Origin of the sequence: Thioclava sp. F36-7 (assembly GCF_002020075.1) — a bacterium.
Taxonomy (GTDB): domain Bacteria; phylum Pseudomonadota; class Alphaproteobacteria; order Rhodobacterales; family Rhodobacteraceae; genus Thioclava; species Thioclava sediminum.
The window spans coordinates 1-52723 of the sequence record NZ_MPZR01000014.1; the positions used below are offsets into that span (position 1 = coordinate 1).

Genomic DNA, 52723 nt, shown 5'->3' on the forward strand with positions numbered 1-52723 from the left:
CAACGGAGTACCAAGCCGAGGAGAGTCAGGTTTGATTTCTCTGGCTAAGCCGCCATTCGACCATGCCGCAGCATTCGTCACTATGGGCTCCAAGCCCCCCCCATTCTTCTCACCCCCCTTCCCTTTCCGGCCCACCGCGATAGCTTAACGCCCGACCCGGAAAAGGAAGTGACATGCCCGACCAATATTTTGCCGAAGGACCCGACGATTTCCTCCCGCTCGAGGAGGTCCTCTCGATGTCGGGGCTCGACTACGTCCGCAAGATGGTCACCGGCGACGTCCCCTCCCCCACCGTGCAGAAGCTAATGGCCTACCGGATCACCGAGGCCGAGGAAGGCCGCGTCACCTGTCGCGGCACGCCGGGCCATCCGCAGACCAACGGCTATGGCGGCATTCACGGCGGCTGGTATGCGATGATGCTCGACACGGTGATGACCTGCTCGGTGATCACCGGGCTGAAGAAGGGCCAGACGCAGACGACGCTCGAATTCAAGGTGAACCTGATCCGCGCGATCAAGCCCGGCACCGAGGTGATCGGCACGGGCCAGCTCGATCATATTGGGCGGTCAACTGGCGTCGCGCGGGGTGAGATCCGGGGCGCCGAGGATGGACGCCTCTACGCGACCGGCACCGCCACCTGTTTCGTCATGACGCCCGAGCTCTGAGGCCGGCGCGGACCCGCGCGCGAGGCGGCGGATTTCGGGGCGCAGGATGCGCGGTCGGAAAATCGCGCGCGAGCCTTCGGGCAAGACGACGCTCTCATGCAGCCCCTCAGAAGGGTCGCGGCCCACGACACGCGGCGCACGCAGCCAGAACAGCTTGCTCCATCCGGTCCATGTGCCGACCGAGGGAGCATTCGGATCGCGCGGAAACTCCGCCTGCCAGCCGGGCGGCAGGCTCAGCCCCAGCGACTCGGCGCGTTCGAGCATCCACACGAGCGGAATATTGGCGAGCGGCCGGGCATCGCCGAAATGGCCCAGCATCCCGCCGATATCGCCATGCGCACCGCGAAACCAGCGCTGCTCGATCCGGGTCGCGGGAGGATCTGCCTCCGAAGCCCCCTCATCGCTTTCCCAGACCAACGGCTCCAGCACCGAGCGCCGCTCGTCAATCGCGAGCGCCTGAAACCCGTGGCGCACATGATCGCTCAGGTGGTGGTCGTGAAACCGCACGCGCTCTTCGCTGACGATCCAGAAGAACGGCACACGGATGCCCAGCGCCTGCACCGTGTCGAACGCGCCGACCATCTCGATCTCGACGTCCTCGTGGCATAGGCTGTTGCGAAAGCTTTGCAGGATGTCGGTGGGCGTCTCTTCCTCGTAATGGCGCCATGCGAGGCGGGTATTCCGCTCGATCGCATGTTCCGGACGCAAGAGACCGATCCGCCCGATCATTCCGGCCAGCGAGCGCGCCGCGAAGGCGCCCCGAGAATAGCCGATCAGGAAAATCCGATCCCCCGGACGGTAGCGCATCGCGAGCCAACCATAGGCGCGCGAAATCTGCTGGTTCACGCCCCAGCCGAACCACACATCCGACATGTCGTGCCAGTCCCGCCAGCGCAGCCCACGCCCGTAATAGACCGACACTTTCGGCGCGGCCCGGCGCAGGAAGCGATAGATCAGCCCGATCGAGGTGAGGCGGTCAGCGCGCAGCGAGCCGAGCGTCCCGTCGAGCAGCACGACATGATCCACCGGCCCACGGCCTGCACCAGTTGCCGCGCGCGCCTCGGCCCGTTCCCGGCTGCGGCGACGCAGGGCAGAGATCACACGCTCGAAGAGACCGCGCATATCAGCGCTCCTCAGATAAGTTGGGCTTATACTATCCAATGTAGGATAAGTTTCTCTTATCTTCAGGGGCAATCGCGGCAGTTTGTTGACCCGATCGTGCCCGCCGGGCTTTTTGGACCGGCGCACACGGGGTTTTCCTTGTCGCCTGCGCGGGCTAAACAACCCTCAAGCCGAGCCAAGGATGCCTGACATGACGATGGACAAGACTTTCGATGCCGCGAGCGCCGAGCCGCGGATCTACGCGAAATGGGAAGAGGCCGGAGCCTTCAAGGCCGGGGCCAACGCATCGCGCGACGAGACCTTCTGCGTAATGATCCCGCCGCCCAACGTGACGGGCGCGCTGCATGTGGGCCACGCCTTCAACAACACCGTGCAGGATATCCTCGTGCGCTGGCACCGGATGCGCGGGTTCGACACGCTCTGGCAGCCGGGTCAGGACCATGCGGGCATCGCGACCCAGCTGATGGTCGAGAAGGAACTGGCCAAGACCCAGCAGCCCAAGCGGGTGGAACTGGGCCGCGAGAAATTCCTCGAGAAGGTCTGGGAGTGGAAGGGCGAATACGGCTCGACCATCATCAACCAGCTCAAGCGTCTGGGGTCATCCTGCGACTGGTCGCGCAACGCCTTCACCATGTCGGGTGCGCCCGGTGCGCCGGAAGGCAACGAGGGCAATTTCCATGACGCCGTGATCAAGGTCTTCGTCGACATGTACGAGAAGGGCCTGATCTATCGCGGCAAGCGGCTGGTGAACTGGGACCCCCATTTCGAGACCGCGATCTCGGATCTGGAAGTGGAGAATATCGAAGTCGCCGGTCACATGTGGCACTTCAAATACCCGCTCGCAGGCGGCGAGACCTATACTTACGTCGAGAAGGACGAAGACGGGAATGTCCTCTTCACCGAAGAGCGCGATTACATCTCGATCGCGACCACCCGTCCCGAGACGATGCTGGGCGACGGTGCGGTTGCGGTTCATCCCTCGGATGAGCGTTACGCGCCGATCGTCGGCAAGCTTTGCGAGATTCCGGTGGGCCCGAAAGAGCATCGCCGCCTGATCCCGATCATCACCGACCAATATCCCGATCCCGATTTCGGCTCGGGCGCGGTGAAGATCACCGGCGCGCATGACTTCAACGACTACATGGTCGCCAAGCGCGGCGGCATTCCGATGTATCGCTTGATGGACACCAAGGGCGCGATGCGCGCCGACGGGCTGTCCTACGAGGAATGCGCGGCCCGTGCGATGGACATCTCGAAAGGGGCCGAGTTCACCGAGGCCGAGATCGACGCGCTCAACCTCGTGCCCGAGGAACTGCGCGGGCTCGACCGGTTCGAGGCGCGTGAAGCCGTGATCCGTCAGATCACCGACGAGGGCCTCGCGGTGACGATCACGAAGACCGTCACCGACGAAGACGGCAACGAGACCGAAACCACCGTCGCTTACGTCGAAGACAAGCCGATCATGCAGCCCTTCGGCGACCGCTCGAAAGTGGTGATCGAGCCGATGCTGACCGATCAGTGGTTCGTCGATGCCGAGAAGATCGTGGGCAAGGCGCTGGATGCGGTGCGCAACGGCGACACGGTGATCATGCCCGAGGCCGGCGAGAAGACCTATTTCCACTGGCTGGAGAACATCGAGCCGTGGTGCATTTCGCGCCAGCTCTGGTGGGGCCACCAGATCCCGGTCTGGTACGGTCTGGATATGGAAGCGCCCGACTTCCGCGATGACGAGGGCGACGGCACGATCGACCTCGTGGAGATGGGCCGCCTGCTCGTCGAGACCAAGATGGTGCATCGCGACGACCGCTATCACTGCGCGTCCGATTTCGAGAGCGTCATCGGCTGGTTCAAGGCACAGAACGCCGAGCTGCCGACACCGCTCAACGCCGCGCGCATCGTCGAGGTCGAAGACCGCCACAAGGCGATCGAAGTGCTCGCCGCGAGCCTCGCGCAATACGAGATGACCGAGGATCCGACGCAGCTCGTCTACCCGGTCTGGCGCGATGCCGATGTGCTCGACACCTGGTTCTCGTCGGGGCTCTGGCCGATCGGCACGCTCGGCTGGCCCGAGGATACCGAGGAGATGCGCAAGTATTTCCCGACCGATGTCCTCGTGACCGGCTTCGACATCCTGTTCTTCTGGGTGGCGCGGATGATGATGATGCAGCTGGCCGTCATGGATCAGGTGCCCTTCCACACCGTCTACCTGCACCAGCTCGTCCGCGACGAGAAGGGCAAGAAGATGTCGAAAACGACGGGCAACGTGATCGACCCGCTCGAAATCATCGATGCTTACGGCGCGGATGCGCTGCGCTTCACCAATACCGCGATGGCGGCGATGGGCGGCGTGCTGAAGCTCTCGGAAGAGCGCATCAAGGGCTATCGGAACTTCGGCACGAAGATCTGGAACGCGACGCGCTTCGCCGAGATGAACGGCGTGTTCGAAGGCCCAGTGATTTCGGAAACTCCGAAGCCCACGCATACCGTAAACCGCTGGATCATGGCGGAAACGACCAAAACCCTTCGGCTCGTTGATGAAAGCTTTGAGGCGTATCGCTTTAATGATGCTGCGCTTGGGCTCTACAGCTTCGTTTGGGGTAAAGTCTGCGATTGGTATGTCGAGTTCGCCAAGCCTCTCTTTGATGGTGAGTATGCAGATGAGACGAAGGCAACGATGCGCTGGGTGCTGGATCAGTGCTTCATCATGTTGCACCCGATCATGCCTTTCATCACCGAGGAGCTCTGGGATCTGACCGCGCCGGAAGGTGACCGAAAGAAGATGCTCGTTCACGCAGATTGGCCCACCTACAATCCTGACCTCCATGACGTGCTCGCAGAAGGCGAGATGAACTGGGTGATCGACCTGATCGAGGCGATCCGCTCCTCGCGCACGCAGATGGGCGTGCCGGTGGGGCTGAAACTGCCGATGGTTCTGGCCGAGGCCGATGACGCCGCGCGCGCAGCGCTCGCCAATAACGAGGCGCTGATCTTCAAGCTGGCGCGCATCGAGAGCATCACCGAGGCACCGATCCCGAAAGGCGCGATCTCGATCCCGGCGCAGGGCGCGCTGTTCGGGCTGCCGCTGGAAGGCGTGATCGACATCGCCAAGGAGAAGGCGCGTCTGGAGAAGGCTCTGGGCAAGATGGAGAAGGAAATCGGCGGCATGAAGGGCCGTCTGAACAATCCGAAATTCATCGCCAATGCCGATCCCGAGGTCGTCGTGGAAACCCGCGAGAACCTCGCCCGCGCCGAGGAAGAGGCAGAGAAGGTCCGTCAGGCCGTGGCGCGTCTGGCCGAGATGGGCTGAGCGAGGCCTTTAGCGATCAGGGCCGCGCCTGACCCTCGGGTGGGCGCGGCTCAACATGTGAGGTCCGCACTTTATCTCACAAGCCCGAACGACGGATGAGCGCGCGCGATATCGCAATGCGCCCTCCCGGGGGGAGGGTCGGGCGCGGCCCGGGGCTGGTCGCCCCGCGCCATGAGCTGAGCGGAGACCTCACTCCGACACCTCCTTCATCGTGAAGGCGACGCCCGAGGCGACCACGCAGATTCCCGCATAGACGATCAGCACCATATCCGGCCCCGCCATCGCCAGCGCCGAGCTTGCCGCCCCGAAGGCCAGCAGCATCACCCCCACGGTCGTGTTCGACACCGCCGTATAGGCCGCGCGGTCATCCCTGGGCGACATATCCACGAGATAGGTCGAGCGGCCCAGCCGCACCCCCTGATAGCCGATCATCAGCCCGAACAGCGCCACCGGAGAGGCCCAGATCGTGCCCATCAGCCCCGACCAACCCAGCACCACCGCCAGCGCCAGAAACGCGGCTGCGACCAACCCGGTGAAGATCAGCACCTTGCGCGAGGAGCGATCCGCCAGCCGCCCCCAGATATAGGAGCTCACCAGCGAGGCCAGCGCCGAGGCCAGCACCATCGCCCCCAGCGCGCCGAACCGGTTATCGCCCGCCTGGGCCGCGAGCAGCACGATATAGGGCGGCGCGAGCGCGGTCGGCAGCAGCAGCACCCGCGCGATCACGAACTTGCCCAGATCGGCGTCCTTCCACAGCAGGCTCAGCTCGGACAGGCCGATGCTGGCCTTATCCTCGCCCGGCTGGTCTTCTTCCGTCAGCGTGGAGAACAGCGCCGCCGCCGCGACCCACAGCACGGCCGCCAGCGAGATCGCCCCGATCACGAGGCTCATCCGCTCCACCACGCCGGTCATCAGGATGATCGCGAACAGGATCACCCCGGCGGCCGAGACGCTCGTCGCGATCCCGGTCGTCGTGCCGCGCCGCGTCCGGTCGACCGTCTTGCCCAGCACATCCTTGTAGCTCACCGAGGACAGCGAGCGCGCAATCGCCAGCACACCCAGCGCAACCAGCATCGCAAGTCCCGCGGCCATCCCCTGCATCGTCAGCGCGATCACCACGATCGCCGCCGCAGCCAGCCCCTGGATCAAGCTCCCCGCCGCCCAGGCCCATTTGCGCTGCGGCATCTGGCGCACATGCGGCGCGGTGAACAGCTGCGGCAGCAGAGAGCCCGCCTCGCGCACCGGCACCAGCCAGCTGACAAGCGCGGCGGGCGCACCGACGGCCTGCATCAGCCAGCTCAGCACCAGTTTCGGATCGATCAGCCCGTCGGCCAGCTTGGTCATCGACAGCGAGCCGACATGACGCAGGAAACTGCCAGGTTCGTGCTTCGCCGCGCTGTCGCTGAGCTCTTTTACGTTCCCCGGCGCATCTCCGGTCAGGGTCTCGAACAGGGAGGTGGAGAAAGAGGTGTCGCTGGCGCTCATCGGCTGGCTTCCCAAACATATGTGATTTTTAAAGATTACGCCGGGACAAGCCTTTAGCCTAGTCCCCGGTTCCGGTGTTCCGGCTCCCCTCGCTACCTCTTGAAGCGCCCTCTTGCCGCATGACCGCTTTGCGCTTACGCCTGTAGCCATGACCGGACCCCGATATACCCGCCTGATCGACAGCCTTCCCGCCACCGTGCCCTTCGTCGGGCCCGAGGAACACGAGCGCATTGCCGGTCGCCGCTTCACCGCGCGACTGGGTGCGAATGAAAACGGCTTCGGCCCCTCGCCGCGCGCGATTGCCGCGATGGCGGCGGCGGCAGGCGATGTCTGGAAATACGGCGACTCGACCAGTTTCGAGCTGCGCACGGCGATTGCCGAGCATCACGGTGTCGCGGTCGAGAATGTGCTGGTCGGCGAAGGGATCGACGGGCTTCTGGGTTATCTATGCCGTCTGGTGATCGAACCCGGCGACCCGGTCGTCACCTCGGAAGGCGCCTACCCGACCTTCAACTACCACGTCGCGGGCTTTGGCGGGGTGCTGCACAAGGTGCCCTATGCCGATGACCACGAAGACCCGCAGGCGCTGATCGCGAAGGCGGCGGAGGTGGGCGCGAAGCTCGTCTATATCGCCAATCCCGACAATCCGATGGGCACCCATCACCCGCGCGAGATGATCGAGGCGATGATCGAGGCGGTGCCCGAGGGCACGCTGATGGTGCTGGACGAGGCCTATGTGGAATTCGCCGAAGACGGGACCGAAGCGCGCATCAAAGCCGACGATCCCCGCGTGATCCGGATGCGCACCTTCTCGAAGGCGCATGGGATGGCGGGCGCGCGTGTGGGCTATGCCTTGGCCGCGCCCGAGCTGATCGCGGCCTTCGACAAGATCCGCAATCATTTCGGCATGTGCCGGATTTCTCAGGCTGGTGCGCTGGCCGCGTTGCAGGACAAAACGTGGCAGGCCTATATGCGCCTTCTGGTGGCAGGCGCGCGCGACAGGATCGACACCATCGCGCGGGCGAACGGGCTGAGCACTCTGCCCTCGGCCACGAATTTCGTCGCCGTCGACTGCGGGCAGGACGGTGAGTTCGCGCGGGCTGTACTGCAGGAACTGGATGCGCGCGCGGTGTTCGTGCGGATGCCTTTCGTCGCCCCGCAAAATCGCTGCATCCGGGTTTCAGTCGGGCCGGAGGCCGAGCTCGACGCCTTCGCCGCGGCTCTGCCCGACGCGCTGAAAGCCGCCCGCGCGCGCTGAGCCGCGCGCCCTCTCAGACACAATTCCGCCGATCAAATCGGCAAAAAAGCACCGGCGTCGGCGCGTCTCGCCGCAAGGTGAGTTGCGCCGACTCGGGGGCGCGCCCATGTTTTGCTCAACAACAGGAGCAGACCCATGAGCCGCAAGACTCGCAACGCCCGTATCGCAATGCTTAGCCCGCTGGCCTTTGCCTTGGCCTTCGGCGCTTATGCAGGCATGACCCAATCCAGCCGCGAGATGAAACTCTCGACGTCACGCACCGAAGCCCCGCAAATCTCGCGTGAAGCTTCGGAAGAGGTCGAACAGCTCACCGACTGGCTGGAGCGTCACGGTCAGGCCTGACCGGCGCCTTTCGCAATCGCGCCAGCCGCCGCGGCGATGCCGCCGGGGTTGTGCGGGATTTTCAGCGCCTGCATCCCGGCCTCCATCGTCGCCAGCGCGCCCAGCGTCATATGGGCGTTCACATGGCCCATATGGGCGACGCGCAGGAAATCGTTGGCTTCGGGCGTGCCGGGTTCGGCCATCCCGAGCCCGATGCCCAGCGTGACCCCCGCCTCGCGTTCGAGCCAACTGCGCAGCCGCTGGGCATTGCCGCCGCCGATCCGCGCCGCAGTCACCGAATGAGCGCGATGGGCCGGGTTCGCGATATTGAGCGCGATATCGCCCTCCTGTCCCCACGTCTCGAAAGCCGCCCAGACAGCGGAGGCGAGCGTCGCGTGACGCGCCCAGATATGGGTGAGCCCCTCTTCCTCCAGAATCATCTTGAGCGATTCATCCAGGCCGAAGAGGTGATGCGTCGGCGAGGTGCCCCCGAAATACTGATAGACCATCTCGGGAAAGGCGCGCGGCTGCCAGTCCCAATAGGGCGTGACCAGATCGGCCTCGCGGCTCGCGGCCAGCGCCTTGTCGGAGAACCACACGAAGCCCAGACCCGGCGGCACCATCAGGCCCTTCTGGCTGGCGGCGACCATCACGTCGACGCCCCAGTCATCCATCCGGAACTCATCGCATCCCAGAGAGGCGATGCAATCGACCATCAGAAGTGCCGGATGCCCCGCCGCGTCGATGGCTGCACGGATCGCCGCCACGTCATTGACCACCGAGGTCGCGGTATCGACATGGGTGAGCAGCACGGCCTTGATCTCGTGGGTCTTGTCGGCCCGCAGCGCCTCTTCGACCTTTGCAGGGTCGGCCGGTGCCTTGATGCCGAATTCCAGCCGCTGAACGTCCACGCCCATCGTGGCCGCGTTGCGCGCCCAGATATTGCCGAAGCGCCCGGTCACGAGGCTCAACGCCTTGTCGCCGCGCGAGAACACGTTGGAGATCGACGCCTCCCAAGCGCCGTGCCCGTTGGCGATATAGATCGCGACATGGGACGAGGACATCGCCACCCGACGCAGGTTCGCCGCGACCCGCGCCGCGATCTCCTCGATCTCGCCTTCGTAGATATTGGGCGCGGGACGATGCATCGCGGCCAGAACACGGTCAGGCATCGTCGAGGGGCCGGGAATGGCGAGGTAGGGGCGACCTTGGGCAAGGCTCATCGGGTATCTCCGTCTGGCAGAACGGACAATCGGTAATGCCGCCCGCGCGCGGCGTCAATCTCGCGCCCGGCTTGCACGCGCCCCCTGTCTCGCGGTAATTCACGGGCTTAACCGCGTGCCGAATGGCACGCCTATCGCATGGTGCCTCGTGGCCAAGACTGCAAATCCTTACACGTCGAAACACCTCGCGGGCCGTATGTGGCGCGATTATCTGCTCAAGCACTGGCCGATGATCGGTGTGTCGATGGTCCTTCTGATGATCGAAGGCTCGACGCTGGGCGCGCTGAGCTGGATGCTCAAGCCGCTCTTCGACAAGGTCTTCGTGCAAGGCGAAAGCGATCTGATCTGGTGGGTCGGCGCCGCGATCTTCGGGCTGTTCCTGATCCGCGCCGTGACCTCGGTGGCCTCGCGCACGGTGATGACGAGCGTCTCGCTGCGCACCTCTAGCGATATGCAGATCGACCTGTTCCGGCACATGCTGCGGCTCGACCAGCATTTCTATCAGGCCAACCCGCCCGGCGCGCTGATCGAACGCGTGCAGGGCGACACCTCCGCCGTGCAGAACGTGTGGAAAATCTTCATCTCCAGCACCGGACGCGACGCGGTCTCTCTGATTTCGCTGTTCGGCGTGGCGGTCGCCATCGACCCTGGCTGGACGCTGGGGGCCGTGATCGGCGCACCGCTCCTGATCCTGCCGGTCGCGATGGCGCAACGCTATATCCGCCGCAAGACACGCCAGATGCGCGAAAGCTCTTCCGAACGCGCGACCCGGCTCGACGAGGTTTTCCACGGCATCGCCGCCGTGAAGCTCAACGGGATCGAGGAGTATCAGGCGGGGCGTTTCTCCCGTCTGGTGAACGAGGTCCGGATCGCCCAGATCAAGACCACCTTCATCTCGGGCCTCGTGCCCGCGATGATCGACATCATCACCGGTCTCGGCTTCTTCGTGGTGCTGATCCTCGGCGGCCAGCAGATTCTGGAGGGCGAGCGGTCGGTCGGCGATTTCATGTCTTTCTTCACCGCGATGGCGTTGGCCTTCCAGCCGCTGCGCCGTCTCGCGAATTCGGCAGGTGCGTGGCAAACGGCGGCCGCGAGCCTCGAGCGAATCTATCGCCTGTTCGACACGCAACCCGCGATCACCTCGCCCGCGCAGCCTTCGGCCCTGCCCGAGACCACGCGGATCGAGTTCGACGACGTGCATCTGCATTACGGCGACAAGCACGTTCTGCGCGGCCTCAGCTTCGTTGCCGAACCGGGCCAGACCACCGCGCTTGTCGGCCCCTCGGGCGCGGGCAAGACCACCGTGTTCAACCTGCTGACCCGACTCGTCGATCCCGATAGCGGGCGCATCACGTTGGGCGGCACGCCGCTGAACGCTCTCGGCCTTGCCGAACTACGCCAGCATTTCTCGACCGTGTCGCAGGATTCCGCGCTGTTCGACGAGACAATCCGCGAGAATGTCCTGCTCGGGCAGCAGGAGGTCGATCCCGACCATATCCAGACCGCGCTCGAAGCCGCCCATGTGACCGAATTCACCGACCTCCTGCAGAACGGCATCAATACCGGCGCAGGCCCGCGTGGTTCGGCCCTGTCCGGCGGGCAACGCCAGCGGGTCGCCATCGCGCGCGCCGTGCTGCGCGACGCGCCGATCCTGCTGCTCGACGAGGCGACCTCCGCCCTCGACACCGTCTCCGAGGCCAAGGTCGCGCAGGCGCTGGCGGACCTGAGCCAGGGCCGCACGACGCTGGTCATCGCCCACCGCCTGTCGACCGTGCGCAATGCCGACAAGATCGTCGTGGTGGTCGAAGGTCAGGTCGTCGAACAGGGCACGCATGACGAGCTGCTGGCCAAGAACGGGCCCTATGCGGGGCTCTGCCGGATGCAGCTTCTCGATTGAGTTGGCATTCCCGCCCCGGCTGCCTACATGGGCGGGGAAAGGAGACCTCTATGGCCGAGCGCATTCTCTACGAGATCACCGGTACGGATCGCGAGCACTTCCTGCAAGGGCTGGTGACGAACGACGTGAGCCACGTAAAAGACGGGCTGGTCTATACCGCCCTGCTGACGCCGCAGGGCAAATACCTTGCCGATTTCTTCCTGCTGGCGCGGGGCGAGGCGATCGTGCTCGATATCGACGCCAGCATCGCCGAGGCGACGATCAAGCGGCTGGGCATGTACAAGCTGCGTGCCGATGTCGCGATCGCTCCCTCCGATCTGAAGGTCTATCGCGGCACCGGGCCCGCGCCCGAGGGCGCGCTGGCCGATCCGCGCCATCCCGACATGGGCTGGCGGCTCTACGGGGACAAAGCGGGCGATGACGGCACCGATTGGGACGCGATCCGCGTTGCGCATTGCATCCCTGAGACCGGTGTCGAACTGACCCCCGACACGTTCATCCTCGAGGCCGGGTTCGATCGGCTGGACGGCGTCGATTTCCGCAAAGGTTGCTATGTCGGCCAGGAAGTCACCGCGCGGATGAAGCACAAGACCGAGCTGCGCAAAGGCTTCGTTACGGTCGATGTCAAAGGCCCTGCTGAGCCGGGAACCGAGATCACCTCCGACGGGCGCAGCGTCGGGCGTCTTTTCACCCGTTCGGGCGATCGCGCGATCGCCTATCTGCGCCTCGGGCGCGCATCGGGCGAGATGTCGGCGGGTGACGCGGTGGTCACTTATTTATGACCAGCGAGGATCAAATATTTCAGAAAGCGCAAGCCCCATCCATGCGTTTTCCGGAACATCGTGACGCAGAGGAAACGACCGCAAGAAATCCTTCGTAATACGAACGAATTCGCGCGACCTGAAGACTATCAATAGAGCGCAATTTCAATCACTTAGAAGACCATCTAGGCCTTTGTGCGTTCGCGCTTCGCAAATAGCCGGCCTTGAATTCCAGCGGCACACGCTTACTTCGCGTGCATTGCGATCCCTTATGAGGGGCCTAGCTTTTGGTGAGCGGCAAAGGTGATATGCGCCAGTCGCATACCTGCCATGTGACCCAAGGCATATCGAATCGGGGGCCGAACGGCCTAGATGGCCCTCACGCCAGGAAACGCAAGAGCAATAACAAAGGACGGAAGAATGCGCGATTTCGTTGACGGCTCGGCCTTCAATTACGAGCAGGGCCAACGAGCCCGCAAACTGTTCGCCGCTGTGGTTCTCGCGGCGCTGGATGATGCGATTGCAGACGACAAGAAATACGGCAACGGTCCCGAGCAGATCGCCCGCTGGGCACGCTCGCGCGATGGTCGTGAAGTTCTGTCCTGCGCCGGCATCGATCCGAACGAGCGCGTCGTCCGGGGTTTGATGGAATTCGTCGGCAAAGGTGTCCGCACGTCGGTCGCCCTGTCGCGCGAAGAAAGCGAACGCCGCCTCGCCGCGATTTCGGACGAGCACGAGGCCGAAGCCGCCTGATCCTGTCAGGCGCCACGGCGACAGTTGGATACACAAAACGGCGCGTCCCACAGGGCGCGCCGTTTTGAATTTCTTGGGCGTGTTTTTGCGATGATCTAAGGAGACGCCTTGCGTGCCTAGTCGGTGGCAAGAATTTCCCGGTCGATGCACGCATTGTTGGCCGCGTAGTGCAGGGCTAAGTCGCTCTCGGGCGTCCCTGCCCGAGCTTCTCCAGCCTCAGTCCAGATCGCGGCTCATCAGCGCGCGCTGCACTTCGCGACGCACCATCTTGCGCAGGTTACGCGTGATCTTCGCACCGAGCGCGCCTTGAAGCTCTTCGCGCAGCAGCGACGACACGAGGTGCCGAAGCTGGGTCTCGGTCATCGATTGCGCCAGCGGATGCAAGGCGGCATCGGGCTGGTCCGATGTGGACGCAAGCTCGGCCTCGAGCGCGGCGATCTCATCCGCCTCGAAATCCTCTTCGAGCGACGCACGAAGCTCCGCATAGCTGGACGTCCGCGACTCCGGCTCCGGGGCACGCGCCCCGGCATCGCTGAGATGCAGGCGACGCGGCGGCGTATCAGCCGCATGCTCGCTAGCCTGCACGAAGTTGGGAGCACTGTCAGCGCCGTCCATCTCCGGCGTGAGATCTTCCCAATCCTGCGCTGCGGTGGCGTCCTGCAGCGACTCAGGCTCAGCCTCGGCCCCCGGCGGCACGTCGAAGCCGATCACGGCCTCGGTCGCGAAGGCCTCATCGTCGATGCTGATGTCTTCCGGCTCGGCCTCTGCGGGAGCGGCGTCATCGAATTCGAGCCCCGCCAGAGGATCATCCTCGGCGCTTTCAAGCGTCTCGCTGGCGATATCCGCGTCACTGTCCGCCGCGTCGGCTTCCGGCGCATGCGGCGCGACGAAGCCGGCCACGTCCTCCCACTCGGCGCTGGTGAAGGTCTGCTCCGGATCGGAGCCCTGATCCCAAACCGGCGTAAAACTTTCGGGCAATTCGGTCAGCGGCGCGGTGCCTGCCGGTTCGAACCTATCACCCGTCTCGGATTCGTAATCGGCACCATCGCGCGCCACTTCTGCCTCAAGCTGGGCGAGCGAGCCCTCCAGCCGCTTGAGTTCGTCATCAAAGCTGCCCTGCGGCAATTCCGCCTCCGACGGCCAGGGCTCGGCCTCGGCATCATCGAATTCGGGCTCGAAATTCTGCGGCTTTCGGCGCGCCTCGGACAGCGGTGCAGGCTCGACCGACGCGGCGGGCGCCTCCGACAGATCGGCCGCGTCATCCTGCGCCGCCTCGGCTTCCTCTTCCGGCGAAACACCCGGCGCGGACCATTCGAGATCGTGGATATCGCCTTTCGACCCCGCCTGAGTGTCCGACACGAGATGCGCGGGCGTCAAAACCAAAGGATCGGGTGTCGCGCCCTCCCCTTTTGAAGTCGGATAGCTCTCGGCCACACGCGGGCTGTCCTGCGACACCAGTCGCCGGATCGATGCCAGCACATCTTCGATTTCGGGTCTGGGTCGGGTATCAGCCATGATCACTCCATCCTGCCGCGCGCACGCGCGCCTGTCCAGCCGTGACGGATCCGAAACTGCAAGGGACACCCGGAGGCTGCGATGCCTGCGCCACAGCGGCGCGGCAGGCGGACCCGAAAGCCCGCCGAAACACCGATCGGTCGTTACTGGCCGATGGCCTTGAGCACACGATCCAGACGCTTGCCCTGCGGGCTGAGCGTGAGGGGCGCGGTGCGGACCGAGTTGTAATAGGCCGCGGGATCATAGGTCGGAATTCCAAGCTTCAGGTTTTCTACCGTCAACAGACCCATAGCGGACAAAAGTTGATAATAAGCTACCTGCAGAGTGGCCGCCGCGTCGATCCGGCCCGCCTGCGCATCCAGCAGGTCCTGTTCAGCCGAAAGCACGTCGAGCGTGGTGCGCGCGCCCAGAAGCGCCTCTTCCTTGACGCCCTGATAGGCGGTGCGGGCTGCGGTGATCTGCTGGTCGTAAGCCGAAATCTGCGCCTTCGCGATGTCGATCGCCGCCCAGGCGTTGGCCACGTTTTGCGAGACCGTCACACCGGCCTGGCTCAGCTGCGCGCGGGCCGATTGATCGTTCGCCACGGCCTGACGCTGCGCCGAAAGAAGCGCGCCACCCGAATAAAGCGTCTGGTTCAGCTCGATCCCGGCGGATTGCGTCTGCACGCCCTGCTCTTGCTGGCGCAGGCCAAGCGAACCGGTGATTTTCGGCAGGCGATTGGCGCGGGCGTAATCCACACCGAGGTCATAGACCGCGACGGTGTGCTGCAGCTGCTTGATGCTCGGATGGGTGCGCAGCGCGATGTCACGTGCAGCATCCAGCGAACCCGGCAGAGACGGACGCTTCGGGAAGGCCGCGAGGTTGCTCGGATAGTGGCCAGTGGCCGCCTTGTAGGCCTCGCGTGCGGAGCGCAGGTTGCCCTGTGCCGCAGCGAGCGAGGCACGGGCGGACGCGAGCTGTGCCTGAGCGAGCGACACGTCGGTCTTGGTGACTTCACCCACTTCGAAACGGTCGTTCGAGGCCTTGAGTTCTTCGTTTAGGACGCGCGCCGAGTTCTGGTTGATCGCAACCTGCTCGGAGGCCGATTTCACGTCCGAATAGGCTTGGATCGCCGACAACAGCACGTTTTGTTCGACCGAGCGCAGACCCTCACGGGTGGCCAGCACGGTCTCTTTCTTCATCGAGACATTGATCTTGTTGCGACCGAAATCGAACAGCGTCATCGACGCGCCGAGCGAGGTCGAGGCGCTCTGCGAGATCGCCCCCGTGGCGTCGGAATTCAGGTAATCGTAGCTCGCGGTCCACTGCAGGACCGGGCGCAGATTCGCGACCGCCTGAGCGACGTCTTCATCGGCGGCCCGCAGCGCGGCCCGGTTCTGCTCCAGCAGGTTCGAATTGCGATATGCAGAGACCAGCGCATCGGCGAGCGTCTCCGCCCCTGCCGCGACCGGCCCAAATGCGGTAGCCGCGACCAAAGCGGTCATAGTCAGAGTCTTACGCAGCATCGAATGTCCCTCGTTTCCTGTATCGCCGCAGATGCAGGTGTTGTCCCTCTGCCGCCGGGCGCGATTACTTCAAATTCTATCGGCTCAGCGCCCGATTGCATATCCTGCAAAACAGCTAGCCTATTCGATGTGCTCCTCAGAGCACGAATTCACGCGGCTTCACGAACCCCTGGAGGACAGGTGCGGTGCCATTGAAAAGATCGCGCCAGCTCATCGCACCGTCGATCTTGTAACCGATCCGGGCGACCCCGAGGGCGCCTTCCATGAAAATTGCGGTGATCCGGCCCCCTTCTTTGAGTTGCTCGATCAGCGCCGCGGGAACGGTTTCGACCGCCCCTTCGATGAGGATCGCGTCATAGGGGCCGTGCTGTGCTGCGCCCTCGGTCAGCGCGCCGGTGACGACGGCGACATTGTCGGCCCCCGCCTCCGCCAGCGCAGCCTCTGCCTGCGATGCCATCTCCTCGTCTTCCAGCGCGACGACCGCCTCGGCCATCCGCGCGATCACGGCGGAGGAATAGCCGAGCCCGGCGCCCACATCGAGGACAAGATCATCGGGCTGGATGTCGAGCGCATCGAGCATCTTCGCGAAATTGCGCGGTTCCAGCAGCACGCGGCCCGGCGCGAGTTCGAGGTTTTCCCCGATATAGGCGGCTTCGCGCTTGGCCGCGGGCACGAATTGCTCGCGCGGCACATGCAGCATCGCCGCGATGATCGGAAATTTGGTCACATCGCTGGGACGGACCTGCGTGTCGACCATCATGGTGCGGCGCGTAGCGAAATCTTGCATGTCGAGAACTCTTCGGTAGCAAACCCTTGTGGCCGGTTTTGCCACAGAAGCAGGGTCTGAGCAAGTTATGCGAGAGGGCCTTCGGACCTGCCCTTGCGCTCAGAGCCGACGTCGCCTGCGCACAATGCGCCAAAGGCACAACTCGCCTCTTGCGCGGGCGCTTGCGATACCGTATCTGACGCCAACACCACGGCGGCGAGTTGGCGGAGTGGTGACGCAGCGGATTGCAAATCCGTGTACACCGGTTCGATTCCGGTACTCGCCTCCAAATATTTCAATGACTTACGTCGCGCTTTCTCGTTCAGAAATCGGATGTTGAAACAAGCGTTGAAACTTTCACGTTCCCTTCTTGTTCTGTTCCATTCGATTCCGGGCTTCTTGGGCCTGCTGTGCAAAAAGTCGCTGTCGGACCTCACCACCATATTTTTTCAGCATTTCTACGCCCGAGTGACCTGTGACGGCCTTCACCATTTCGTCGTCGCATCCAGCTAAGTAGAGCTCGATCGTCGCATTCTTGCGTAGACCGTGCGTGACATATTTCTTAGCTTGCGGGTGCTTCATGCTTGCCTTCACCTTACGCATCTCCTCGGCGATCATGCGGTAGCTTACTGGCCGCCCCTTCGCATCTGTGATCACGTTAAGTCCCTTCTTGGGAACCGCAGATAGATACTCCGCCAAGCGTTCGGTGAGCGGGATCCACAACTCCTTGTCAGTTTTGCCTTGCTTAACCCGATAGACGCCCTCCGAAAGGTCGCCCCAACGGATCTTCACCACATCGCCAATGCGCTGGCCGGTCCCGATACAAAGTTCGTAAACAAGCCTTGCTCTCGCTGTCGCAACTTCTTCGAACTCTTCGCGCACATCCTGCGGCCACGGCTCCCAGCCGTCACTTTTTTGCTTCAGGAGAGGAACGCCATGCGCCGCGGTTTTGTCACCGGTTCCTTTAATAAAGCCTTTCAGTCTTGCATGGTTGAGGAGCACCACCATAACCTGAACGAGATAGTTCGCTTGGCGCCAATGATGCCTGTTCGCTTGCTGTAACTCGTAGATGTGCGTTGTTTCGATCTTAGCCGGCTCATAATCGCCCCAAATATCTCGAATATGGCTAATATACTTGTGGTAGTCGCTTTTCGTGCGGGGAGCGAGTTTCTGAAAAGCCTCGCTTTCATAATAGCTTAGAATAAGGGCCTCAAAGTTCCTCTTGGAAGGAGCTGACTTTTCTGCCTTAAGAAGCCGATTATAATGATCCCAGAATTCTGGCGACCCCGGTTCCTCATGCATCATCTCTGACTGGCCGCGAGCCCGGCGAATAAACCGAACATACTCACGATCTTCGTAGACATATTTAGGGAGCGCTCTCCTCGTCATTTCTTCCCCATCCTCAGATCACCGCTGAGGAAGTCATCAGGGTGTTCTTGTTCAATCTTCGTCATGTGGAGGATGACACAGCCATCTGGCTTAATCTCGATCCGCGCGCCGGCCAATCCAGCGTCGGACAATTCGCGCACAAGTGTGGCGACAAGTCTTTTCGAGTGTGCCTGGGGGCTTGTGGCCATCTTCTTTTCCTAGCGATATTCCCTCTTGGGACCTGAATTTCCGAGGTTTTGGCCCCGCACTCCCTATTGTGGTGCTTTGGGGTGAAATACCGAAGAGGTTTCGTTCCTCAATCCACAGGAAATCGTGGACAGGATGTAGCCGCTCCCTACGCCACATGGGCCCAGGCGCGGCTCTTCTGCTTCGGCGTGAGGATTAGCTTGATTGATCTGGAGCTTTGATTTTCTTTACTTCGACCTGGATCGGCAACCATTCTCTTGTGAATAAACCGCGCGGATCGAGCACACGAAGTTTTCTTCAATCACGTGTTCGGAACACGTGGGAGACCTCAGATGACATCCAACTCGAACGCTCCGGCAAAAGAAGATTTCACAACCTTCAGCACGCAAAGGACGGCCTTCGTCGTGCTGCATCAGTAACGCTCCCCACTCCGCCTCGAGTGTCACCCAACTACTTCAGCGTCTGCAAACAAGCTGAAACGCGCGACCAACGCGAAATTCTCGGCAAAAAGCGCACCTTCATGACATTCCCCCGAGGCATCTTTCACAGAAGCGAATAGCACCTCCTGTTTGTGCAGAAGATGAACCTTTGCCGCGCAGCCCCAATATTCGGAAGACAAGCGACGCAACGCCTTCTTCGCGGAAATTCCTCACGCTTCGATCAGTGCCCCGTCGCGGAGATGGATCAGCCGATCGAAGCGGTCGAAGATTTTCTCGTCATGCGTCACGGTGAGAATACAGGCTTCCTGCTCGACTGCGAGCTTTCGCAACAAATCCATCACAAGCTGAGCCCGCACGGAATCGAGAGCCGCCGTTGGCTCGTCGGCAAGAATGATCCGGGGTCGGTTCGCCAGCGCGCGCGCGATGGCAACGCGCTGCGCTTCCCCGCCTGACAGATGCGCGGGCTTGACCCCGGCGCGATGTCCGACCTCGAGATAATCCAGCAATTCGCGTGCCCGTGCTTTCGCCGCCGCAGGCTTCCAGCCCGCGAGATTCAGCACCACCGAGACATTCTCTTCGGCTGTGAGGAACGGAAGCAAGTTATGCGCCTGAAAGATGAAGCCGATCTTGTCGAGACGAAGTTGGCGCAGGTTGCCACGCAGCCATCGGCCGTCAAACACCGTCTCGCCATCAAGCAAGAGACGGCCTGCCGAGGGGTCAACAATGCAGCCGATAATGTTGAGCAGTGTGGTCTTTCCCGAACCCGAAGGGCCGAGCATCGCCACCACCTCGCCCGCATGGATCTGCAATTCGACCACGCGCAATGCATCGACGCGTGTTTCACCCTCGCCATAATGCTTGGCTACGCCTGACACATCGACGAGAAGATCACCAATTGCCATCTCAGCCTCCAATCGCCGTCGCAGGGTCGACCTTGAGCGCGGCACGGATACCGAGCCCGGAGGCCACGATGCAGACACCAACGATGATCCCGGCAAGCACCAATGCGTTGGTGGGCTCCAGCACAACACGGCGAGGAAAATTGTCTTTCACCAGCAAAATCAAAGACAGCCCGATCGCCCAGCCGGAAATTCCCAGGATCAGAGCCTGCTGAACGATGAGACCGAGGATCGTGCGATCTGGTGCCCCGATCAGCTTGAGCGTCGCGATCTGTTTAAGCTTCTCCATCGTCATCGTGTAGATGATCAGCGCTATCACCACCGCCGAGACCGTCAGCAGGATTCCCAGAAACAGCCCGATCTGGCGGCGTGCGCGATCGACGACCGATGCGAGCAAAAGTTCTTCTTGCTGTGCCTGGGTCAGAGCGCCCAAATGCTTCCATTGCCTGATCGTCGTAGCCACCCGCTCAACATCGGCATCGGGCTCAATCCGTGCAATTACTGCGGCGACATTGCTGGCGTCTGGCGACGTAGCGCCACGCGCCGCGCGGACCCTCTCGGCAGCGGGATCGAGTTCGCTTTGCAAAGCCATTGCATCGGAAAGCGTCATGAAGACCGCGGGGTCACCGCCGGAGTTCATCGCATTTTCTGTCAGCCCGACGACGGTAAACCGGTTACGTCCGATACGGATCGTGTCGCCGACCTGAAGCCCTGACTTTCGATCGGCCACCAATTCGTAGTGGCTGCGCCCAAGCCCACGCCCATCAGTGATGGTGAAGGGACCTCCCGGACGACCGCGCTCGTAACCTATAACATATAGCCGGAGCGTCTGCGTCCCGTGCTGTGCCTCGATCGTCTGGTAAGTGATCGCGCCCGCGTCAGAGATCCCCGGAAGGCGCGCCACCGCATCGCGCGTCGCGGAAGGTAGCGAAGACGCCTCGGCAAAGGGCCCCTGAGTATTCGCCTCAACGACCCAGAGATCTGCGCGCGGTGCTTTAACCGCCGCAAGTGCATCCGAAACAAGACCGTTATAAATCCCGATCATCGCCAGCACGACAGTCATCAGTAACCCCAACCCGAAGCAGGTCAGGACAAAGCGAAACAGGCTATGCCGGATATCCTTGAGCGCAAGATTCATTCGTCCACCTCGACGCTCACCTTTCGGCCTTCGACCGCGCCTTTGGGAACCGGCGAAACAACCTCTGCGCCTTCCGGCAGACCGTCCGTCACCTCTGCGCGGCCGAGATCGTCGCGCGCACCGAATTCCAGGGTCGCCTGCGCGAGCGCACCATCCTGCGCGATCCAGACCGTTCCCGAAGCACCGTCGAAGCCCGTGATATCGACCTCGGGCACCATCAACGCCTGATCGCGATGACCAGTCGTGACCAGAGTCTCAGCCTGTTCGCCCAGATACATTTCGGCGGGGCAATCCGTGCAGGCGAGCCAGACCTTGCGCTCCTCGTTGACGCGGTCGCTTTCCAGCCCGATCCGCACGATTTCGCCATGAAACTCTTGTTGCGAGCGCGAACGAAGACGGATGGCGCCCACCTGCCCCAGCGCAAGCTGACCCGCGCGCTCCTCGTCGATATAGGCCTGAATCCAGATCGTCTGCGGATCAATCAGGCTGAAGATCGTGTCACCCGCCTTGACCACCGTGCCGGCCTCGGCCTTGCGCGCAATGATCAAGGCATCATAGGGCGCCGCCAGAACGTGTTTTTCCAGAAGCGTGCGGGCCGATTGCAGATTAGCATCCGCTTCCGCCGCCTGAGCCCGCAGCACCATCAGCTCGGTTTCGGCCACCGCGAGATCGGCGCGCGCCACATCGAGATCGCGCTGGGTTTCCTCCGCGCTCTGCTTTGAGGCGCGATCCGTTCGTGCAAGTTCCTGCTGGCGCGTATTGGCCGCCTCGCGCTGTGACAAAACCGCCTGAGCGCGTGGCAGGGCAGCTTCCGCCTTGGCGAGCGCTGCACGTGCCGCTTCCACCCCCGCATCAGCCTGGGCAACGCGCGCCTGTTGTTCTTCGGGATGCAAACGCGCCAATTCCTGCCCAGCCATAACACGATCACCAGCATCTGCTGACAGGCTCTGCACGGCGCCCCCCAGTTCGAAGCCAACGGCGCTCAGCACACGTGCCTCAACTGTTCCCAAACCATAAATCCGGAGCGTGACATCCGTCTCTGGCGAAAGCACCGTTACCGGCAGCGGACGGTGGCGCAGCACCCAGATCCCAACCGCCAGCGCGACTGCGGCTACACCGACGACAAACCAGCTCTTACGCATCTCTCAGCCATCCTTCCTGCATTCGAGCAAGCGCAGTTGCACATCCAGCAGCGCCAGCCCGGTCTCTTCCATTGACGTCGTGCGCGGCCCGAGGGCCCATCGGATCGCGGCGCCCTGGACAAGCGAGCTCAGCAGATAAGCAGCATCACGCGGCGTGAGATCGACCGATACCCGCCCCTGTGCTTGTGCGGCGGCGATGTCCGCCTCAAGCGTTTCATGGAATACGCTTAGGCGCTCCCGAAAAGCCCCGCGCAGAACTTCGTTCTCGGTCGTCAATTCTCGCGAGAACAGGAGCATTGGGATCGCCGGAGTGCGCGCGATCACCCCAAGCTGTGCCGCCACCAATGCGCGCACCCGGTCCAGCGGATCTGACACACCCTCGAGCGCTGCCTCCCAGGCTGCCGCCAGGGTGTCGGTGACATGCTCGGCGACCGCACCCCAAAGCTCCGCCTTGGACGGGAAGTGCCGGAACAGAGCCGCCTGTGTCAGCCCGATCTGTTTCGCGACCGCATTCGTAGTCACGCGATCAGGGCCGATCTGGTCGGCCATCTCGAGGACGGTCGAAACGATTTCTGCTTTTCGTAGATCTGCGGACTTTCGCATCACATGCCCATTAGTAAGTTATTGATTACTTACTAATGGGTGGCTTTCGAAACGTCAACTGGCTCTTAGAACTGAAACCAATCCCGCATTGCCAGCGACCATTGCTCTCGGAATTTGCGAAATCGAAAGCACCCTCGGTGGCCCGTCAGGCGCCCACAAGACCGCGCGCATCGTCGAACCAGTCGTTGAGCGCCTCGAGTGAGAAAGGAAGGCGACAACCATATCCGCCCGTAAACTCGTCATAAGCAAGTTCGTTCAGGCCGTTGATACCAACGAGGACGGGAATTCCCTGCAGGATAGCTTCAGCAATCACCGGGCGAAACCCGCGCCCCTCGGACTCCATCTTACCGAACTTATTCACGACAAGCAGATCGGCTCCATATGCAAGGCTATGTGAAACCGCTGCGACAGAAGCCTCAAGCGCTGCAGGATCAAGGCGGCAGCCGCGAGATCCCTCGCCAAGTGATTGCGAGATCGATAACACCGGCCCGTCGGGCAAAACCTTAATATCCATATCGCAGGCATGGCTTTTGGGCCGATCAATATTGACCTGAACAACGCCGCACACGCGATGCCCTCGCGCAATCACCTGTCGGGCAAAGCGCGCCATCAGAAAGTCCACGTCACCCCGGCCAGGGCTTTGAATAGCTGCGATAGGAAACATTTCATGTCCTTTCCAATCAATCATTCGCCAAGATTCAGCGCTGCACATCCTCACCGAAAACGCTCGCGCGCGTGATGGTGCAGTCGAGGTCAGCGAGAACCCCGTCCTTGAGCCCATAGATCAATCCGTGAACCTTGACGGGCTCTCCTGCGGTCCAAGCTCGCTGAAGAATTGGTGTCTCAGCTATGCGTCGCACACCCTCGATCACGTTGAGCTCGGCCAAACGGTCGCGCCGGGCCTCGATATTGGCCAGCTGCCCCAGATCAATCGCATAGGCGCGCGCAAGACGACGAATTGGTTCAAGCCAATGGTCCGTGAGACCGCCGAGCATCTCCTCGGTCGCAGCTTTGACACCGCCGCAGCCGTAATGACCACAAACGATAATCTCGCGAATACCAAGGCTTTCGACGGCAAATTCAAGCGCACTCAGCAAGTTCATGTCTGAAGAATGCACGACGTTGGCGACGTTCCGGTGGACGAAGACCTCGCCGGGATCAAGCCCCGCAACAACATTCGCAGGCACGCGGCTATCGGCGCAACCAACCCAGAAGAACTCCGGGTTTTGCCGCGTCGCAAGACGTGAGAAATAGCCAGGCTCCTCCGCCTTGCGGCGTTCCGACCAAGTGCGGTTGCGGGTGAAAAGATCGCTCAGCATCGCTTTCGTCCCTATGCCGCCAGATCGACCCCAGAGATATCTGCTCGTGCGGCGAGCTCCGCCACGAAGGCGCGCACTGCGCGTGTCCAGGCTGCCTTCTCCATCGCTTCGGCAATACGCGGACGCACGGTCTCGTATGGCAGTGGAGCGCCTTCGGCGACCGCATCGAGCCGGATCACATGCCAGCCGAAGCGACTGAGCACGGGCTCCGCGGTAAGCTCTCCTTCGCCAAGCGCACGCAGGGCTTTCTCGAACTCAGGAACGGTGTCGCCCGGGCCGAGCTGGCCGAGGAAGCCGCCCTCGCCGCGCGACGAGCAGTCGCTATTCTCCTTGGCTAGACGCGCAAAGCTTTTGGGTTTTTCGATCGCCTCTGTCGCCAAGGCGCGCGCGCGGGCCTCAGCTGTCTCGCGTTGCGCCTCGTTGCGCGGATCGCAGGCGATCAGTATATGCGCGGCTTCCCAAAGCGGCGGGGCGCGGAACCGCGTGGGATCACGGCTCCATTCGACTTGGATATCCTCCTCGGAGGGACGCGTCACCTCGACGGCATCCTCAAGAAGCGCACGGATCAGAGCCTCGTCCTCGGTCTCGATCTGTCCCGGAGCGACCTCCTGAGGGTCGGCGTCAATCGCACGTTGCTCCGCTTCTTGCAGAAGAAGCGCGCGAACCGCGAGCGCATTGGCCGCCTTGCGCCAGGCAATGCCGGGTTTGTCACTCGGGCCGTTATGATGCTGGGCTTCCGCAGCAATCGCCGCGGAAGGGATAGTCTGGCCATTCACGACCACATCGGGAAAGAGCGGTTTGGTCATTGCTCTCACTCCGCAGCCGAAGGTCGCTTCGCCGCAGCGATACGCCTCTTATTGATGTCGGCAGCACTGCGCTCAGGCAACTTGGAGCTCCGGCGAGACCGCACGATCTGATAACCGGGGCGCAGCAGCAAATAACGTAGCGGCGCGAAGATCCCCGAAGCTATGTGAACGAGGCGGGTGAAGGGGACCAACAGGAAAATGGTCAGTCCGAGCGCGATGTGCAGCTTGAACACAAGCGCCGCGCCCGCGACATAGTCCGCAGCACCCGGCTGGAACGTCCAGATCATCTGCGCCCATGTCATGAACTTGACCATCTCGTGACCGTCGGAGTGTTGCCAGCTCACCGGAACCGTCCCGAGACCGAGCAGAAGCTGAGCCAGCAGGAGCACGAGGATCGCGATATCGGCAAAGCTCGACGTCAACCGAATACGTTGGTCGGTCCAGCGGCGATAGAGCAGCATCCCGCCGCCGACCGTCGCCATCACGCCCGCGATCCCGCCTGCCACGATTGCGAGGATTTGTTTGGCGCCGTGGCTGACATGGAGCATGTCGAATACCCAGATCGGCGTCAGAAGGCCGACGACATGGCCCACGAAGATCACAAGAACCCCGACATGGAACAGGATCGATGCGATCGCGAAATGACGCTGTCGCAGCAACTGGCTCGACGAGGTTTTCCAAGTGAAGGGATCACGATCGTAACGCGCGATCGATCCCAGGAAGAGCACGGAAAGTGCGATGTAGGGGTAGATGCCAAATAGAAACGTATTCATCTGAGCCTCCGTCATTCCGCCGCGGTTTTCGCGTGGCGCAGTTTGGGCGGATCCATCTGCGCGAGCATGTCGCGCACCTGCGGACAGCCTGCATTCGGGTCGGGACCGAAGGTAACCTCGGTTTCTTCCCAGATTTTGTCGATCTCCTCGAGATCGTCGGGGGACGGATCAGGTCGCGCGAGGATCTCGGCCACAGCCTCCTCGTCAGCCACCTCACCCGACATTTGCACGAGCGCCGCGAAGATCGCCGCATACGCGCTCTCGCGCTTGCCCAACCGTTCCCCGATCGCAGCGAGGATATGGGCTGCATCCGCCAGCATGTCGCGCGCTTCCTCGCGCGGACGAGCCGCAAGGAACTCGAGCAGCACGGGAAGATGGTCGGGCAGTTCGGTCGTGGCTGGCTCAAAACCTGCCGCACGATAGGTCTCGAGCAGGTCGACCATGGCACCGCCACGATCACGGCTTTCTCCATGGACATGTTCGAAGAGGTTGAGCGACAGGCTGCGCGAGCGGTCGAAGAGCATCACATAGTCCTCTTCGAGCGCGTAGATGTCACGGGCACCGAGTTCTTCGATCAGCGGGCGCAAGTCCCGCCGTGCCGCCGCCGTGAGCCGCGTCTCGGAGGCGAGAACGCCCCCGATCTCCGGCATCGCCTGTTGCAGTTCCTGCGTCGGATAGCTCAGCAGGACCGAGAAGGCCTTGAGCGTGCGATCGTTGAGTTGATGGTCCATCACTGCACCTCCTGCGGCATCTTGAGCGGTCTTTTGGAGCCCCCGAAGAGCGAGCCCTTCGAGATCCCGGTCGAGCAGCCGTTGCAATCGGTGAACCCGGTGCCCGCGCGCAGGTCATAGGCATCCTCGACCTGTTCACGATGGGTCGTCGGGATCACGAAGCGGTCCTCGTAATCGGCGAGCGCCATGATCTTATACATATCCTCGATCACACGACCCGAGAGACCGACACGTGCGGCGATCCCTTCGTCGCGAACCCCGTCGACGGTCTTTGCCCGCATGTAGGAACGCATTGCAAGCATCCGCTCAAGAGCGGTAGCGATCGGCGCCTCGTCACCGGCTGTCAGCATGTTGGCGAGGTAGCGCAGCGGAATACGCAGGCTCTTCACGTCCGGCATCGCGCCATCCATGCCGATCGCGCCCGCCTCGGCGGCGTTCTGGATCGGTGAGAGCGGCGGAATATACCAGACCATCGGCAGCGTTCGGTATTCGGGATGCAGCGGGAAGGCGACCTTCCACTCCATCGCCATCTTCCAGATCGGGCTTTGCTGCGCCGACTTGATCCATTCCTCCGGAACGCCATCGGCTCGTGCGGCCTCGATTACGACCGGATCGTTGGGATCGAGGAACACGTCGAGCTGCGCGTCATAGAGCTGCTGCTCGGAGGGCGCATTCGCCGCTTGCTCGATCTTGTCGGCATCATAGAGCATGACGCCGAGATACCGAATCCGGCCCACGCAGGTTTCCGAACAAACGGTCGGGTTGCCGCTCTCGATCCGCGGGTAGCACAGGGTGCATTTCTCGGATTTTCCGGTCGACCAGTTGTAATAGACCTTCTTGTAGGGGCAGCCCGAGACGCACATCCGCCAGCCGCGGCATTTTTCCTGGTCGATCAGGACGATGCCGTCTTCCTCACGTTTGTAGATCGCACCCGAAGGACACGACGCTGCACAGGCCGGATTAAGGCAATGCTCGCACAGTCGCGGCAGATACATCATGAAGGTGTTCTCGTATTCCCCGTAGATCTCCTTCTGCACCCCCTCGAAGTTGTAGTCCTTCGAGCGTTTCGAGAATTCGCCGCCAAGGATTTCTTCCCAGTTCGGCCCCTTTTCGATTTTCTCGATCCGTTCGCCAGTGATCTTGGAGCGCGGGCGGGCGGTCGGAAAAGCCTTCATCTCGGGCGCGTTGGCGAGATGCTCGTAGTCGAAATCGAACGGCTCGTAATAGTCGTCGATCGCAGGCAGGTCGGGGTTGGCGAAGATATTCGCCACGATCCGCCATTTCGAACCCTGCCGCGGGATCAGCTTACCGGAACGGGTGCGTTTCCAGCCACCGTTCCAGCGTTTCTGATTTTCCCAGTCGGTCGGGTAGCCGGTGCCGGGCTTAGTCTCGACGTTGTTGAACCAAGCGTATTCGACACCGTCGCGGCTGGTCCAGACGTTCTTGCAAGTCACGGAGCAGGTGTGACACCCGATACATTTGTCGAGGTTCAGCACCATGCCGATTTGTGCGCGGACTCTCATTCTGCTGCCTCCTGGGTAGCGGGCTCATCGAGCCAGTCGATCTTCTTCATCTTGCGGACCACGACGAATTCGTCGCGGTTCGCACCCACGGTGCCGTAGTAGTTGAACCCGTAGGAAAGCTGGGCGTAGCCACCGATCATATGCGTGGGCTTGAGCGTCGCGCGGGTCACCGAATTGTGGATGCCTCCGCGCAGGCCGGTCTTCTGAGAGCCGGGCGTGTTCACGATCTTCTCCTGGGCGTGATACATGAAGATCGTGCCTTCCTTCATCCGCTGCGAGACGACCGCCCGCGCGGTCAGCGCGCCGTTAACGTTGTAGGCTTCAACCCAGTCGTTATCTTCGATTCCCGCTTTCTTCGCGTCGGTCTCCGAAATCCAGACCACCGGCCCGCCGCGGTTCAGCGTGAGCATCAGCAGGTTGTCGGTATAGGTGGAGTGGATGCCCCACTTCTGGTGCGGAGTGATGAAGTTCAGCACAACATGCTTGTCGTCGCCGGCGAGCACATCTTGCGTCACGGTCTTCAGGTCGACCGGCGGACGATAGGACACAAAGCCCTCGCCGAAAGCGCGCATCCAGAGGTGGTCCTGATAGAGCTGCTGACGACCTGAAAGGGTGCGCCATGGGATCAGCTCATGCACGTTGGTGTAGCCGGCGTTGTAGCAGACTTCCTCGCTCTCGATACCCGACCAGGTCGGGGACGAGATGATCTTGCGCGGTTGCGCGGCGATATCACGGAAGCGGATCTTCGTGTGCTCCTGCCCTTCGGCAAGGTGCTTATGCCCGCGGCCGGTGGGCTTCTCGAGCGCCCCCCAAGCCTTGACCGCAACCTCGCCGTTGGTTTCGGGCGCGAGCATTAGGATCACCTCGGTTGCGTCGATGTCGGTATCGATTTTCGGACAACCTTTGGTGGGACCATCCTCCCATTCGCCATTGAGTTTGCGAAGCGCTTCGACCTCGTGCTTGGTATCCCAGCCAATGCCCTTGCCGCCATTGCCCAGCTTATCCATCAGCGGACCGAGCGCCACATACCGATCGTAGATTGCACCGTAGTCGCGCTCGACAGTGACGTAGTTAGGCGCAGTTTTACCCGGGATCAGGTCGCATTCACCCTTCTTCCAATCGCGCACCTCAGGCTGAGCCAATTCGCCTGCCGTGTCGTGCAGGATCGGCGCCTGGACAATGTCGGTTTCCTGACCAAGAACCTCCGGCGAAACCTCTTGGAATTTCTTGGCGATCGCCTTGAAGATCTCCCAGTCGGACTTCGACTCGTAAGCAGGGTCTACAGCCGCTTGAAGCGGGTGAATGAACGGGTGCATGTCCGAGGTATTGAGGTCGTTCTTCTCATACCACGAAGCGGTCGGCAGAACGACGTCGGAATAGACTGCGGTCGTCGACATACGGAAGTCGATGCAAACGAGCAGGTCGAGTTTGCCTTCCGGCGCCTCGTCATGCCAAACGGCCTCCTTCGGCTTCGCCCGACCTTCCTCGCCGAGATCCTTTCCGAGAATCCCGCTGTCGGTGCCGAGTAGGTGACGAATGAAATATTCGTGCCCCTTGCCCGACGAACCCAAGAGGTTCGAGCGCCACACATAGAGATTGCGCATCCAGTTTTCCGGAGCGTCAGGGTCCTCGCAGGACATCTGCAGCTCACCGGACTTCAGCTTTTCGGCCACGTAGTCTTTGGGATCCATGCCCGCTGCCTTGGCAGCCTTGGTGACCTCGAGCGGGTTCGTCTTGAGTTGCGGCGCCGAAGGCAACCACCCCATACGCTCGGCGCGAATGTTGTAGTCGATCAGCGAGATGTCCCAGTCACCCTTCGGCGCGGTCGGAGACAGGATCTCGTCCACCCCGAGCGTTTCGTAACGCCATTGGTCGGTATGGGCATAGAAGGCCGAGGTGCCGTTCATCTGACGCGGCGGGCGCCCCCAATCCAGAGCGAAGGCGAGCGGAAGCCAACCCGTTTGCGGGCGCAGTTTCTCCTGACCGACATAGTGGCTCCAGCCACCACCTTCCTGACCGACGCAACCGCACATCACCAGCAGGTTGATGATGCCACGGTAGTTCATGTCCATATGATACCAGTGGTTCAGACCCGCCCCCAGGATCACCATGGATTTGCCGTGAGTCTTTTCGGCATTGCTGGCGAACTCGCGTGCGACCGCGATGATCTTGTCAGCGGAGACGCCGGTGATCTTCTCGGCCCATTTCGGCGTGTAGGGCAGGTCCTCATTGAAGTCATGGCTGACCCAGTCGCCCCCCAGACCACGATCGAGACCGTAATTCGCACAAAGGAGGTCAAACACGGTCGCGACCATGGCCTCGCGGCCATCAGCGAGCGTGACCTTTCTAACCGGCACGTTTCGGGTCAGGACGTCGGGGTGTTGGCACTTGACGAAATTCTCCGTAGCGGCGCCGCCGAAATAGGGGAAATCGACACCGACGACATCGTCATGGCACTCTTCCATAACCTGGCTGAGCCGAAGCTTCGCCTCTCCCGTGCTGGCGCGGTCCTCGAGGTTCCACTTGCCCTCTTCCCCCCAACGGAAACCGATGGACCCGTTCGGCACGACCATCGCCCCGGAGGCTTCATCATAGGCAACGGTCTTCCATTCGGGGTTGTTGCTCTCGCCCAACCCGTCTGCGAGGTCCGAAGCCCGAAGCATCTTGCCGGGGATGTGGCGGCCATCCTCCTCATCGAGCAGCACGAGCATCGGCATGTCCGAATAGCGACGTGCATAATCCTCGAAATACTCGGCCTGACGGTCGAGATGATATTCGCGCAGGACCACATGCCCCATCGCCATCGCCAGCGCCGAGTCGGTGCCCTGCTTGGGATTGAGCCAGATGTCACCGAATTTCGAGGCTTCCGAGTAATCAGGGCAAATCACGGCGGATTTGGTGCCGCGGTAGCGGGCCTCGGTATAGAAATGAGCGTCCGGCGTGCGGGTTTGCGGCACGTTCGAGCCCCAAATCAGCAGATAGCCCGCATTATACCAATCGGCAGATTCCGGGACGTCGGTCTGCTCGCCCCAGGTCTGCGGCGAGGCAGGCGGAAGATCGCAATACCAGTCATAGAAGGACAGACAGGTGCCGCCCAGCAGAGACAGGTAACGCGCACCTGCAGCGTAGCTGACCATCGACATGGCCGGGATCGGCGAAAAGCCGAAGACGCGATCGGGCCCGTAGGTCTTTGCAGTATAGGCATTGGCGGTCGCAGCGATCTCGGTAGCTTCGTCCCAGCTCGCGCGCACAAAACCGCCCTTCCCGCGGGCCTTAGTGTATTCGGCGCGCAGCAGAGGATCGCTCTGGATGGCAGTCCATGCTTCGATTGGCGACTTGGTCTTGCGCATCTCGCGCCACATTTTCAGCAGCTTGCCACGCACCATCGGGTGCTTCATCCGCGCTGCGGAATAGAGATACCAGCTATAGGAGGCGCCGCGGGCACAACCGCGCGGCTCGTGGTTGGGCAATCCGGGACGCGTGCGCGGGTAATCGGTCTGCTGGGTCTCCCATGTCACGATCCCCGACTTCACGTAAATCTTCCAGCTGCAAGACCCGGTGCAGTTCACACCATGGGTCGAGCGGACGATCTTGTCGTGACGCCAGCGGGACCGATAGGTCTCTTCCCATTTACGGTCCTCGCGGGTCACCTGCCCGTGGCCGTCGGAGAACTGCTCCAACTCCTTGGATTGCAGGAAATTAAGTCTGTCGAGCAAGTGGCTCATGTCGCGTCTCCTTGCGGAAATGGATTGGAAGCGCGCGCCGCGGGACGCCACGGCGCGCGCCGGTCGCGTCAGCAGGGAACGGAGGCGCCCTTGCGGCTGTAGAAGAACCACGTCACCACCACGCAGAGCGCGTAGAAGATCATGAAGCCCCACAGAGCTGCGTTGGGAGCGCCGGTCAGGCTGATCGACGTGCCGTAGAATTTCGGGATGAAGAAGGCACCATAGGCCGCGATCGCCGAGGTGAAGGCGATGATCGCCGAGCTCTCCAGCTCCGATTGCTTGAGCGTGGCGGCCGCGTCGAGATGCGGGTTCAGACGCGGCACTTCCTGACGCATGATCGAGGGGATCATCTGGAAGGTCGAGGCATTACCCACGCCGGTCAGGAAGAACAGCGCCATGAAGCAGGCGAAGAAGCCCCAGAAGCTGCCGGCGTCACCGGCCGAGGGCAGGAACTGCAGCACTCCCCAGACGGCGACGATCATGCCGACGAAGGTCCAGAAGGTCACGCGACCGCCACCGAACTTATCGGAAATCCAACCTGTGCCGGCCCGGCTCAGCGCGCCCACCAGCGGCCCGAGGAAAGCGAATTGCAGCACGTCCACCTCAGGAAACTGCGTCTTCATGAGCAGCGGGAAGCCAGCGGAATAGCCGATGAAGCTTCCGAACGTGCCGGTGTAGAGGACGCACATCACCCAGTTGTGGAAGCGCGAGAAAATCACTGATTGCTGTTTGAACGAAGCGCTGGCCGATGCGATGTCATTCATCCCGAACCATGCGGCGATCGCCGAAAGGACGATGAAGGGCACCCAGACGAAACCAGCGTTCTGCAGGAAGAGCTCACCCCCTGCCGACAATTGCTGGGGCGCGCCGCCGAGGGAGCCGAAGACGCCCGTGGTGATCACGATCGGCACGAGGAACTGCATCACCGAGACGCCCGCGTTGCCGAGGCCTGCATTGAGAGCCAGCGCGTTCCCCTTGGTCTTCTTGGGGTAGAAATAAGCGATGTTGGCCATCGAGGAGGCGAAGTTTCCACCACCGAAGCCGCAGAGCAGCGCGAGCAGCAGGAAGATGGCGTAGGGGGTCTCGGGGTTCTGCACCGCAAAGCCGATACCGAGCGCGGGCAAAAGCAGCGTGGCGGTCGAGAAGGCCGTCCATTTGCGGCCGCCGAAGATCGGGATCATGAAGCTGTAGAAGATGCGCAGTGTCGCGCCCGACAGGCCCGGCAGTGCCGCCAGCCAGAACAGTTGTCCGGTAGAGTAGTCGAAGCCGATTGCGGGAAGCTTGGCGACCACGACGGACCACACCATCCAGACCGAGAAGGCGAGGAGAAGCGCGGGGATCGATATCCAGAGGTTGCGGGTGGCGATCGCATGCCCGCGGGTTTTCCAGAACTCCGGATCCTCGGGACGCCAGTCGGTCAGCACGTGGCCGCTTTGACCGGAGGTTGCTGTTGTGGTGGCCATTGGAGTGGCTCCTTCAGAAATGTGCGAGGGGGGCGGGCCACCCAGCGGGAAGCCCGTTGGGTATTCATCAAGGCATGGACTTCGCGAGCGGCTCATCGGGCACATCGGAAAGATACTTCTCTCCTTTGAGACCAGGATGCCGTGCATGTTCCATGCGGCGGATGGCGATGTGCATCCAGACCGTCGAGACGAGGACCAGCACGAAGAGCAACATGAAGGGAGCAGTCCAGACACCGCTTTGGTCGAGCAAGAAGCCGAAGCTGATGGGCAGGAAGAAACCACCCAGTCCCCCGATCATGCCGACGAGTCCGCCAACGGCCCCGACGTGATGCGGGTAATAAACCGGGATATGCTTGTAGACGGCAGCCTTTCCGAGGCTCATCACGAAGCCCAAGATCACGGTCATCACCATAAACATCGTCGCGTTGAGGCCGAAGGTGAACGAGATCGGGCCGTGGATGCCTTCAACTGTGTAGCTGGTCTCGGGGTAGCTCATGACGAACAGGAGCACGAGCGAGACAATGAAGGTCAAATACATGACGAAACGCGCGCCCCATTTGTCGGACATCCACCCACCAAGAGCGCGGAAAACGGAACCAGGCAGGGAGTAGAAGCCAGCAAAGACTCCGGCCGTCGTGAGCGGCAGCCCATAAGCCCCGACATAGTAGCGCGGCAAGAACGAGGCGAGCGCAACAAAACCGCCGAAGACGAAGAAGTAATAGGTAGCGAAACGCCAAACCTGGATATTCTTGAGCGGTGCGAGTTGGTCCCCTGCAGATACCGGTTTGGCGCCAGTCTTCTTGCGTTCCTGTTGCACCGGATCGGTCTTCGCAGTCAGGTAGAAGAACACTGCCGTTGCAGCGAGAACGACGGCATAGACCTTCGCAGTCCCTTCCCAGCCAAGCGCGACGACAAGGAAGGGAGCAGCGAAGTTCGTCACCGCAGCGCCGACGTTGCCCGCGCCGAAGATACCCAAGGCGGTGCCCTGACGTTCTTTCTCGAACCAGCGTGACGTGTATGCGACGCCGACAATGAAGGACCCCCCCGCCAGGCCAAGGCCAAGTGCTGCGATCAGGAAAACCTCGTAGGTGTGAACCGTTGCCAGCAGCCAGACAGCAACTGCCGTAATGAGCATCTGCAGCGGAAACATGATCCGGCCACCGAACTGCTCGGTCCAGACGCCAAGGAAGATACGGCTGATCGAACCCGTCAGAACCGGGGTGGCAACCAACAGTCCGAACTGCGTATCGGACAAGCCAAGCTCCTGCTTGATCCGGACGCCAATGATCGAAAAAATCGTCCAGACCGCGAAGCAGACGGTGAAGGCGAAAGTGCTGAGCCCCAATGCCCGGTATTGGTCCGAACGAGTGACTCCATCGAGTGTATGCATGTTCTCTCTCCGCAGTTGGGCCGACGTGAACCGCCGGTCTGGTTGCGGACAGATCAACAGGCAGGGAGACTGGAAAAGGTTGATCGAAATCAAACCGATTAGCTGGTAGGATCGAAATAAGTCACCGCTCGGCAAGGATCACGCCGACAGAAAACACCTATCAACCCGCTCGCCAATCGGTGACAATTGACCGCTTGATATTTATCAAGCATCACCGTCAGGCACGATTAGAGGTGAAGCATGGCCATCCGCTTGCGCGACGATGAATCTTCCGAGATTCGCGCGCTACGACTGTTTTCCGGGATCGACGACGAGAATTTTTCTGCGTTGATCCGAGGTGCCTATGTCCAAAACTTTCCGCCGCAAATCGAGTTGTTCACTGAGGGCGAGACTAGTGATTTCCTTCACGTCGTCATCAGTGGGTCGGTGGAATTGTTCGCAACATGGAATGGGCGCGAAACGACGATGGAGACGCTGCAGCCCGTCTCAACCTTCATCGTGGCGGCTACCGTCAAAGCAGCGCCCTACCTGATGTCTGCGCGCACGCTTGAAAAGTCGCGCATCATCTTGGTGCCATCAGAGGATGTTCGTGCAATCTTCGATGCCGACCAGACATTCGCACGCAACGTCGTAACAGAGCTCGCTCAGGGATATCGTGGGGTTGTGCGGAACACAAAGAACCTAAAGCTCCGAACTTCCCTTGAGCGCCTGGCCAACTACCTTGTTCATCGCCACACATGCGAGGATAAGGCAGATGTCTTTGATCTTGGGATCGAAAAACGGCGTCTGGCTTCTTACTTGGGCATGACACCAGAAAACCTGAGTCGAGCGATCCGTCAGCTGGAACCCTACGGCGTGCAAGTTGACGGAAGCTGCGTTACGATCACCGATGCAAAAGATCTTCGTGCTTTTGCCAAACCTTCTGAACTGATCGACGATCCCTGTTCCTGAAGGTCAGCGCCTTCCCTCGGCCTCGTCGATCACCCCCTTCACCCAGAGCGAGAAACCCCATGAGGCGGGCACGCCCAGCGGCAGCGAGAGCGCCAGCGCCACGAGCGGCGGGATTGCGGGCAGGCCGATCCATTGCCCCATCAGCCCCAACATGAAGAGGTTGATCGCGACCGCTGCCGCGGCGAAGGGATAGGGCAGCAGCATCAGCCGCGACAGGCGCGGTCCCTCAGTGGCTGGTGCCGTCATCGAAGGTGATCTTGTTCCAGACATTGTATTTCCCCGAGGGCTTGCGCATCGGCAGTCGCTTCGGCTTGTCGAGCTTGCAGGAATTTGAAGGGGGCCCAACCGACGGCCCCAAGAAGAAATTCGGAGATCTTTACGATCGACTGACCTTCGATCTGACGAATGAGGACTACGCTCCTTTCCGAAACCTGCTACGCGATCACATCCTCAAAACTTGGCCGCTCGGCCCTGGGGATGACCTGATGGGTGAGCCTGTTTTAACGCGCCACCTTCACTCGGTGCTCACCGCATCTCGGGAGTATGGCATCGACAGTCGACGGCTGCGAAAATTGCTCGTCTCCGCAGGGGTAGTGCGTCCGGTCGAGCAAGGTCGGTCAGATGCCTGGGAACTGTTCACCCCCGAAGACGCTGAACCGGTCCTAAGCCGTCTGGAGACGCTTGTCTCCGCAACAGATCTTCAAGATGCGCTCCTCATTTCGCGCACGCATTTTGAATCCTTGCGTAAGGACGGCTACTTCGCGCCGACATTGGAAGGTCCTGAGCACAAACCACTTTGGGACCTCCGTGAAGCTCGCAGTTTTATCGACGGTCTCCTGCAAGGAGCGGAGCCTGTCTATGTCCCGATGCACAGCTGGGCTTACCTGTCGGATGCAGCTATCCGCCTGACCACCAGGCGCAGAAACAGATCATCAGCTGCGCAGCGCACGAATGTCAGAATAGCGCGGGGAGCAGCCATTCGCTGCATTGTTCACGAATGTCTGCTTCGCACCTCCGGCATAATGGATCACCTTAGGTGAGGATGAGGTCACAGAGCATCCTTTCTGCGGGCAGCGTCAATCCGGCGTGCACATCTTGATGGATCGTGAAGGCCGGTTCCTCGACAACGTCTTCATCGAGCATCTTTGGCGAATCCTGAGATACGATTACAGCTACCTACACGCTTGGGAGATCGGATCGGAGACGTAAGCGACCAACGGGAATGGATGGCCTTCTACAAATACCAGGGTCCTCGCGCAGCCCCGGCGGCAAGCCACAGACGCTAGTCTATTGGCAAAGGAATGATCTCAACCAACACGATCATTAGATGCAACGCATCTCGCAATTTACGCCAGATCCTGTCCAAGAGTAAGCGCTCTATTGAGGCTGTCTGCCGACGGACGCAGGAAATAAGACAGGTGTATAGCGACATGGTGTGATTGCGGCGGTCGCTCTCCGGTGGCAAACGAGGTTCGGTATGGTGGCCTCATGGATAGTAACCGTGAGGAGAACGACCTTGGAACATTATGCTGGTTTGGACGTGTCGCTGAAAGAGATTTCAATCTGTGTCGTGGACAGGGACGGCAATACCGTGGCGCGTGGCACGTGTCCCGCCGATCCCGAGGGCATCGCTGGCTGGTTTCGCAACCGGTCGCTCGAGCCGAACCGCATCGTGCATGAGAGCGGCATGTTGTCGATCTGGTTGCAGCGCGGTCTCGAGCGCATTGGCTTGGCAGCCACCTGCATCGATGCCCGGAAGGCGCACAAGAGCCTGTCAGCGCGTCTCAACAAGTCCGATGCAGGCGACGCCGAAGGTCTGGCTCAGCTGGCGCGCACCGGTTGGTTCACGCCGGTCCATATCCGCACTGAAGCGTCCGACCGGTTGCGCGCCTTAATCGGCGCGCGCGAACGGTTGTTCCGGTTGCGCAAGGACCTGGAGGGACACATTCGCGGCGTCCTGAAAACCTTTGGCATCCGCATGACCGGGATCAGTCAAGGGCGGCAGCGCCAGGCGTTCCGCGATCAGCTCGCCGCGGCGGGCGAAACAGACCCGGTGCTGCGCGTCATTGCGGACGGGTTCATCACGGCCCACGCGACCCTTTGCCAGGCCGCGGCTGATCTCGATGCCGCCTTGAAACGAAAGGCGCGAGATCATTCAGTCGCGCGCCGGCTGATGACCATTCCGGGCGTTGGCCCAGTGAATGCGCTTAGCTTCATCGCCCTGATCGATGATCCGAGCCGTTTCGGTCGGACGTCGGATGTCGGCGCCTTCCTCGGCCTCACGCCGAAGCGGCACCAGTCCGGCGAGATCGACTGGTCCGGACGGGTCTCGAAATGCGGCGATAGCGCCATGCGCGGCTTGCTGTTCGAAGCGGCTGCGTCCGTGATCCGACAGGTCAAACGGTTCTCGGCTCTGAAGAGTTGGGCCGTGCGCCTGGCTGGCCGTCGCGGCTTCCGAAAAGCCGCCGTTGCGACGGCGCGCAAGATCGCCGTCCTTATGCTGACGCTCTGGAAGAACGAAACCGAGTATCACTGGACGAAGGAGGCCACTGCTTGATCTGAATTCTCGCCGGAAAGGCGGGAAGCGAAGTCCTGATGGGACGGAGGCAGATTGATCTCGCAAGACACGTTGGGGCGAACGAACATCCTAACCCCGCTAGCGACATTGGAGACAATCCGCCCTCGAACGCCATTGTGAGGCGCAAAGGCTGCGACCTCGGAGAGAACCATGACCCGGACGGACGTCGCGATCCGCACTTGACGAAGCCGCAATCAGAGAACGTGTCTTATTGGGAGGCGCTATGTTGGGTGAAGTTCTGGGTGTCGAACGGCGCCGTCGTTGGAGCGACGAGGAGAAGCTCGAGATCTTGCTGGAAGTGGGTGCTGGCGGGGCTTCGGTTACGCAAGTTGCCCAGCGGCATGAGCTCACGCGCTCGCAAATCTACGGCTGGCGCCGGGACCTGAAGAAGAAGGGCCTTTGGTCGCCGGATCGGGGAGCAGTCTTCCTGCCTCTTGATTTCGGTGCCCAGTCCGAACCGGCCCACTCCCCGCCCGCTCGCCCGGTTCTTGTCGAGCTGCGTTTGGGGAACGGTCGCTGCCTCCGTTTCGACAGCAGCATGGATGGTGAGACGCTGACCGGGCTGATCCGCGCGGTGGAAGCGGCATGATCGGCCCAGGCACCGGGGTCCGGGTCTACCTAGCGTGCGGCGCGACCGACATGCGGAAAGGAATTGCCGGTCTCTCAGCCCTGGCCCAGGATGTGCTGCGCCAGAAACCCACCAGCGGCGCGGTCTTCGCGTTCCGGGGGCGAAAGGGGGATCGGCTGAAGCTGCTCTACTGGGATGGCCAAGGCTTCTGCCTCTATTACAAGGTCCTCGAGCGCGGACGGTTTCCTTGGCCGAACACCAAGGCCGGGGTTGCGCGGCTGACCTCCGCCCAGCTGGCGATGCTCTGGGAAGGGATCGACTGGAGGCGCCCGGACTGGGGCGCACCACCCGCGCGGGTCGGGTAGGTTATCTACCTGAATCCACTTGTTTTATTGGCCATCTCGACCTGTGCGTGGTATCAGTCGGCATGTCCGATGATGCCCACATTCTCTCTGATGATCCTGCGGTCCTGAAGGCGATGATCGCCGCACTTCAGGCGGAGAATGCACGCATGTCGGCCACGCTTCAGGCCCACGAGCAGTTGGTTCAGGCTCTGCGCTTGCGGATCGCCAAGCTCCAGAAGCAGGCCTTCGGAAAGTCCTCGGAAAAGATCGAACGTGAGATCGCGCAGCTCGAACTGGCGCTCGAAGACCTGCTGGTCGCAGTTGCCGAGAAGCGTGATGGGTCGGTCGAGGAGGAAGTGCCTGCGGCGATCGATGCCGCTGTCGTTGAGATCAAGCCTCGTCGACGCCCGCGCGTCTCGGACACGACACCTCGCGAACGGCGCGAACTCGATCCCGGCTCCTGTTGTCCCGACTGTGGTGGCGACCTTCGCGTGGTGGGTGAGGATGTCAGCGAGTTGCTCGACATGGTCGCGGCGCAGATGAAGGTGATCCAGATCGCGCGAGTGAAGAAGTCCTGTCGCCGGTGCGAGAAGATGGTGCAGCCTGCCGCCCCAAGTCGCCCTATCCCCGGCAGCATGGCTGGTCCTGGGCTTCTGGCCCAGATCCTTGTCTCAAAGTTCGACGATCACCTTCCGCTCTATCGCCAGAACGAGATCTACGCCCGTATGGGGGTCGACATCCCGGACAGCACGCTGCTGGACTGGTGCGGACGCGCCATGAAGGTGCTCGCCCCTATCATTGAACGGATCGAGACCGAGGTGATGGCCGCGCCGGTGCTGCACGCGGACGACACTCCGATCCGCGTCCTGGACCGGTCACGCCGGGACCGCGGCCTCGGCAAAGGGGTCAAGCAGGGGCGGGTCTGGGCCTATGTCTCTGATCAACGTCCTTGGGACGGCGCCGCGCCGCCCGGTGTCGTCTACCGCTTCTCCCCGGATCGTAAGGGGGAACATCCTCAGCGACATCTGCAAGACAGCGGCGGTATCCTTCAGGCGGACGCCTATGCTGGCTTCAATCTGCTTTACGAACCACGCGCGGACGGCAGCAGCCAGTTCCGCGAGGCCGCCTGCTGGGCGCATCTTCGGCGCGACTTCCATGATGTCTGGGACAGCACGAAATCCGAGCTCGCGCGGGAGGCCCTCGACCGGATCGGCAAGCTTTATGATGTCGAGCGCGAGGTCGCCGGTCAATCCGCCGAACTGCGACAGGCCGCGCGCCAGACGCACTCCCGCCCCATGGTCGATGCCTTCAAGGCTTGGGCCGAGGCCCAGCTGCTGCGCATTCCGGGCAAGAGCGATCTCGCCAAGGCCTTCCGATACGGTCTCAGCCGCTGGTCCTCCTTCGAGCTCTTCCTCGAAGACGGTCGCGTCGGCATCGACAACAACCCCGCCGAGCGCGCCATGCGCCCGATCGGCATCGGACGGAAAAACTGGCTCTTCGCCGGCTCCGATAGCGGTGGCGAGACGCTGGCCAGGGCGATGACCCTCATTGAAACCGCCAAGATGAACGGGCTCGATCCGCAGGCTTGGCTCGCCGACATCCTCGACCGTATCCATGATCACAAGATCAACCGGCTTGACGAACTGTTGCCGTGGCAGTGGACTGCAGCCCGCCCATGATGAGCGCCTTCGCCTCCATCGGCATGTATGCCCTGGCTGCTCTCGCCGAGATCGCGGGCTGCTTCGCGTTCTGGGTCTGGCTACGTCTTGACCGCTCAGCCCTCTGGCTTATCCCGGGCGCGATCTCCCTCGCCCTGTTCGCATACTTGCTGACGCGTGTTGAGGTCGAGTTTGCCGGTCGTGCATATGCGGCCTACGGCGGCATATACATCACAGCATCTATCGCATGGCTTTGGGCCGTAGAGGGGCAGATCCCGACCCGATGGGATATCATCGGCGCAATCTTTTGCCTGACCGGCATGGCGATCATCTTGGTCGCCCCTATGCTTCAGAAGTAACCTGCGGTCTCAATCGGGCGGTTACCCAGAAAGGGCAAAAGTGGCCGACTTTTACGCCGCCCGCAGCCGGATCATCCCGCCGCTACCGTGGCCGACTATTGCGCCGCCGTTCTCACCGCAGCCGCCGCGAAAGCGGTGGCATGAGTATGGGCGTAAGGGGCCGCCACAGTCCATCGTCAGGCAATGGTTGCGCCCGCCTCTCGGTGTCGTCGATAGAACCGGACAAGCCAGCTTCCAGCACATCATGGACAACAGGCAGCCGACAATCGAAGCGGCTCTCATACCGCAGGTCGCGCCGGACGCGATGGTCCTGTTCGATGGTGCTCCGCAGTATGAGGCCATCGCGCGAGCCCGCGGGATCTCCTATACGGTTCTGGTTTCGGGCCGTCGCTGGAAATCCACGCCGAAGGCCTACCACCTGAACACGGTGAACAGCCTCCACGCCGAGTGGAAGGGAGAGTTCAGCAAGCGATGGCGCGGCCCGGCGAGCAAGTATCTCGACGGCTATGCCCGCTGGATGGTCGCCCGCCGCAAAACTGGTCCGCTGGAGATGTTCCGGGCCATCATCATGTAGCCGGGGTCTGCGCCATCATGCCACGCTTTTCGGGCGCGCATCGCGAGCCGCCCTTTGTCGGAGCAGGATTGCATCGAGGCAGGCGTAGCCGCGAAGGTGATACTTTGTGATGCTGTCACGCAGTGCCTTGTAGAGGGCTGGATCAGTCAGGGCCAAGTCATGGTCTACGCCGCCCTGCGCGAGTTCTGCGACAGCGGCGAGATCGGACCATCGGCGATCCTTGATCGCCCTGGCCAGTGCCAGATCATCCGACAGGTATTGCCTGAGAAGGCTTACCCCTGCGACCCAATCGTCCCGCTTGCTCATCGTTCAGGATCCTCTCGCGACTTGCGTTTCTGGGCACGGCGCTCGGCAACTGGGAGGGTGGCTTCCACCAGCGACATGTTCTCGCGTATGGTCTCCCGGTCGGCATCCGGAAACTTGTCCGCCGCTTGCAGGATCTGCTTCCTTGCAACACCAATGGCTCCAATAAGGTAGACCACGTCGTCTATGTCAACCTCCGAGGCTCGGACGAGCTTGGAGGCGGCGATGATCGGCGGCGGCGGGCAGATCACGGTGAGTTTCCGACCCTGCCAGAGAATTCGGCTGTCTTCACCCGTTGCCCAGGTATCGTCCCGCACGGCGGGGAGATTCACGATCCCAGGGTTGATGATCTGGAGGTAGGCGCCTTCGGGTTCGTATTCTTTCGGGTCGTAAGAGAGCCCGCTCGCAGCTGCGAGGCGACGCAGATCGGAATCGAGCACTTGGCTCCCGGGACGCCAAACGTCGATGTCGCCGGTCTGTCGCTCTGGCTGTCCGAGCAGGATGAGGGCAGCTGCACCCATGACGCAGATGGTCTGCCGGTCCTCCGCTGCGCGATCCATGGCTTCGAGAAATCCGATCAGACTGGTGCGATCGACGTCTTTCATGAACATTGTCCTTCTTGGTTCTGCGCCCTGCTCAGTGAATGCGTGGTCATATCTACCACATGGTGCCCTGACGCAGGCAGCCGCTTGCATCTCTGTCAAAGAGACACAGAGATGCAAGCGGTTGACGCTCAACAGCACAGGCGTGGGTTAAGCAGTCTGACGCCAACACGATTTGCTGACATTCCCTAAATTTTACGACCGAGCCCCGCAAAAATGGGCGGATTATCCGCTCGCCGCTGTTTCTTTCGCAGACCTGCCCGGCCTGGGACATCCGCACCATGCAACTGAAACACTTTCTTAGCGCGATCGAGCCCGATCTTTATAACCTCCAACATGACCTTCCTCCTTTGTGGATCATCGCAGACCCAACAAGGCACACAGATGCCGTTGGGGAACGGTCAGATAATCGGAGTCGCTGGACAGTGCGAACTGACCGGAGCACAAACACTGAACAGGGAGCGTTCTGCGGATATCTTCTTCCATTTCATAAAGTGCTGTAATCCACCGCGGATCAAGATCACGCCGTCGCCGCCACGAGCCATTGCGGTGGACGGCGAACCTGATCTCCGGGTTGATCCCCTTGCTGGCGGGCTGGGCGGCGGCGCAAGAAGACACGCTGCATCATCGCCAGGCTGATCTTCAGCGACGAGGCGGGCTCCGTCGCGTTTTCCAGGCCCTCCGTGAAGAGTGCCCGAAGCAAAGCGTCACGGGTTTTCCCTGGCGGAATGTTCAATTTAACCTCGACATCGCGCCCATGAGCCATTTCAACCTCGGCGGCGACAGACCCGATGCCCGGCAGATCGAGGCGCAGCCAGTCAACAGAGTCCCCGATGCCGCAGGAATCTGGAAAACTAAGGCGGGCCGCCTCCATAGAGATCCACTTGATTTCAACAGGAAGGGCCTCTGAAGGCTTGGATCCAACAGTTCCTGATAAATCGACGCGGAAACGCTCTGCCCGGTTGGAGCCGGTTGCAGAGATCGCGGCAGCCTGCACTACGGACAAAACGATCATGCTCACGAATGCCCAGATCGCGAGAATCGGAAGCTGCTCCACCGACATGACAAATCGGGTATTGAAGTTGGCGTTTGCAAAGAACCCGAGTGCTGTCAGGACAATGAGCGCGGCTGGCATAAAAACCATCATTCGGTCAATCGCTCTGCCATCAGCTGCGCGGCCCTTGGGCGTCACTTTGAAAACATGGCCGTGAGGTCGGATCAAGGTAGATACGACCGTCAGCAGGATCCTAGGCGCCAGCAATGCCGAATGTACGGTTGCCGCCAAGGGAAAGAAGCTTTTGGGCGCAAGCAGCCTCAGGGTTCCAAGTGTCGCGAACAGCGCCGGTAACTGGTAAGATACAAGTTCCGAAACAGGCACAGCCGGAAGCGGCGACCAGCGGCTCCAGAGGCAGATGGTCGGAACCAGCAGGGTCGTAAGCACCATCACCGGATGCACAATCCAGTAGGAAGGGAAAAACAGAATTCTCTGCATCGGATTGAGGCCCGGTCCGAATGGCCCGTTACGAAGGTAAAGCGTCTGAATCGCTCCCCGGGCCCAGCGTGCACGCTGCACGTACATTGCGGACAGGGACTCGGGGGCCAGTCCGATGGCCAGCCGCTCGTTGAGATAGCGGGTGACATAGCCCTTGCGCAGCAACGTTAGGGTCAGAAGGATATCTTCGGTAATCGACTCCGTTGGAAGACCGCCGCCTACGGCTTCGATGGCCCCCCGCCGTGTGATGGAGTTAGATCCGCAGCAGAACGCCGCGTCCCAACCGTCACGCCCCATCATGATCGAGCCGAAAAACAGCCTCTGATCGTCAGGCATGACCTGACGCATACCGAGGTTTGTTTGCATCGGGTCGGCGTTATAAAAGGAATGGGGAATCTGCACGATCCCGACATCCGGATCCTCGAAAAGGCCCATTGCCCGGTAAAGGAAATTCCGCTGCGGGACAAAGTCGGCATCGAGTACCATGAAGAAATCGCCATCGGTCCTGGCAATCGCCGAGTTGATGTTGCCGGCTTTGGCGTCCGCGTTGTCCGGACGGGTGAAATACAGGGCGCCTTTACTGGCTGAGAACGGCAATGCAAAAGTGGTCCACGGAAGTGGCGTGATAATCTCGCTGCGGGCAGCGTAAAATGTTGCCACTTTGGCCCTTTCTGTTTGCAGGGAGGGCGGGAGATTTTAGTCGTGGATTTGTATTTGAAGGTCCGCCTCGCGCGTCGGGGCGGTATGAGCGAACGGGCGGCAGCGAGCCATTTCGGGATCTCGCGTGCGAGCGTGAAGAAGATGATGATGTTTTCGGTCCCGCCCGGATATCAACGAACGGCAGATATCAAGCGGCCCAAGCTGGACGGGTTCACCGGCTTCATTGATCAATGGTTGCAAGACGACCTCAACCGTCCCCGCAAACAGCGCCACACCGCCAAGCGCATTTTTGAACGGCTGCGGGACGAGCACGGCTTCAAGGGCGGCTACACGACGGTCAAGAATTATGTCCGTGAACATGGTCGGCGCAGCCGAGAGATGTTTATCCCGCTTGCCCATGCCCCCGGCCATGCGCAGGCAGATTTTGGCGAGGCCATGGTGGTTATTGGTGGTGTAGAACAAAAGGCGCACTTCTTTGCGCTGGATCTGCCTTACAGCGATGCGTGCTTTGTCCGGGCTTATCCTGCGGCAGTATCCGAGGCTTGGGTTGACGGCCACGTCCAGGCCTTTGCCTTCTTTGGCCGTGTCCCGCAGTCAGTTCTCTACGATAACGACCGGTGCCTTGTTGCGAAGATCCTGCCGGACGGATCGCGCAAACGGACCAAACTGTTCAGTGGGTTCCTGTCGCATTACTTCATCCAGGATCGTTATGGCCGTCCGGGCAAGGGCAACGATAAAGGCGCAGTGGAAGGTCTTGTCGGATATGCCCGACGCAACTTCATGGTGCCCATCCCTCATTTTGCCACGTGGGAGGCGTTCAATCTTTGGCTGGAAGAGCAATGCCGCAAGCGTCAATCAGATGTCTTGCGCGGGCATGGCGACAGCATCGGGCAGCGCCTCGCCCGCGATCTTGACGCTATGATGGATCTGCCCGCGTGCCCGTTTGACGCCTGCGATCAGGCCACCGGTCAGGTGAACTCGCAATCCTTGGTGCGCTACAAAACCAACGATTATTCGGTTCCTGTCGCCTACGGGCACCGCGATGTCTGGCTTCGCGGCTATGTCGATCAGGTGGTTATTGGCTGCGGTGGCGATGTCATTGCCCGCCACCCCCGGTGCTGGGATCGCGAAGACATGGTCTTTGACCCTGTCCACTATCTGCCCCTGCTGGAGCAAAAGGTCGGTGCCCTTGATCAGGCAGCCCCTTTGGCGGGCTGGGAGTTGCCCGAAGAGTTCGCAACCCTGCGCCGCCTGATGGAAGCCCGGATGATCAAGGCGGGGCGGCGTGAGTATGTTCAGGTCTTGCGGCTGCTGGAAACGTTCGAGATGGCCGACCTGAATGTCGCCGTCAAAAATGCACTGCGCATGGGCGCGATTGGGTTTGATGCTGTCAAACACCTCGTGCTGTGCCAGGTCGAGAAGCGGCCACCCAAACTGGATCTGGATGTCTATCCGTATCTGCCACGCGCCAATGTCGGCACGACGTCAGCGGCCAGCTACATGTCTCTAATGCAGCGGGGCAAGGCCGCATGACCGAAGCCCCACAAATCCTACTGGATCATCGGCTCAAGTCTCTCCGCCTGCCAACGGTGTTGCGGGAATATGGCAAACTGGCCAGGCAGGCTGCGGTTGAAGGGCTGGATCACGTTCAATTCCTTGCACGCCTGATCGAACTGGAGATGATTGACCGGGAACGGCGGATGATCGAACGACGGATCAAAGCCGCCAAATTCCCGGCCGTCAAAAGCCTGGACAGCTTCGACTTCAAGGCGATCCCGGCCTTGAACAAGATGCAGGTGCTGGAGCTGGCGCGCTGCGAATGGATTGAACGGCGCGAGAATGTCATCGCACTCGGCCCATCAGGCACCGGCAAAACCCACATTGCCCTCGGCCTCGGGTTGTCGGCATGCCAGAAAGGCCTGTCTGTCGGTTTTGTCACCGCCGCAGCGCTTGTTCATGAACTGATGGAGGCGAGGGATGAACGCAGGCTCCTGCGGCTTCAAAAACAGATGGTTGGTTACAAGCTGCTGATCATCGACGAGCTGGGCTTTGTGCCGCTGAGCAAAACCGGGGCCGAGCTTCTGTTCGAGTTGATCTCCCAACGCTACGAGCGCGGCGCGACGCTGATCACAAGCAACTTGCCCTTCGATGAATGGACCGAAACATTTGGGTCAGAACGCCTGACTGGCGCGCTCCTCGACCGCCTGACCCACCACGTCAACATCCTGGAGATGAATGGCGAAAGCTACCGCTTAGGACAAAGCAAGGCGCGTCAGGCAACGCCCAAAACCTGAACCCCAATCAGCACAGATTGGCCCTTACGGGCCAAAGCATCCGGGCAGCCGCCAGCTATATGACAAGCGCGGCCACCCGGATGCTGGCGCTTATCTATACGGTGAGTGTTCCAACCCCAAAGTGGCAACATTTTGCACTGCCCTTTGGCCCACTTTTACTCTGCCGTTGACATCTTGACCATTCGATCTCCGATCTTTCGGTATTTCTCTGTCAAGATGGCCTCCAGGGCCGCACGGGATGTTGGCCGGTTTTTCCTACCCCGAAGTCCCGAAACAATTTTTTCTGCTATGTGTTGCACCGGGACAAATCTCCCGAGATGCATCTAACCGGCGCCGAATTTTCCTTGTATAAAATCAAACGGCTACCGAGAGTTTCCTCGGTAGCCGTTGCATTTGTGTCCCAAAAGCCGGAACGAGCCAGCGATGACGCGCCGGCTCTCATGTCGCTTTCCGTCTCGGGGCCTTACGAGGCCGGGACGATGTAGACGATCGCGCGGTTGTCGGGATTCACGAAGACCGTGCGGTCGTTGATGTTGCCGTAGGCATAGGTGCTGTCGGGCACCGGCGTCAGCGTCACCACATCCGGAACGACCTTGCCGGTCGCGACTTCGCCTTTCAGATAGACCGGTGCGACAGGGTGCTTCTCAACCCAGGTGATCGTGGTGGGTTCGGGCTTGGCGGCAGCGCCGACACCTGCGGCACCGACGAGCGCGCCGACCACGGCCCCCACGGGACCGCCCACGGCCGCACCGGCCGCACCACCCGCGGCAGCACCGGTCAGCGCCGCGGCACCCTGAGCGTCCTTGTTGGCGTTATCGCCCGGGACCTGAATCTGGTTCACCGTCACCGATTGCGGGTTCGTCGACAGAAGCGCCATCTGGCCGTCGACCATCACACCCAGCTGGCTGGCAGGGGCATAGCCGTTCATGCCGTCATAGGTAACCTGGCAGATCGTGCCGTCGGGCAGGCAGCCTTCGACCGGAATGGTCGAGCCGGCCATCACGGTCGCAACAGTTTTCGACGAGGCTTCGACCCCTGCATGGATCGTCACGTCGCCCTGCGCCGTCGCCATAAGCGGCGGGCTGGTTTCAGCAAAAGCGGTGCCGGCGATCATCGTGGTGCTGGCAGCAGCAGCGAGAATAGTAGCGAGTTTGCGGGTCATTGGACTTACCTCCGTTATTACCCTGACCGTCATCAGCGAGGGCCTCTCTCCGCGTGGAAACGTGCAGGGAGCCCGTTCGTTCCCTGGGTTCTCGGCACACCAGCGTGCGAAGGGCGAGCTCCAGAGACGCTGCGTTGATTTTTGCTTCTTTGTGTACCGTTTTCCGTCAAGTTTCATAGCCCAATACAGAATAATTCCCGACAAAAACTATCATCTATGTTGCGCGGTCCAAAAAATCCAGTTAGTAGCCCGACTTGATGCGTGGATGGAGCCTCTACGCGTCGACAGCCTGATCGAACGGAAGGGCGCAGCTCGCATGAACACGCTCATAGAACACTTCGCGGACGACCTCGCCGGCACCCTAAAGGCAACCTTGCGTTTTGCCCATTTCATCGGCTTGGCCATCGGTCTCGGGGGTATGATTCTACTTGACTTGATGCTTTTGAAGTTCCTGATTCCGCGGAGTATCACCGAAGACTCAGCGCAAATTTTTGCGAGTGCCGCGCAGGTGGTGTGTCTGGGGTTAAAAATCCTATGGCTCAGCGGCTTCGGGTTTCTCATGCATTACGCGATTTACGATCCCGACAAGTTGGCGAACCCCAAGCTGTATGCAAAGCTGGCCATTGTGGTGATCCTTACAATCAACGGCTGGTTCATTCACACGATCATTCTGCCGGTGCTGCGCGGCCAGATCGGCAAGACCCTGCTATCCGGTATCGGGCACGGATTGACCACGGCGTTCATCGTGTCAGGCGCAATTTCAGTCGCGTCATGGTATTCGCCAGCCATCTTGGGCGTGTTCTGGCAGTTCAACGGTGACGTCTCGCCGATGACGATCCTGTTTTGCTATCTGGTGTTCATTATCCTCGCAGCCGTCGCCATTTTGGTAGGCATCTGCTGGGTGCAAAAAGACGGTGCGAGGCGCCTACCGAACGCCTCGGCGCCCCGGGCGCGAGTGTCCGCGCCCGTATCATCATCGAATGACAATCGCAAAGCAACGTGAAGGTCCAATACGCTATTCGCGCTACTAGCTGGAGTGTTTCGCTGCTGGGGAAGGTCGAGTTTGGTGGGGTTGTGCGCCGACTGACCGACCATGGGTATTGCATCCAGCAGCGATTGGAGCCCGATTAGTGTATGATCCGCTCCCTTGGCTTATGGCCGCCCGCAGGTAGATTTTCCCGGCTTCGTGCCCTGCTCCCAACGTTGGACTGCCAGAAGCTGGAATTTCCCGCCTTTGATCAGGACGACGGGCTGGCTGCGCCATCGGAAAAGTGCATGGCGATCGGGACGTTGTATCCGAACGCGCTGTGGGATCGGTCTTCGTTGTAGTATCTACGCCAAGCCTCCAACTTTTCGGCCGCATCCGCAAGGGTGAGGAACCAATGCTGGTTCAAGCACTCGGTCCGGAACCGGCCGTTGAACGCTTCGATGAATGCATTGTCGGTCGGATTGCCGGGGCGCGAGAAGTCGAGGGTCACGCCACGCTGATAGGCCCAGAGGTCCATGTCGCGAGACACGAACTCGGTGCCCTGATCGACTCGGATAGTCTTCGGATAGCCTGCCTGTCGGCACACCCGGTCCAGCGTTGCGACCACATCCTCGCCGCGGTAGCTGAACCGGACATCGAGCACTGGCACGTGAGCCGTGAGAAGGTGTCGATGACTGTCAGAACCCTCAGCTTCTTGCCGGTCGCAAGCTGATCGTGAACAAAGTCCATTGCCCAGACGTCGTTCGGGCCGACCGCCTCGGCCCGGTCGTCACGCAGCTTGGCCTTCACACGGCGCTTCGGCGTCTTGTTCCTGAGTTGCAATCCCAACTCCATGTAAATCCGATAGACTTTCTTGATGTTGATGTTCCAGCCCTCACATTCGAGCAGGACGTGAACGCGCCGGTAGCCATACCGCACCCGCGTTTCACAGATCTCCCGGATCCGCTTGGCGACAGCAGCCTGATCGGCGCGGCGAGACTTGTAGTGAAACGTCGAACGGTCAAACCCCATAGCCCCACAGGCCTTTCGGATCGAGACCGCCCAATCGCTACACACCCCCGCGAACCAGTTCGCGCTTGCGATCAGGCTTCAGAGCTAATGGGATGGTAACTATAGACCGCCCGTCTCCCCAGTCGTTAGGGCTGCCTCCGGCAGAAGGTCGCGCGGTTGAGGTCGGTTAATGCTTTGGCCGAGGCGCCCGACCGGCGGATGTCACTGACCGATGCCGATGTCCGCGTTATGTCAACCTGCGCCTGGCGCGCAGCTGTCGATACCCAGACGTATCTGGTCGCGGCGCACGACGTTACCAATTAAGGCTCTGATCGCGACGGGCTTCACGCTATCGCCGACATAGGATATTTAAGTGGGTCTCAAATCTTGGCTTGCCATCAAGCGGGGATCACTACCAGCGCGCCGCGCCCGGAAACTTCAGGCAACGGGGCCAAAGCTATGTATGTGAAAGCCGATTTTTCCTTTGATCCGGCAGGCGAGGCCTATGCTTACCCCGCGGGTGAAGAGTTGACCTGCCGCTACACAGGCGAGGAAGACGCTGAAGGTTGGTCGCTACTGGACCAATATCTGTCAGCATGTACGGTCCGGCGCCGCTGCCCCGGTGGCAAGGAACGCAGGTTCATTCGATGCGATCTCCGAACGGCTCCCGGCTAGAGGAAGAAGTCGTAGGCTTCGAAGTCGACGTTCGCTTGGGTCAAGAGAAGATCACGCAAAAATCACGAAAGTGTTGACAGAAGGGTCGTACCATACACACCCTGTATGCGGCCTCGTGTCGCTTGAGGGAGAAGCGAAATAGCGCGGGGCCGTCATTTTGGGAGGATGGAATGAAAATCAATACTCTCCTCCCGGGCCTATTGCTCGGGACGGTGATTGTTATGCCAGCAATCGCTCAAGAAAATATGGAAAAGCTGTCCAACATGCAGCGGACAGATGCGAGCTTCACCTTTGTCGATCAGGAGGGAGAACGCGCCAATGCGCTTCACGATATCGTCCAGCACATAAAGGTGCCTGAGGGATTCGAGGTTAGCCTCTATGCTGTCGTGCCTGATGCGCGCTCGATGGCAGTGGCGCCGCAGGGGACCGTAACTTTCGTGGGCACCCGCAAGGACAAAGTCTGGTCAGTGGTTGATCGTGATCGGGATCGCGTTGCCGATGAAGTCAAGGATTTCGCGCCTTCGGTCAACTTTGATATTCCGAACGGGCCTTGCTTCTCGCCCGATGGCTTTCTCTTCATCGCTGAGCGAAACCGCGTTCTGACGTTCCCGGCGGCCGAGTTCTTCTTCGAAGGACCAGATCCGGCGGTCGGCGAAGTCGTGCCGCAGGGCCAACTCATCCCCGCCGAGGAGGAAAGCTTCAACCATACTGCCCGGGTCTGTCGCATCGGTCCAGACGGGAAGCTCTATATCTCGCTGGGCCAGCCGCATAACGTGCAGCCGGCAGACAAGCTCGAGATGTATGACAAGATCGGCATCGGCGGCATCATTCGGATGAACACCGACGGCTCCGGACGCGAGGTCTACACACGCGGCATCCGCAATTCGGTCGGGCATGATTTCAACCCGGCCAATGGCGAACTTTGGTTCACCGATAACCAAGTCGACGGGATGGGCGACGACATCCCGCCGGGCGAGTTGAACCGCCAGAATGCGGCAGGTCAGCATTTCGGGTTCCCTTGGACCAATGGCGGTATCGAGATCCCCGCCTACAAGGATGTGCCAAGACCCGACGCGGTCGAATTCGTAGAGCCTCAAGTCCAAATGGACGCACATGCCGCTGATCTCGGGATGCGCTTCTACAACAAGGGTTCGTTCCCGGAAAAATATCATGGCGGAATCTTTTCAGCCCAACACGGTTCTTGGAACCGCACCACCCCTGTCGGCGCCCGCGTGATGTTCACGGCTCTCGATGAAGAGGGAAATGCCGCATCGACTGAGGTCTTTGCCGAAGGTTGGCTGAACCAAGAGACCGGCGAATACCGGGGGCGTCCGATGGATATCGCCTTCCTGCCGGACGGCTCAATGCTGGTTTCCGATGACTTCGCAGGCGCGATCTGGCGGATCGCTTACAATCCTGTGAGCCCTCAATGAGACTGGCGGCATTCACGATCCTCGGCGGGCTTATGCTCGCCGGGGGGACACCCGCTTTCGCCGATGATCCCGTTGAGGGTCAGAAGGTCGCGAAAATGTGCCAGACCTGTCATGGCATTGACGGCCTTGCACGCATGCCTATCGCACCCAACATCGGAGGGGAGCCGAAAGAGTATCTTGAGGCTCAACTCATGGCTTTCAAGACCGGCGCGCGCGAGCACGAGATGATGACCGTCGTGGCGTCAACCCTTTCTGCCCAGCAAATTTCCGATGTTGCGGCCTGGTATGCATCCCATACCGCCAGCGCCTCGCTTCCCGCCGGAGTGAGCGAAGAGGATGCTCCATCTGAATGTGTCTCCTGTCACGGTATCAATGGAATCTCGGTTGCACTGAATGCGCCGAACCTGGCGGGAGAAGCGAATACGTATATCGTCACGCAGCTCAGAGCATTTCGGATCGGGGCCCGAAAGCATGAAATCATGTCGGAGATCGCGGCGAAGCTTTCGGATGAGCAAATCCGGCAATTTGCGGATTGGTATTCGAAAGTGAATTTGCAGATCACGAGAGACGAATGACACCCAGTGATCTGCCTTCGGGACAAGCTGCTTTTCAGCAATCTCTATGGAGCGACTTTATTTCTTAATCTAATGGAAAGTACTGCCTCCCGATCCAACAGTGCAACGGTCCGGACATAGATGGAGAGAAGAGAAAAGAGAAGAGGATCTGGCGGACATCAAGGTTCTGGACATTGCCGTTTGCAGTCTTGACGGGCTGGACGAAATAGCGGCAGCCGTGTTTCGCAAACGTCCCCAGCGGGAGCGGCTGCTGGTGAGAACGGCGGCGCAATAGTCGGCCACGGTAGCGGCGGGATGATCCGGCTGCGGGCGGCGTAAAAGTCGGCCACTTTTGCCCTTTCTGGCGACGGGAGGGCGGGAGGATTTTCACCGTGGACTTGTATCGCAAGGTTCGACTTGCCTGCGCCGAGGG

46 protein-coding genes, 1 tRNA gene and 4 pseudogenes are annotated in these 52723 nt (G+C 61.1%); 23 read left to right on the top strand and 28 right to left on the bottom strand.

The window, feature by feature from the left end:
• The first annotated feature begins 173 nt into the window (after positions 1 to 173).
• Positions 174 to 665 carry a PaaI family thioesterase gene (locus BMI89_RS19030; protein ID WP_078572395.1) on the top strand — a complete coding sequence of 164 codons (492 nt, stop codon included), beginning with the start codon at positions 174 to 176 and terminating at the stop codon, positions 663 to 665.
• On the opposite strand, the gene BMI89_RS19035 is transcribed toward BMI89_RS19030, so the two are convergent.
• The gene (locus BMI89_RS19035) at positions 567 to 1787 is read right to left on the bottom strand and encodes a DUF2235 domain-containing protein (RefSeq protein WP_078572396.1); all 1221 of its coding nucleotides are present in this window, start codon (positions 1785 to 1787) and stop codon (positions 567 to 569) included. The genes BMI89_RS19030 and BMI89_RS19035 overlap by 99 nt on opposite strands.
• Positions 1788 to 1977: 190 nt before the next feature.
• Between BMI89_RS19035 and BMI89_RS19040 the strand changes: the two genes are divergently transcribed.
• Complete coding sequence (locus BMI89_RS19040) at positions 1978 to 5094, top strand: valine--tRNA ligase (RefSeq protein WP_078572397.1); 3117 nt, start codon at positions 1978 to 1980, stop codon at positions 5092 to 5094.
• Positions 5095 to 5283: 189 nt separating this feature from the next.
• Here BMI89_RS19040 and BMI89_RS19045 read toward each other — a convergent pair whose 3' ends face one another.
• Entirely contained in the window at positions 5284 to 6579 is a 1296-nt protein-coding gene (locus tag BMI89_RS19045) for an MFS transporter (RefSeq protein ID WP_078572398.1), read from the bottom strand.
• Between the two features lie 148 nt (positions 6580 to 6727).
• On the opposite strand from BMI89_RS19045, the gene BMI89_RS19050 reads away from it, so the two are divergent.
• A complete protein-coding gene (locus tag BMI89_RS19050) occupies positions 6728 to 7837 on the top strand; it encodes a pyridoxal phosphate-dependent aminotransferase (protein WP_078572399.1) in 1110 nt (369 codons plus the stop codon).
• A 135-nt stretch (positions 7838 to 7972) separates the two neighbouring features.
• A complete protein-coding gene (locus BMI89_RS19055; RefSeq protein WP_078522440.1) occupies positions 7973 to 8179 on the top strand; it encodes a hypothetical protein in 207 nt (68 codons plus the stop codon).
• Here BMI89_RS19055 and BMI89_RS19060 read toward each other — a convergent pair.
• Positions 8170 to 9381: an aminotransferase class V-fold PLP-dependent enzyme gene (locus tag BMI89_RS19060; protein ID WP_078572400.1), complete on the bottom strand. Its 1212-nt coding sequence runs from the start codon at positions 9379 to 9381 to the stop codon at positions 8170 to 8172. The two genes, BMI89_RS19055 and BMI89_RS19060, sit on opposite strands and share 10 nt — an antisense overlap.
• A gap of 196 nt (positions 9382 to 9577) precedes the next feature.
• Here BMI89_RS19060 and BMI89_RS19065 point away from each other — a divergent pair, with 196 nt between their 5' ends.
• The 3 genes from BMI89_RS19065 to BMI89_RS19075 all read left to right on the top strand — a co-directional run bounded on the left by BMI89_RS19065 (position 9578) and on the right by BMI89_RS19075 (position 12792).
• Entirely contained in the window at positions 9578 to 11278 is a 1701-nt protein-coding gene (locus BMI89_RS19065) for an ABC transporter ATP-binding protein (RefSeq protein WP_078572401.1), read from the top strand.
• Positions 11279 to 11328: 50 nt separating this feature from the next.
• The gene (locus BMI89_RS19070) at positions 11329 to 12060 is read left to right on the top strand and encodes a folate-binding protein YgfZ (RefSeq protein ID WP_078572402.1); all 732 of its coding nucleotides are present in this window, start codon (positions 11329 to 11331) and stop codon (positions 12058 to 12060) included.
• A 399-nt stretch (positions 12061 to 12459) separates the two neighbouring features.
• Entirely contained in the window at positions 12460 to 12792 is a 333-nt protein-coding gene (locus BMI89_RS19075) for a DUF6280 family protein (RefSeq protein WP_075773874.1), read from the top strand.
• Positions 12793 to 13008: 216 nt separating this feature from the next.
• Here BMI89_RS19075 and BMI89_RS19080 read toward each other — a convergent pair whose 3' ends face one another.
• The 3 genes from BMI89_RS19080 to BMI89_RS19090 form a co-directional block, all read right to left on the bottom strand.
• Positions 13009 to 14307: a hypothetical protein gene (locus tag BMI89_RS19080; protein WP_078572403.1), complete on the bottom strand. Its 1299-nt coding sequence runs from the start codon at positions 14305 to 14307 to the stop codon at positions 13009 to 13011.
• A gap of 143 nt (positions 14308 to 14450) precedes the next feature.
• Positions 14451 to 15812 (bottom strand): TolC family outer membrane protein, encoded by a 1362-nt coding sequence (locus BMI89_RS19085; RefSeq protein ID WP_078542289.1) that lies wholly within the window; start codon positions 15810 to 15812, stop codon positions 14451 to 14453.
• A 136-nt stretch (positions 15813 to 15948) separates the two neighbouring features.
• Positions 15949 to 16599, bottom strand: coding sequence for a protein-L-isoaspartate O-methyltransferase (locus BMI89_RS19090; RefSeq protein WP_078522434.1), 651 nt, complete (start codon positions 16597 to 16599; stop codon positions 15949 to 15951).
• A gap of 194 nt (positions 16600 to 16793) precedes the next feature.
• Between BMI89_RS19090 and BMI89_RS19095 the strand changes: the two genes are divergently transcribed.
• Positions 16794 to 16867 (top strand) — tRNA-Cys (locus BMI89_RS19095).
• Between the two features lie 68 nt (positions 16868 to 16935).
• Here BMI89_RS19095 and BMI89_RS19100 read toward each other — a convergent pair.
• The 15 genes from BMI89_RS19100 to BMI89_RS19170 form a co-directional block, all read right to left on the bottom strand.
• Entirely contained in the window at positions 16936 to 17967 is a 1032-nt protein-coding gene (locus BMI89_RS19100; RefSeq protein ID WP_078522433.1) for a tyrosine-type recombinase/integrase, read from the bottom strand.
• Positions 17964 to 18155: a hypothetical protein gene (locus tag BMI89_RS19105; RefSeq protein ID WP_078549130.1), complete on the bottom strand. Its 192-nt coding sequence runs from the start codon at positions 18153 to 18155 to the stop codon at positions 17964 to 17966. The genes BMI89_RS19100 and BMI89_RS19105 overlap by 4 nt, the downstream gene beginning before the upstream one ends.
• 647 nt (positions 18156 to 18802) lie before the next feature.
• Positions 18803 to 19507, bottom strand: a complete 705-nt coding sequence (locus BMI89_RS19110; RefSeq protein WP_240497842.1) for an ABC transporter ATP-binding protein — start codon at positions 19505 to 19507, stop codon at positions 18803 to 18805.
• Positions 19497 to 20630 carry an ABC transporter permease gene (locus tag BMI89_RS19115; RefSeq protein WP_078572404.1) on the bottom strand — a complete coding sequence of 378 codons (1134 nt, stop codon included), beginning with the start codon at positions 20628 to 20630 and terminating at the stop codon, positions 19497 to 19499. The genes BMI89_RS19110 and BMI89_RS19115 overlap by 11 nt, the downstream gene beginning before the upstream one ends.
• The gene (locus tag BMI89_RS19120) at positions 20627 to 21772 is read right to left on the bottom strand and encodes an efflux RND transporter periplasmic adaptor subunit (protein WP_078572405.1); all 1146 of its coding nucleotides are present in this window, start codon (positions 21770 to 21772) and stop codon (positions 20627 to 20629) included. Before BMI89_RS19120 ends, BMI89_RS19115 begins: the two co-directional genes overlap by 4 nt.
• A 3-nt stretch (positions 21773 to 21775) precedes the next feature.
• Complete coding sequence (locus tag BMI89_RS19125; protein WP_246832075.1) at positions 21776 to 22321, bottom strand: TetR family transcriptional regulator; 546 nt, start codon at positions 22319 to 22321, stop codon at positions 21776 to 21778.
• A gap of 199 nt (positions 22322 to 22520) precedes the next feature.
• Positions 22521 to 23063, bottom strand: a complete 543-nt coding sequence (locus BMI89_RS19130) for a DUF2478 domain-containing protein (RefSeq protein WP_078572407.1) — start codon at positions 23061 to 23063, stop codon at positions 22521 to 22523.
• A gap of 10 nt (positions 23064 to 23073) precedes the next feature.
• Positions 23074 to 23694, bottom strand: a complete 621-nt coding sequence (locus tag BMI89_RS19135) for a carbonic anhydrase (protein WP_078572408.1) — start codon at positions 23692 to 23694, stop codon at positions 23074 to 23076.
• Between the two features lie 11 nt (positions 23695 to 23705).
• A complete protein-coding gene (locus BMI89_RS19140) occupies positions 23706 to 24500 on the bottom strand; it encodes a peptidylprolyl isomerase (protein ID WP_078572409.1) in 795 nt (264 codons plus the stop codon).
• A gap of 5 nt (positions 24501 to 24505) precedes the next feature.
• A complete protein-coding gene (narI, locus tag BMI89_RS19145; RefSeq protein WP_078572410.1) occupies positions 24506 to 25273 on the bottom strand; it encodes a respiratory nitrate reductase subunit gamma in 768 nt (255 codons plus the stop codon).
• Positions 25274 to 25284: 11 nt separating this feature from the next.
• Entirely contained in the window at positions 25285 to 26004 is a 720-nt protein-coding gene (gene narJ, locus BMI89_RS19150) for a nitrate reductase molybdenum cofactor assembly chaperone (protein ID WP_078572411.1), read from the bottom strand.
• Complete coding sequence (narH, locus tag BMI89_RS19155) at positions 26004 to 27527, bottom strand: nitrate reductase subunit beta (protein ID WP_078549144.1); 1524 nt, start codon at positions 27525 to 27527, stop codon at positions 26004 to 26006. Before narH ends, narJ begins: the two co-directional genes overlap by 1 nt.
• Positions 27524 to 31252 (bottom strand): nitrate reductase subunit alpha, encoded by a 3729-nt coding sequence (locus BMI89_RS19160; RefSeq protein WP_078572412.1) that lies wholly within the window; start codon positions 31250 to 31252, stop codon positions 27524 to 27526. Before BMI89_RS19160 ends, narH begins: the two co-directional genes overlap by 4 nt.
• A 68-nt stretch (positions 31253 to 31320) precedes the next feature.
• Entirely contained in the window at positions 31321 to 32715 is a 1395-nt protein-coding gene (locus tag BMI89_RS19165) for a NarK family nitrate/nitrite MFS transporter (RefSeq protein WP_078522420.1), read from the bottom strand.
• A 67-nt stretch (positions 32716 to 32782) separates the two neighbouring features.
• A complete protein-coding gene (locus tag BMI89_RS19170) occupies positions 32783 to 34105 on the bottom strand; it encodes a nitrate/nitrite transporter (RefSeq protein ID WP_078522419.1) in 1323 nt (440 codons plus the stop codon).
• A gap of 240 nt (positions 34106 to 34345) precedes the next feature.
• Here BMI89_RS19170 and BMI89_RS19175 point away from each other — a divergent pair, with 240 nt between their 5' ends.
• On the top strand, positions 34346 to 35056 hold the full coding sequence (locus tag BMI89_RS19175) for a cyclic nucleotide-binding domain-containing protein (protein WP_093477004.1): 711 nt from the start codon (positions 34346 to 34348) through the stop codon (positions 35054 to 35056).
• Positions 35057 to 35059: 3 nt separating this feature from the next.
• Here the strand turns inward: BMI89_RS19175 and BMI89_RS19180 are convergent, their stop codons facing one another.
• Positions 35060 to 35302, bottom strand: coding sequence for a hypothetical protein (locus BMI89_RS19180; RefSeq protein ID WP_246831737.1), 243 nt, complete (start codon positions 35300 to 35302; stop codon positions 35060 to 35062).
• Positions 35303 to 35313: 11 nt separating this feature from the next.
• Between BMI89_RS19180 and BMI89_RS20690 the strand changes: the two genes are divergently transcribed.
• From BMI89_RS20690 to BMI89_RS21265, 8 genes and pseudogenes are all read left to right on the top strand, one after another.
• Positions 35314 to 36096 (top strand): hypothetical protein, encoded by a 783-nt coding sequence (locus tag BMI89_RS20690; RefSeq protein ID WP_168173868.1) that lies wholly within the window; start codon positions 35314 to 35316, stop codon positions 36094 to 36096.
• A gap of 31 nt (positions 36097 to 36127) precedes the next feature.
• Positions 36128 to 36259, top strand: a pseudogene (locus BMI89_RS21150) (IS3 family transposase); the annotation flags it as partial.
• Between the two features lie 313 nt (positions 36260 to 36572).
• A complete protein-coding gene (locus tag BMI89_RS19190; RefSeq protein WP_078572414.1) occupies positions 36573 to 37613 on the top strand; it encodes an IS110 family transposase in 1041 nt (346 codons plus the stop codon).
• Between the two features lie 244 nt (positions 37614 to 37857).
• Entirely contained in the window at positions 37858 to 38223 is a 366-nt protein-coding gene (locus BMI89_RS19195; protein WP_143593956.1) for a transposase, read from the top strand.
• Positions 38220 to 38567 carry an IS66 family insertion sequence element accessory protein TnpB gene (gene tnpB, locus BMI89_RS19200; RefSeq protein ID WP_078572415.1) on the top strand — a complete coding sequence of 116 codons (348 nt, stop codon included), beginning with the start codon at positions 38220 to 38222 and terminating at the stop codon, positions 38565 to 38567. The genes BMI89_RS19195 and tnpB overlap by 4 nt, the downstream gene beginning before the upstream one ends.
• 62 nt (positions 38568 to 38629) lie before the next feature.
• Entirely contained in the window at positions 38630 to 40225 is a 1596-nt protein-coding gene (locus BMI89_RS19205) for an IS66 family transposase (RefSeq protein WP_078572416.1), read from the top strand.
• Positions 40225 to 40563, top strand: coding sequence for a YnfA family protein (locus BMI89_RS19210; RefSeq protein WP_078572426.1), 339 nt, complete (start codon positions 40225 to 40227; stop codon positions 40561 to 40563). Before BMI89_RS19205 ends, BMI89_RS19210 begins: the two co-directional genes overlap by 1 nt.
• Before the next feature lie 40 nt (positions 40564 to 40603).
• Entirely contained in the window at positions 40604 to 41137 is a 534-nt protein-coding gene (locus BMI89_RS21265) for a transposase (protein WP_078572417.1), read from the top strand.
• A 15-nt stretch (positions 41138 to 41152) separates the two neighbouring features.
• Here BMI89_RS21265 and BMI89_RS19220 read toward each other — a convergent pair whose 3' ends face one another.
• The 4 genes and pseudogenes from BMI89_RS19220 to BMI89_RS19230 form a co-directional block, all read right to left on the bottom strand.
• A complete protein-coding gene (locus tag BMI89_RS19220) occupies positions 41153 to 41443 on the bottom strand; it encodes a hypothetical protein (protein ID WP_078572418.1) in 291 nt (96 codons plus the stop codon).
• A complete protein-coding gene (locus BMI89_RS19225; protein ID WP_143593959.1) occupies positions 41440 to 42045 on the bottom strand; it encodes a DUF6036 family nucleotidyltransferase in 606 nt (201 codons plus the stop codon). Before BMI89_RS19225 ends, BMI89_RS19220 begins: the two co-directional genes overlap by 4 nt.
• Positions 42046 to 42275: 230 nt before the next feature.
• A pseudogene (locus tag BMI89_RS21160) lies at positions 42276 to 42380 on the bottom strand (IS110 family transposase); the annotation flags it as partial.
• A 182-nt stretch (positions 42381 to 42562) separates the two neighbouring features.
• Positions 42563 to 44194, bottom strand: coding sequence for a cellulose synthase catalytic subunit (locus tag BMI89_RS19230; protein ID WP_168176846.1), 1632 nt, complete (start codon positions 44192 to 44194; stop codon positions 42563 to 42565).
• 84 nt (positions 44195 to 44278) lie between these two features.
• Between BMI89_RS19230 and istA the strand changes: the two genes are divergently transcribed.
• Positions 44279 to 45727, top strand: a complete 1449-nt coding sequence (gene istA, locus BMI89_RS19235) for an IS21 family transposase (protein WP_078572427.1) — start codon at positions 44279 to 44281, stop codon at positions 45725 to 45727.
• The gene (istB, locus tag BMI89_RS19240; protein WP_037238752.1) at positions 45724 to 46488 is read left to right on the top strand and encodes an IS21-like element helper ATPase IstB; all 765 of its coding nucleotides are present in this window, start codon (positions 45724 to 45726) and stop codon (positions 46486 to 46488) included. Before istA ends, istB begins: the two co-directional genes overlap by 4 nt.
• 463 nt (positions 46489 to 46951) lie before the next feature.
• Here the strand turns inward: istB and BMI89_RS19245 are convergent, their stop codons facing one another.
• The gene (locus BMI89_RS19245; protein ID WP_078572421.1) at positions 46952 to 47650 is read right to left on the bottom strand and encodes a DUF1236 domain-containing protein; all 699 of its coding nucleotides are present in this window, start codon (positions 47648 to 47650) and stop codon (positions 46952 to 46954) included.
• Positions 47651 to 47966: 316 nt separating this feature from the next.
• Here BMI89_RS19245 and BMI89_RS19250 point away from each other — a divergent pair, with 316 nt between their 5' ends.
• Entirely contained in the window at positions 47967 to 48653 is a 687-nt protein-coding gene (locus BMI89_RS19250) for a hypothetical protein (RefSeq protein ID WP_143593960.1), read from the top strand.
• 235 nt (positions 48654 to 48888) lie between these two features.
• On the opposite strand, the pseudogene BMI89_RS19255 reads toward BMI89_RS19250, so the two are convergent.
• Positions 48889 to 49697 (bottom strand): annotated as a pseudogene (locus BMI89_RS19255) (IS3 family transposase); the annotation flags it as partial.
• A 75-nt stretch (positions 49698 to 49772) separates the two neighbouring features.
• Between BMI89_RS19255 and BMI89_RS20700 the strand changes: the two are divergent.
• From BMI89_RS20700 to BMI89_RS19265, 3 genes and pseudogenes are all read left to right on the top strand, one after another.
• Positions 49773 to 50267: pseudogene (locus BMI89_RS20700) on the top strand (IS5/IS1182 family transposase); the annotation flags it as partial.
• 257 nt (positions 50268 to 50524) lie between these two features.
• The gene (locus BMI89_RS19260; RefSeq protein ID WP_246832077.1) at positions 50525 to 51736 is read left to right on the top strand and encodes a PQQ-dependent sugar dehydrogenase; all 1212 of its coding nucleotides are present in this window, start codon (positions 50525 to 50527) and stop codon (positions 51734 to 51736) included.
• Positions 51733 to 52311, top strand: a complete 579-nt coding sequence (locus BMI89_RS19265; protein ID WP_078572424.1) for a c-type cytochrome — start codon at positions 51733 to 51735, stop codon at positions 52309 to 52311. The genes BMI89_RS19260 and BMI89_RS19265 overlap by 4 nt, the downstream gene beginning before the upstream one ends.
• Positions 52312 to 52723: the final 412 nt, after the last annotated feature.

Coding starts and splice junctions, on each gene's coding strand:
- BMI89_RS19265 (WP_078572424.1), top strand. CDS start 51,733: ATGAGACTGGCGGCATTCACGATCCTCGGCGGGCTTATGCTCGCCGGG.
- BMI89_RS19125 (WP_246832075.1), bottom strand. CDS start 22,321: ATGGCCGACCAGATCGGCCCTGATCGCGTGACTACGAATGCGGTCGCG.
- BMI89_RS19250 (WP_143593960.1), top strand. CDS start 47,967: ATGAACACGCTCATAGAACACTTCGCGGACGACCTCGCCGGCACCCTA.
- narJ (WP_078572411.1), bottom strand. CDS start 26,004: ATGGACCATCAACTCAACGATCGCACGCTCAAGGCCTTCTCGGTCCTG.
- BMI89_RS19130 (WP_078572407.1), bottom strand. CDS start 23,063: ATGATTGATTGGAAAGGACATGAAATGTTTCCTATCGCAGCTATTCAA.
- BMI89_RS19165 (WP_078522420.1), bottom strand. CDS start 32,715: ATGGCCACCACAACAGCAACCTCCGGTCAAAGCGGCCACGTGCTGACC.
- BMI89_RS19175 (WP_093477004.1), top strand. CDS start 34,346: ATGGCCATCCGCTTGCGCGACGATGAATCTTCCGAGATTCGCGCGCTA.
- BMI89_RS19050 (WP_078572399.1), top strand. CDS start 6,728: ATGACCGGACCCCGATATACCCGCCTGATCGACAGCCTTCCCGCCACC.
- BMI89_RS19035 (WP_078572396.1), bottom strand. CDS start 1,787: ATGCGCGGTCTCTTCGAGCGTGTGATCTCTGCCCTGCGTCGCCGCAGC.
- narI (WP_078572410.1), bottom strand. CDS start 25,273: ATGAATACGTTTCTATTTGGCATCTACCCCTACATCGCACTTTCCGTG.
- BMI89_RS19205 (WP_078572416.1), top strand. CDS start 38,630: ATGTCCGATGATGCCCACATTCTCTCTGATGATCCTGCGGTCCTGAAG.
- BMI89_RS19180 (WP_246831737.1), bottom strand. CDS start 35,302: ATGACGGCACCAGCCACTGAGGGACCGCGCCTGTCGCGGCTGATGCTG.
- BMI89_RS19140 (WP_078572409.1), bottom strand. CDS start 24,500: ATGACCAAACCGCTCTTTCCCGATGTGGTCGTGAATGGCCAGACTATC.
- BMI89_RS19170 (WP_078522419.1), bottom strand. CDS start 34,105: ATGCATACACTCGATGGAGTCACTCGTTCGGACCAATACCGGGCATTG.
- BMI89_RS19065 (WP_078572401.1), top strand. CDS start 9,578: ATGTGGCGCGATTATCTGCTCAAGCACTGGCCGATGATCGGTGTGTCG.
- BMI89_RS19070 (WP_078572402.1), top strand. CDS start 11,329: ATGGCCGAGCGCATTCTCTACGAGATCACCGGTACGGATCGCGAGCAC.
- BMI89_RS19135 (WP_078572408.1), bottom strand. CDS start 23,694: ATGCTGAGCGATCTTTTCACCCGCAACCGCACTTGGTCGGAACGCCGC.
- BMI89_RS19060 (WP_078572400.1), bottom strand. CDS start 9,381: ATGAGCCTTGCCCAAGGTCGCCCCTACCTCGCCATTCCCGGCCCCTCG.
- BMI89_RS19160 (WP_078572412.1), bottom strand. CDS start 31,252: ATGAGCCACTTGCTCGACAGACTTAATTTCCTGCAATCCAAGGAGTTG.
- BMI89_RS19090 (WP_078522434.1), bottom strand. CDS start 16,599: ATGCAAGATTTCGCTACGCGCCGCACCATGATGGTCGACACGCAGGTC.
- BMI89_RS19055 (WP_078522440.1), top strand. CDS start 7,973: ATGAGCCGCAAGACTCGCAACGCCCGTATCGCAATGCTTAGCCCGCTG.
- BMI89_RS19105 (WP_078549130.1), bottom strand. CDS start 18,155: ATGGCCACAAGCCCCCAGGCACACTCGAAAAGACTTGTCGCCACACTT.
- BMI89_RS19195 (WP_143593956.1), top strand. CDS start 37,858: ATGTTGGGTGAAGTTCTGGGTGTCGAACGGCGCCGTCGTTGGAGCGAC.
- BMI89_RS19260 (WP_246832077.1), top strand. CDS start 50,525: ATGCCAGCAATCGCTCAAGAAAATATGGAAAAGCTGTCCAACATGCAG.
- istB (WP_037238752.1), top strand. CDS start 45,724: ATGACCGAAGCCCCACAAATCCTACTGGATCATCGGCTCAAGTCTCTC.
- tnpB (WP_078572415.1), top strand. CDS start 38,220: ATGATCGGCCCAGGCACCGGGGTCCGGGTCTACCTAGCGTGCGGCGCG.
- BMI89_RS19075 (WP_075773874.1), top strand. CDS start 12,460: ATGCGCGATTTCGTTGACGGCTCGGCCTTCAATTACGAGCAGGGCCAA.
- BMI89_RS19030 (WP_078572395.1), top strand. CDS start 174: ATGCCCGACCAATATTTTGCCGAAGGACCCGACGATTTCCTCCCGCTC.
- BMI89_RS19040 (WP_078572397.1), top strand. CDS start 1,978: ATGACGATGGACAAGACTTTCGATGCCGCGAGCGCCGAGCCGCGGATC.
- BMI89_RS19120 (WP_078572405.1), bottom strand. CDS start 21,772: ATGCGTAAGAGCTGGTTTGTCGTCGGTGTAGCCGCAGTCGCGCTGGCG.
- BMI89_RS19210 (WP_078572426.1), top strand. CDS start 40,225: ATGAGCGCCTTCGCCTCCATCGGCATGTATGCCCTGGCTGCTCTCGCC.
- BMI89_RS19245 (WP_078572421.1), bottom strand. CDS start 47,650: ATGACCCGCAAACTCGCTACTATTCTCGCTGCTGCTGCCAGCACCACG.
- istA (WP_078572427.1), top strand. CDS start 44,279: ATGAGCGAACGGGCGGCAGCGAGCCATTTCGGGATCTCGCGTGCGAGC.
- BMI89_RS19225 (WP_143593959.1), bottom strand. CDS start 42,045: ATGAAAGACGTCGATCGCACCAGTCTGATCGGATTTCTCGAAGCCATG.
- BMI89_RS19220 (WP_078572418.1), bottom strand. CDS start 41,443: ATGAGCAAGCGGGACGATTGGGTCGCAGGGGTAAGCCTTCTCAGGCAA.
- BMI89_RS19080 (WP_078572403.1), bottom strand. CDS start 14,307: ATGGCTGATACCCGACCCAGACCCGAAATCGAAGATGTGCTGGCATCG.
- BMI89_RS19100 (WP_078522433.1), bottom strand. CDS start 17,967: ATGACGAGGAGAGCGCTCCCTAAATATGTCTACGAAGATCGTGAGTAT.
- BMI89_RS19085 (WP_078542289.1), bottom strand. CDS start 15,812: ATGCTGCGTAAGACTCTGACTATGACCGCTTTGGTCGCGGCTACCGCA.
- BMI89_RS19115 (WP_078572404.1), bottom strand. CDS start 20,630: ATGAATCTTGCGCTCAAGGATATCCGGCATAGCCTGTTTCGCTTTGTC.
- BMI89_RS19045 (WP_078572398.1), bottom strand. CDS start 6,579: ATGAGCGCCAGCGACACCTCTTTCTCCACCTCCCTGTTCGAGACCCTG.
- narH (WP_078549144.1), bottom strand. CDS start 27,527: ATGAGAGTCCGCGCACAAATCGGCATGGTGCTGAACCTCGACAAATGT.